This is a genomic window from Microbacterium sp. P26 (assembly GCF_023712585.1).
GTDB lineage: Bacteria > Actinomycetota > Actinomycetes > Actinomycetales > Microbacteriaceae > Microbacterium > Microbacterium algihabitans_A.
This window is the reverse complement of record NZ_JAMAXZ010000002.1, coordinates 511,956-566,349: the sequence shown is the minus strand read 5'-3', so window position 1 is coordinate 566,349 and position 54,394 is coordinate 511,956. Positions and strand designations below refer to the sequence as shown.

General features: G+C 69.0%; 64 protein-coding genes (2 of these 64 only partly in view). 18 read left to right on the top strand and 46 right to left on the bottom strand.

The annotated features are described in order from the left end of the window. Window positions 1-989: the 5' portion of a polysaccharide biosynthesis tyrosine autokinase gene (locus tag M3667_RS06300; RefSeq protein WP_251506542.1), read on the bottom strand. The gene continues 646 nt to the left of window position 1, outside the view; the window shows 989 of its 1,635 coding nt (coding positions 1-989); its start codon is at window positions 987-989; its stop codon lies beyond the left edge, outside the window. A gap of 397 nt (window positions 990-1,386) precedes the next feature. On the opposite strand from M3667_RS06300, the gene M3667_RS06295 reads away from it, so the two are divergent. Beyond that, window positions 1,387-3,855 carry a LuxR C-terminal-related transcriptional regulator gene (locus tag M3667_RS06295; RefSeq protein WP_251506429.1) on the top strand — a complete coding sequence of 823 codons (2,469 nt, stop codon included), beginning with the start codon at window positions 1,387-1,389 and terminating at the stop codon, window positions 3,853-3,855. Here M3667_RS06295 and M3667_RS06290 read toward each other — a convergent pair. Next, window positions 3,833-4,045 (bottom strand): hypothetical protein, encoded by a 213-nt coding sequence (locus tag M3667_RS06290; RefSeq protein ID WP_251506426.1) that lies wholly within the window; start codon window positions 4,043-4,045, stop codon window positions 3,833-3,835. The two genes, M3667_RS06295 and M3667_RS06290, sit on opposite strands and share 23 nt — an antisense overlap. Before the next feature lie 31 nt (window positions 4,046-4,076). Then, complete coding sequence (locus M3667_RS06285) at window positions 4,077-4,763, bottom strand: DUF998 domain-containing protein (RefSeq protein ID WP_251506425.1); 687 nt, start codon at window positions 4,761-4,763, stop codon at window positions 4,077-4,079. A gap of 475 nt (window positions 4,764-5,238) precedes the next feature. On the opposite strand from M3667_RS06285, the gene M3667_RS06280 reads away from it, so the two are divergent. Continuing rightward, window positions 5,239-5,457 carry a hypothetical protein gene (locus tag M3667_RS06280; RefSeq protein WP_251506422.1) on the top strand — a complete coding sequence of 73 codons (219 nt, stop codon included), beginning with the start codon at window positions 5,239-5,241 and terminating at the stop codon, window positions 5,455-5,457. 173 nt (window positions 5,458-5,630) lie between these two features. Here M3667_RS06280 and M3667_RS06275 read toward each other — a convergent pair whose 3' ends face one another. Further along, window positions 5,631-6,008, bottom strand: coding sequence for a hypothetical protein (locus M3667_RS06275; RefSeq protein ID WP_251506420.1), 378 nt, complete (start codon window positions 6,006-6,008; stop codon window positions 5,631-5,633). Between the two features lie 80 nt (window positions 6,009-6,088). Between M3667_RS06275 and M3667_RS06270 the strand changes: the two genes are divergently transcribed. Continuing rightward, entirely contained in the window at window positions 6,089-6,679 is a 591-nt protein-coding gene (locus M3667_RS06270; protein ID WP_251506416.1) for a MarR family winged helix-turn-helix transcriptional regulator, read from the top strand. A gap of 23 nt (window positions 6,680-6,702) precedes the next feature. Here M3667_RS06270 and M3667_RS06265 read toward each other — a convergent pair whose 3' ends face one another. Continuing rightward, on the bottom strand, window positions 6,703-7,410 hold the full coding sequence (locus M3667_RS06265) for a triacylglycerol lipase (RefSeq protein ID WP_251506413.1): 708 nt from the start codon (window positions 7,408-7,410) through the stop codon (window positions 6,703-6,705). A 111-nt stretch (window positions 7,411-7,521) separates the two neighbouring features. Here M3667_RS06265 and M3667_RS06260 point away from each other — a divergent pair, with 111 nt between their 5' ends. Together M3667_RS06260 and M3667_RS06255 are read left to right on the top strand one after the other, a co-directional pair. Continuing rightward, window positions 7,522-7,767, top strand: a complete 246-nt coding sequence (locus M3667_RS06260) for a hypothetical protein (RefSeq protein ID WP_251506410.1) — start codon at window positions 7,522-7,524, stop codon at window positions 7,765-7,767. Beyond that, window positions 7,767-9,209, top strand: a complete 1,443-nt coding sequence (locus tag M3667_RS06255) for a glycosyltransferase (protein ID WP_251506408.1) — start codon at window positions 7,767-7,769, stop codon at window positions 9,207-9,209. The genes M3667_RS06260 and M3667_RS06255 overlap by 1 nt, the downstream gene beginning before the upstream one ends. Before the next feature lie 152 nt (window positions 9,210-9,361). On the opposite strand, the gene M3667_RS06250 is transcribed toward M3667_RS06255, so the two are convergent. Both M3667_RS06250 and M3667_RS06245 read right to left on the bottom strand, forming a co-directional pair. Next, window positions 9,362-9,550 carry a hypothetical protein gene (locus M3667_RS06250; protein WP_144829610.1) on the bottom strand — a complete coding sequence of 63 codons (189 nt, stop codon included), beginning with the start codon at window positions 9,548-9,550 and terminating at the stop codon, window positions 9,362-9,364. A gap of 89 nt (window positions 9,551-9,639) precedes the next feature. Beyond that, a complete protein-coding gene (locus M3667_RS06245) occupies window positions 9,640-12,246 on the bottom strand; it encodes an MMPL family transporter (RefSeq protein WP_251506405.1) in 2,607 nt (868 codons plus the stop codon). A 117-nt stretch (window positions 12,247-12,363) separates the two neighbouring features. On the opposite strand from M3667_RS06245, the gene M3667_RS06240 reads away from it, so the two are divergent. The 3 genes from M3667_RS06240 to M3667_RS06230 all read left to right on the top strand — a co-directional run bounded on the left by M3667_RS06240 (window position 12,364) and on the right by M3667_RS06230 (window position 15,241). Then, window positions 12,364-12,930: a TetR/AcrR family transcriptional regulator gene (locus M3667_RS06240; protein WP_251506402.1), complete on the top strand. Its 567-nt coding sequence runs from the start codon at window positions 12,364-12,366 to the stop codon at window positions 12,928-12,930. Window positions 12,931-13,137: 207 nt separating this feature from the next. Next, on the top strand, window positions 13,138-14,160 hold the full coding sequence (locus tag M3667_RS06235) for a TerC family protein (RefSeq protein WP_251506399.1): 1,023 nt from the start codon (window positions 13,138-13,140) through the stop codon (window positions 14,158-14,160). A gap of 115 nt (window positions 14,161-14,275) precedes the next feature. After that, a complete protein-coding gene (locus M3667_RS06230) occupies window positions 14,276-15,241 on the top strand; it encodes an LLM class F420-dependent oxidoreductase (protein WP_144829621.1) in 966 nt (321 codons plus the stop codon). A gap of 69 nt (window positions 15,242-15,310) precedes the next feature. Here the strand turns inward: M3667_RS06230 and M3667_RS06225 are convergent, their stop codons facing one another. The 6 genes from M3667_RS06225 to M3667_RS06200 form a co-directional block, all read right to left on the bottom strand. Beyond that, window positions 15,311-16,243: a helix-turn-helix transcriptional regulator gene (locus M3667_RS06225; RefSeq protein WP_251506397.1), complete on the bottom strand. Its 933-nt coding sequence runs from the start codon at window positions 16,241-16,243 to the stop codon at window positions 15,311-15,313. Beyond that, window positions 16,240-18,399: a right-handed parallel beta-helix repeat-containing protein gene (locus tag M3667_RS06220; RefSeq protein WP_251506394.1), complete on the bottom strand. Its 2,160-nt coding sequence runs from the start codon at window positions 18,397-18,399 to the stop codon at window positions 16,240-16,242. Before M3667_RS06220 ends, M3667_RS06225 begins: the two co-directional genes overlap by 4 nt. Beyond that, the gene (locus tag M3667_RS06215) at window positions 18,392-19,690 is read right to left on the bottom strand and encodes a glycosyltransferase (protein ID WP_251506392.1); all 1,299 of its coding nucleotides are present in this window, start codon (window positions 19,688-19,690) and stop codon (window positions 18,392-18,394) included. Before M3667_RS06215 ends, M3667_RS06220 begins: the two co-directional genes overlap by 8 nt. 81 nt (window positions 19,691-19,771) lie before the next feature. After that, the gene (locus M3667_RS06210) at window positions 19,772-20,770 is read right to left on the bottom strand and encodes a right-handed parallel beta-helix repeat-containing protein (RefSeq protein WP_251506389.1); all 999 of its coding nucleotides are present in this window, start codon (window positions 20,768-20,770) and stop codon (window positions 19,772-19,774) included. 115 nt (window positions 20,771-20,885) lie between these two features. Continuing rightward, window positions 20,886-22,109: a M20 family metallopeptidase gene (locus M3667_RS06205; RefSeq protein ID WP_251506386.1), complete on the bottom strand. Its 1,224-nt coding sequence runs from the start codon at window positions 22,107-22,109 to the stop codon at window positions 20,886-20,888. A gap of 50 nt (window positions 22,110-22,159) precedes the next feature. Beyond that, window positions 22,160-23,707, bottom strand: a complete 1,548-nt coding sequence (locus M3667_RS06200; RefSeq protein ID WP_251506384.1) for an AbgT family transporter — start codon at window positions 23,705-23,707, stop codon at window positions 22,160-22,162. Window positions 23,708-23,819: 112 nt separating this feature from the next. Here M3667_RS06200 and M3667_RS06195 point away from each other — a divergent pair, with 112 nt between their 5' ends. Further along, window positions 23,820-24,869, top strand: coding sequence for an Lrp/AsnC family transcriptional regulator (locus M3667_RS06195; protein WP_251506380.1), 1,050 nt, complete (start codon window positions 23,820-23,822; stop codon window positions 24,867-24,869). A gap of 174 nt (window positions 24,870-25,043) precedes the next feature. On the opposite strand, the gene M3667_RS06190 is transcribed toward M3667_RS06195, so the two are convergent. The 3 genes from M3667_RS06190 to M3667_RS06180 are packed head-to-tail and all read right to left on the bottom strand — an operon-like array spanning window position 25,044 to window position 26,342. Then, window positions 25,044-25,421 carry a PPOX class F420-dependent oxidoreductase gene (locus tag M3667_RS06190; protein WP_308196434.1) on the bottom strand — a complete coding sequence of 126 codons (378 nt, stop codon included), beginning with the start codon at window positions 25,419-25,421 and terminating at the stop codon, window positions 25,044-25,046. A 2-nt stretch (window positions 25,422-25,423) separates the two neighbouring features. Continuing rightward, the gene (locus tag M3667_RS06185) at window positions 25,424-25,957 is read right to left on the bottom strand and encodes a 2'-5' RNA ligase family protein (protein WP_251506374.1); all 534 of its coding nucleotides are present in this window, start codon (window positions 25,955-25,957) and stop codon (window positions 25,424-25,426) included. A gap of 7 nt (window positions 25,958-25,964) precedes the next feature. Beyond that, the gene (locus M3667_RS06180; RefSeq protein WP_251506372.1) at window positions 25,965-26,342 is read right to left on the bottom strand and encodes a hypothetical protein; all 378 of its coding nucleotides are present in this window, start codon (window positions 26,340-26,342) and stop codon (window positions 25,965-25,967) included. A 170-nt stretch (window positions 26,343-26,512) separates the two neighbouring features. On the opposite strand from M3667_RS06180, the gene M3667_RS06175 reads away from it, so the two are divergent. Then, complete coding sequence (locus tag M3667_RS06175; protein WP_251506370.1) at window positions 26,513-26,806, top strand: hypothetical protein; 294 nt, start codon at window positions 26,513-26,515, stop codon at window positions 26,804-26,806. A gap of 15 nt (window positions 26,807-26,821) precedes the next feature. Here M3667_RS06175 and M3667_RS06170 read toward each other — a convergent pair whose 3' ends face one another. Further along, window positions 26,822-27,148, bottom strand: a complete 327-nt coding sequence (locus M3667_RS06170) for a hypothetical protein (RefSeq protein WP_251506368.1) — start codon at window positions 27,146-27,148, stop codon at window positions 26,822-26,824. Window positions 27,149-27,334: 186 nt separating this feature from the next. Between M3667_RS06170 and M3667_RS06165 the strand changes: the two genes are divergently transcribed. Further along, window positions 27,335-27,790 carry a MarR family transcriptional regulator gene (locus M3667_RS06165; protein ID WP_251506365.1) on the top strand — a complete coding sequence of 152 codons (456 nt, stop codon included), beginning with the start codon at window positions 27,335-27,337 and terminating at the stop codon, window positions 27,788-27,790. A 6-nt stretch (window positions 27,791-27,796) separates the two neighbouring features. On the opposite strand, the gene M3667_RS06160 is transcribed toward M3667_RS06165, so the two are convergent. Next, window positions 27,797-28,117, bottom strand: coding sequence for an ATP-dependent DNA ligase (locus M3667_RS06160; RefSeq protein ID WP_251506362.1), 321 nt, complete (start codon window positions 28,115-28,117; stop codon window positions 27,797-27,799). A 75-nt stretch (window positions 28,118-28,192) separates the two neighbouring features. Here M3667_RS06160 and M3667_RS06155 point away from each other — a divergent pair, with 75 nt between their 5' ends. Both M3667_RS06155 and M3667_RS06150 read left to right on the top strand, forming a co-directional pair. Continuing rightward, complete coding sequence (locus tag M3667_RS06155; protein WP_251506359.1) at window positions 28,193-29,218, top strand: glycoside hydrolase family 6 protein; 1,026 nt, start codon at window positions 28,193-28,195, stop codon at window positions 29,216-29,218. 120 nt (window positions 29,219-29,338) lie between these two features. Then, a complete protein-coding gene (locus tag M3667_RS06150) occupies window positions 29,339-30,292 on the top strand; it encodes a response regulator (protein ID WP_251506356.1) in 954 nt (317 codons plus the stop codon). Window positions 30,293-30,379: 87 nt separating this feature from the next. Here the strand turns inward: M3667_RS06150 and M3667_RS06145 are convergent, their stop codons facing one another. Continuing rightward, the gene (locus tag M3667_RS06145) at window positions 30,380-31,855 is read right to left on the bottom strand and encodes a glycosyltransferase (RefSeq protein ID WP_144829665.1); all 1,476 of its coding nucleotides are present in this window, start codon (window positions 31,853-31,855) and stop codon (window positions 30,380-30,382) included. A 142-nt stretch (window positions 31,856-31,997) separates the two neighbouring features. Here M3667_RS06145 and M3667_RS06140 point away from each other — a divergent pair, with 142 nt between their 5' ends. Next, window positions 31,998-33,077 carry a hypothetical protein gene (locus tag M3667_RS06140; RefSeq protein ID WP_251506355.1) on the top strand — a complete coding sequence of 360 codons (1,080 nt, stop codon included), beginning with the start codon at window positions 31,998-32,000 and terminating at the stop codon, window positions 33,075-33,077. A 20-nt stretch (window positions 33,078-33,097) separates the two neighbouring features. Here the strand turns inward: M3667_RS06140 and M3667_RS06135 are convergent, their stop codons facing one another. Then, window positions 33,098-33,898: a fructose 1,6-bisphosphatase gene (locus tag M3667_RS06135; RefSeq protein ID WP_251506352.1), complete on the bottom strand. Its 801-nt coding sequence runs from the start codon at window positions 33,896-33,898 to the stop codon at window positions 33,098-33,100. 180 nt (window positions 33,899-34,078) lie between these two features. On the opposite strand from M3667_RS06135, the gene M3667_RS06130 reads away from it, so the two are divergent. Together M3667_RS06130 and M3667_RS06125 are read left to right on the top strand one after the other, a co-directional pair. Further along, window positions 34,079-35,746 (top strand): cell wall metabolism sensor histidine kinase WalK, encoded by a 1,668-nt coding sequence (locus M3667_RS06130; protein ID WP_251506349.1) that lies wholly within the window; start codon window positions 34,079-34,081, stop codon window positions 35,744-35,746. Next, entirely contained in the window at window positions 35,743-36,861 is a 1,119-nt protein-coding gene (locus M3667_RS06125) for a hypothetical protein (protein ID WP_251506347.1), read from the top strand. The genes M3667_RS06130 and M3667_RS06125 overlap by 4 nt, the downstream gene beginning before the upstream one ends. Here M3667_RS06125 and M3667_RS06120 read toward each other — a convergent pair whose 3' ends face one another. Beyond that, on the bottom strand, window positions 36,862-37,488 hold the full coding sequence (locus tag M3667_RS06120) for a hypothetical protein (RefSeq protein ID WP_251506345.1): 627 nt from the start codon (window positions 37,486-37,488) through the stop codon (window positions 36,862-36,864). Window positions 37,489-37,589: 101 nt separating this feature from the next. Here M3667_RS06120 and M3667_RS16990 point away from each other — a divergent pair, with 101 nt between their 5' ends. Both M3667_RS16990 and M3667_RS06110 read left to right on the top strand, forming a co-directional pair. Beyond that, on the top strand, window positions 37,590-39,359 hold the full coding sequence (locus tag M3667_RS16990; protein WP_251506343.1) for a DUF4012 domain-containing protein: 1,770 nt from the start codon (window positions 37,590-37,592) through the stop codon (window positions 39,357-39,359). Window positions 39,360-39,536: 177 nt separating this feature from the next. Then, window positions 39,537-40,109, top strand: coding sequence for a hypothetical protein (locus M3667_RS06110; protein ID WP_251506341.1), 573 nt, complete (start codon window positions 39,537-39,539; stop codon window positions 40,107-40,109). Between the two features lie 70 nt (window positions 40,110-40,179). Here M3667_RS06110 and M3667_RS06105 read toward each other — a convergent pair whose 3' ends face one another. From M3667_RS06105 to rpsC, 25 genes are all read right to left on the bottom strand, one after another. After that, the gene (locus tag M3667_RS06105) at window positions 40,180-40,875 is read right to left on the bottom strand and encodes an endonuclease/exonuclease/phosphatase family protein (protein WP_251506338.1); all 696 of its coding nucleotides are present in this window, start codon (window positions 40,873-40,875) and stop codon (window positions 40,180-40,182) included. A 91-nt stretch (window positions 40,876-40,966) separates the two neighbouring features. Continuing rightward, a complete protein-coding gene (gene truA, locus M3667_RS06100; protein WP_251506313.1) occupies window positions 40,967-41,824 on the bottom strand; it encodes a tRNA pseudouridine(38-40) synthase TruA in 858 nt (285 codons plus the stop codon). An 86-nt stretch (window positions 41,825-41,910) separates the two neighbouring features. Further along, a complete protein-coding gene (gene rplQ, locus M3667_RS06095) occupies window positions 41,911-42,465 on the bottom strand; it encodes a 50S ribosomal protein L17 (protein ID WP_251506291.1) in 555 nt (184 codons plus the stop codon). Window positions 42,466-42,506: 41 nt separating this feature from the next. After that, a complete protein-coding gene (locus M3667_RS06090) occupies window positions 42,507-43,496 on the bottom strand; it encodes a DNA-directed RNA polymerase subunit alpha (RefSeq protein WP_058230893.1) in 990 nt (329 codons plus the stop codon). A 178-nt stretch (window positions 43,497-43,674) separates the two neighbouring features. Next, entirely contained in the window at window positions 43,675-44,073 is a 399-nt protein-coding gene (gene rpsK / locus M3667_RS06085; protein WP_013583990.1) for a 30S ribosomal protein S11, read from the bottom strand. A 36-nt stretch (window positions 44,074-44,109) separates the two neighbouring features. Next, window positions 44,110-44,484 (bottom strand): 30S ribosomal protein S13, encoded by a 375-nt coding sequence (rpsM, locus tag M3667_RS06080; RefSeq protein WP_056226287.1) that lies wholly within the window; start codon window positions 44,482-44,484, stop codon window positions 44,110-44,112. A 142-nt stretch (window positions 44,485-44,626) separates the two neighbouring features. Then, complete coding sequence (gene rpmJ / locus M3667_RS06075; RefSeq protein WP_005050492.1) at window positions 44,627-44,743, bottom strand: 50S ribosomal protein L36; 117 nt, start codon at window positions 44,741-44,743, stop codon at window positions 44,627-44,629. Between the two features lie 60 nt (window positions 44,744-44,803). Then, on the bottom strand, window positions 44,804-45,025 hold the full coding sequence (infA, locus tag M3667_RS06070) for a translation initiation factor IF-1 (RefSeq protein WP_013583992.1): 222 nt from the start codon (window positions 45,023-45,025) through the stop codon (window positions 44,804-44,806). Window positions 45,026-45,166: 141 nt separating this feature from the next. Next, the gene (locus M3667_RS06065; protein WP_251506289.1) at window positions 45,167-45,871 is read right to left on the bottom strand and encodes a thioredoxin domain-containing protein; all 705 of its coding nucleotides are present in this window, start codon (window positions 45,869-45,871) and stop codon (window positions 45,167-45,169) included. Further along, the gene (gene map / locus M3667_RS06060) at window positions 45,871-46,710 is read right to left on the bottom strand and encodes a type I methionyl aminopeptidase (RefSeq protein ID WP_251506282.1); all 840 of its coding nucleotides are present in this window, start codon (window positions 46,708-46,710) and stop codon (window positions 45,871-45,873) included. Before map ends, M3667_RS06065 begins: the two co-directional genes overlap by 1 nt. A gap of 1 nt (window position 46,711) precedes the next feature. After that, window positions 46,712-47,308, bottom strand: a complete 597-nt coding sequence (locus M3667_RS06055; protein ID WP_251506279.1) for an adenylate kinase — start codon at window positions 47,306-47,308, stop codon at window positions 46,712-46,714. Continuing rightward, a complete protein-coding gene (gene secY / locus M3667_RS06050) occupies window positions 47,305-48,627 on the bottom strand; it encodes a preprotein translocase subunit SecY (RefSeq protein WP_076673717.1) in 1,323 nt (440 codons plus the stop codon). Before secY ends, M3667_RS06055 begins: the two co-directional genes overlap by 4 nt. 109 nt (window positions 48,628-48,736) lie before the next feature. Continuing rightward, window positions 48,737-49,270: a 50S ribosomal protein L15 gene (rplO, locus tag M3667_RS06045; protein ID WP_144829702.1), complete on the bottom strand. Its 534-nt coding sequence runs from the start codon at window positions 49,268-49,270 to the stop codon at window positions 48,737-48,739. After that, complete coding sequence (gene rpmD / locus M3667_RS06040; protein WP_013583998.1) at window positions 49,270-49,455, bottom strand: 50S ribosomal protein L30; 186 nt, start codon at window positions 49,453-49,455, stop codon at window positions 49,270-49,272. The genes rplO and rpmD overlap by 1 nt, the downstream gene beginning before the upstream one ends. Then, the gene (rpsE, locus tag M3667_RS06035) at window positions 49,455-50,138 is read right to left on the bottom strand and encodes a 30S ribosomal protein S5 (RefSeq protein WP_144829707.1); all 684 of its coding nucleotides are present in this window, start codon (window positions 50,136-50,138) and stop codon (window positions 49,455-49,457) included. Before rpsE ends, rpmD begins: the two co-directional genes overlap by 1 nt. Continuing rightward, entirely contained in the window at window positions 50,135-50,494 is a 360-nt protein-coding gene (gene rplR / locus M3667_RS06030) for a 50S ribosomal protein L18 (protein WP_056226271.1), read from the bottom strand. Before rplR ends, rpsE begins: the two co-directional genes overlap by 4 nt. A 2-nt stretch (window positions 50,495-50,496) precedes the next feature. Continuing rightward, on the bottom strand, window positions 50,497-51,033 hold the full coding sequence (gene rplF / locus M3667_RS06025) for a 50S ribosomal protein L6 (RefSeq protein ID WP_144829709.1): 537 nt from the start codon (window positions 51,031-51,033) through the stop codon (window positions 50,497-50,499). 6 nt (window positions 51,034-51,039) lie between these two features. Then, window positions 51,040-51,438, bottom strand: coding sequence for a 30S ribosomal protein S8 (gene rpsH / locus M3667_RS06020; protein ID WP_094736305.1), 399 nt, complete (start codon window positions 51,436-51,438; stop codon window positions 51,040-51,042). A gap of 92 nt (window positions 51,439-51,530) precedes the next feature. Further along, window positions 51,531-52,121, bottom strand: coding sequence for a 50S ribosomal protein L5 (rplE, locus tag M3667_RS06015; RefSeq protein ID WP_144829713.1), 591 nt, complete (start codon window positions 52,119-52,121; stop codon window positions 51,531-51,533). 2 nt (window positions 52,122-52,123) lie between these two features. Then, window positions 52,124-52,483, bottom strand: a complete 360-nt coding sequence (gene rplX, locus M3667_RS06010) for a 50S ribosomal protein L24 (RefSeq protein WP_094736303.1) — start codon at window positions 52,481-52,483, stop codon at window positions 52,124-52,126. A gap of 2 nt (window positions 52,484-52,485) precedes the next feature. Next, window positions 52,486-52,854: a 50S ribosomal protein L14 gene (gene rplN / locus M3667_RS06005; RefSeq protein WP_013584005.1), complete on the bottom strand. Its 369-nt coding sequence runs from the start codon at window positions 52,852-52,854 to the stop codon at window positions 52,486-52,488. Between the two features lie 35 nt (window positions 52,855-52,889). Beyond that, window positions 52,890-53,216: a 30S ribosomal protein S17 gene (gene rpsQ / locus M3667_RS06000; RefSeq protein ID WP_144829716.1), complete on the bottom strand. Its 327-nt coding sequence runs from the start codon at window positions 53,214-53,216 to the stop codon at window positions 52,890-52,892. Continuing rightward, window positions 53,216-53,527: a 50S ribosomal protein L29 gene (rpmC, locus tag M3667_RS16780; protein WP_144829719.1), complete on the bottom strand. Its 312-nt coding sequence runs from the start codon at window positions 53,525-53,527 to the stop codon at window positions 53,216-53,218. Before rpmC ends, rpsQ begins: the two co-directional genes overlap by 1 nt. Beyond that, a complete protein-coding gene (rplP, locus tag M3667_RS05990) occupies window positions 53,527-53,946 on the bottom strand; it encodes a 50S ribosomal protein L16 (RefSeq protein WP_013584008.1) in 420 nt (139 codons plus the stop codon). The genes rpmC and rplP overlap by 1 nt, the downstream gene beginning before the upstream one ends. Beyond that, a protein-coding gene (gene rpsC / locus M3667_RS05985; protein WP_058230882.1) for a 30S ribosomal protein S3 crosses the window boundary here: on the bottom strand, window positions 53,946-54,394 show its 3' portion. The gene runs 310 nt beyond the window's last position; the window shows 449 of its 759 coding nt (coding positions 311-759); its start codon lies beyond the right edge, outside the window — the gene reads right to left on this strand; its stop codon occupies window positions 53,946-53,948. Before rpsC ends, rplP begins: the two co-directional genes overlap by 1 nt.

The window sequence follows — 54,394 nt, the reverse complement described above, 5'->3', positions numbered from 1 at the left end:
TGCGCACGGCCGGCGAGGACATCCGAGAGCCCCACGTCGTCGGAGAAGCCGAAGATGCCGCCCAACACCGGTCGCCGCAGGTCGGCGTCGATCAAGACGACGGACTGCCCTGTGGCGGCGATGCTGACGGCCAGGTTCGCCGCGGTGGTGGACTTGCCGTCTCCGGGGAGCGGACTGGTGATCACCATGATGCGAGCGGGGCGGTCGACGTCGACGTACTGGAGGTTCGTGCGCAGTTCGCGCATCGCTTCCTTGTGGGCGAATGACCCCCGACCGTCCTTGATGTCGTCGAACGAGAAGACCGCTCGACCTCCGGCGAGGTCTTTGTCGACGGGGAGCACGCCGACGACCGACGCGTCGACGGCGTCGGTGACGTCGCGGGCGTTGCGCAGCCTGCGATCGAATGCCCGGCGCACGAGCGCGAAGACGACACCGGCCACGGCGCCGAGCAGCCCCCCGATCAGCACGTCGAGCTTCACGTTGGGGGACGACGGAGCGTCGGGGAGGCGCGCGGAGTCGCCGGCGATCAGGCGAACGGCGCCTTCGCCGTTCCCGCCCGTCTCCAATCCGTTGACCTCGGAGGTCATCCCGTGGATCCAGGCTTCGGCGAGATCGCGGGCCGCCTCGGGTGTCGATCCCGTGGCATCCACCCGGATGTTCACGGTGTCGACCGGATTGGACACGTGGATGCGCTGCACGAGGTCTTCCGGGCTGTCATCGACCCCCAACCGCTGCCGCGCCGACTCGGCGACGCTGCGCCAATAGCCCATGTCGACGAACGACTTGACCTTCGACAGCGCGAGCTGGTCTCCGGCGAGCGCTGCTCCCGTCGACCCGTCCGATGAGGTGGCCGCGACGTACCCGCTGGCGTCGGCGGTGTAGACGCGCGGTTGCACGGCGCTCCAGGCGAACCCCGCCAAGCTCCCCACGATCGTCAAGGCGACGATCGCCTTCCAGTAGGCGCGCAGGATGCGCACGACCTTCTGCATGTCCACTCGGATCCGCCTTTCGCGATGCGGCGGAGACACCGCCGGGTCGCCGCAGCATAGGCATGACTCCGAGACGTCTTGGCGCGCGCCGTCGCACCGCGGCGACGGGCGAAAGGCCGCGCTCGCCGATCAGCCACCGCGTCCGCGTAGCCCCGCTTGCCGACAGGGTCCCGCGCTGCGCAGCACCGCCGACCCACCGGCTGGACCGCCCGAGGGGTGAGAAAAAAGGGTGAAGAACAGGGGGTGATGAGGGGATGACAAGGGGGATGAAAGATCGCCGTTTCGACGGATCGGATGCCGCATCACCCCGAGGATCATCTCGACACGCACGGCACACCGCCGCGTGGAGATCGCGCTCGCCCGAGAGCGCCGACGTCGCGACAACCTGGAGGTACTCATGCTGATCGATGTGGAGACAGCGCCCGATGGCATCCGTGCGATCCGCCGGACCAGCCGATTCTGGACGACGCGCCACGAGGCGATCGACCGCGTGAGCGAGGCCATGTCGAGCGACGTCGTGCTCCTGCGAGGACCCGCCGGCGTCGGAAAGACCTCGCTGCTGCGCCAGTTCGCGGCCTCCATGGAGCACGATACGGAGCGCGGCGTGCAGTTCATCGATGGCGGTGTGACCGGTGCGAAGGAACTCTCGCGCGTCCTCGACGCCTTCTCTGACGGACCGAGCCTGCACGTGCTGCTGATCGACAACTTCAACGAGGCCGAGGGACTCACCACCGACGACGTCCTCGCGCTCCTGCGTGCCGACACGGCCCTTCGCATCGTCGTCGCCACCCGCCAGGCGACAGGGCTCGAGAGCCCGCTGGTCGCTCTCGAGTTCGACGTGCAGGTCGTCGCCGCCCCGCACCTGCTGATGTCGCAGGAGGAGGTGGCGTCTGTTCTCGCGCTCAACGGCGTCGAGAGCACGGAGGTCGGGGTCGAGACCCTCGTCGAGCGCACTCACGGCTGGCCGGCGCTGTGCCAGCTCGTCGCCGCACGTCTCCGGCTCGAGGGCCTGCCGTTGCGCACTCGGGAGGAGGCCATCGTCGCGGCGGAGCATGCCGGAGCGACCTTGACGGCCGACATGGAGGAGCGCCTGTCGCAAGTCATCACCGACGAGGTCCGACTGCTCGCGGTCGCCCCGTACGTCACCGTGCCCCTCGCGGACGCGCTGGGGATCGATCCGACCGTCGGCTCGGTGCGCGAGCTCTTGAGCGAACTGCAGAGTGCGGGGTTCATGTGGCCGAGCGCCACGCGCTTGACCCTCGCGGAGCCGGTCAGGGAGCAGTGGCTCCGCGACATCGGCACCCGGAAGCCCGATCTCGTCAGCTCCGCCCAGTCGAAGCTGCTCGACCACCTCGTCCGCGGCGGGGAGCAGGTGCGAGCCGCGCAGATGGCAGCCGACGCGGAACGGTGGGAGATGCTCGCCTCGATCCTGCGGTCCTCCGGACCCGAGATCTGGGCGCGCGACAAGGCGGCCTTCTCCCGACTGGTCGGCGTGCTGCGGACGACGGCACCGCTGACTCCGCGGACCATGGACGCGTTGCTCGCCCTCGATCCGCAGACCGCCTGCTCGGCCGAGACCCCGACCGCCGCCGTCCGGGTGCTGACGCAGCTGCCCGACGCCAAGAGCGCCTCATCGACCGATGTCGAAGCGCTCATCCTCCGCGTCGGGATCCTGCGGGCGGCCGGCCGTTTCGCGCTGGCGACCGAAGCCGCCTCCCTGCTCTCCGACGCGCTGCGCCGGTCCTCGGAATCCGGTTCGGACGCGACCGCCGAGGGGTGGTACCAGGTGGCCATGACCTCGTTCGCGATGGGCAAGCTGCGCGACGCCGGTCTCGCCCTGGCCCAGTCCGAGAGGGTCGCTCCCCCCGCCCGCAGACTCCGCGCCCGGGGGGCCCGCGCGATCATCGCCCTGATGGAGGGCGATGTCGCCGAGGCTCGCAACATCGCGCGTCAGAGCGCCGAGGACGATTGGGCGGCCTCGCCCTGGGGAGAGGGCATGCGCATCGCGACCGCGTGGCTCCTCCTCGAAGAGGGGGATGCCCCCGCTGCGAGATCGATCCTCGACGACGTCAGCGCCAGTGCGGGCGCCCGCGAGCTCTGGCCCTACGCCGCGGCCGTACACGTGCAGTCCTACCTGCTGTCCGAGGCGGCGCCCGATGCGCTCGGGCTGCTCCGCTCGTGGACCGCACGCGCGCGCAGCACGCCGCCCTCGCACTTCCAGTCGACGCAGATCCTCACCGCGCGCGCCCGGGTGCTGATCGCCCTGCGTCAGGCGCGCAAAGCACTGGCTCTGTTCGAAGGGCCGTTCGCTCTGTCGTCGACGACCGCTCCGGCGATCGCGCTCTCGCAGTTGTACGCCGGGCGCGCCCACGAGGCCTTCGTGATGAGCGTGAAGTGGGGTCTCCACCATGAGCCGTCACCGCGGGCAGCTCTGGAGAGCCTGGTCGTCAGCATCGTCGCCGACGTTCGTCTGAACGGCGTGGCCGCGCACCGCTCGGCCGTCCAGCGCGCCGAGGCACTGAGCATGCGCTATGGCCTGTGGAGTCCGTGGAGCGCGGTCGCTCCGGAGGATCGTGCCCTCGTGCTGCGGATGCTGTCACCGACGGCACGAGAGCAGGTGGAGAAGCGCGCCTCGTTCTTCGCGTCGTCGGTGAGCGTTCCGCACCTGACGCGCCGGGAGCAGGTCGTGCTGGCGCAGTTGACGCCGACCTCGACCATCGCGGACATCGCTCGAGCGCTGGTGGTCTCCCCCAACACGGTCAAGACCCAACTGCAGAGTCTCTACCGCAAGCTCGAGGTCTCCGACAGGTCGAGTGCGATCCGCGCCGCACACGCCTGGGGTCTCATCGAGACCGACGTGGAGTGATCGCACGGTCGCGGCGCCGGCGGCGCGCACGTCCGATGACGACGCGTGCGAGGACCAGCGCCGCGATCACGATCAGCACTCCCGGCAGCGATAGCGGAACACCCGCACCGCGCAGCACCGCGAGGATGACCAGAAGCGCGGCGAACGACAGCAGCCAGGTCAGCACCCGTCGAAGTCGGTGAAGTCGCACGCGAGCCACGGTAATCGCTCGGCGGACCGATTCAGACCGAGGTGCCCCGGCGTACGGCCTGGCGATGGTCGGCGGCGACCTGCAGTCCGAACACGCCGAACCAGGCGATCGCCAGTGTCGCGGCCGTGAACTCGAGGTTCCCGCCCAGCGCGGTGTCTCCGCGGAAGAGGGCGATCATCGCCCCGGTGAAGGAGGTGGCACCGACTGCGACGAGAGTGATCACGCTCGTCGCCCGCATCCAGGGACGACGGCGGATCACCGCGACCTGCCCCATGGCGACGATCGCAAGGACGAACCCCAACACAGCGAACGTGATGTGCAGGAGATCCTGAGGGAGCGAGCCGGGAGTGAAAGGGACGGGACAACCCGGCGAGCATGTGACGACGGAGGCGACGCCGAAGCAGAGCCCGCAGATCAGCAGGGTCGTCGCCACCGGCCATCCCACGACGTAGCCCACCGGTCGCGCGACGAGCGCGCGGTCCACCAACACCGCGGCTATGGCGAGCAGCAGCAGCGCGAGGTTGAACACCGGCGCCGTGGGCATCGCGGTCGCGCCCAACTGACTGACGTACTGCACGCTCGGATCCCAGGCACGACACAACCAGATGAGGGCGGCGCTACCGAATGCGGCGGCAGCGCCCACGTTCGCCAACAGAGCGGGCCGACGGGGGGCGTCTCGACGGACTCCCGAGACGGGCCGCTCGACGGTTTCAGTCATGGGTCCTCCCGGGTGGCGCCCGGCCACACTATCGCTTCGCCCCGTCGCCCCGCCCCGCGTGGTGAGGTGTTCGGCCGTCAGGGTGATTTCCGGGCCGTTGGGCTTCAGTCTGCCCACGCGACGTCGGATGCTTGGTTCAGCGGGCAGAGCGAACGCGGCGCATGCGAGCCGGGGGGCCGCAAACGCAAGATGCCGACGCTCTGCCCGCACCTTCTTCTCCGCGAGCGAACCGCCGCCAGCGTCTGATGATCTCTGATGCATCGACGGGTGATAACGCTCAGCCAGCCTCTCAGACCGCCTGCGCGACGTGCGATGCTCGACCTCGAGCAGCGGCGCGAACGGTTCTCCCCCAGGTTCCCGACCCGCCGACCGGCTGCTCAGGGAGGCACGGTTTCGCGGTCACGGCACCCGAACGGCGAGACCGTGCCTCCGCCCCGGCGGCTCGCTAGGCTAGCGGCGAACCGGAGGGAGCACCATGACGAAACGTTCGGCGCATCGCCCGGTGGCCGTTTTCCTCTGCGTCGCGTCGGCGGCGGTATTGGCCGCTCCCACGCTCTTCTTCCCGGCCGACTCACCCACGGAGCCCAAGCTGGGCCTGCTCGCGATCGGCACGATGCTCTTCGCCCTCGGGACGATCCGCATCCGCAGCGAGCACGCGACTCCGCCGATCGACGGAGACGTCACCGGGGACTGAGCGCCTCGAGTTCTTCCGCGGTGACGATCGAGATCGGTTCCGTGGGGAGGTCCCACGTGGCAGGAGGGTTCATTGCTCTCTTTCCTCGGTGGGAGACGTCGTTCGGCGACAGATCGGGGTGCGACGAAGACAGGACCACTCGAGGTCCCGTCCGACCGCCCCCTCGAACCCGCTCAGGCCGCTCGAGCGAGCGACCGAGCCGACTTGGCACCCTGCGAAGCAGGACGGGTGGCGGAGCCGGCCTGGGCCGGCTCGTCGACGGGGATGTCGAGGCTCAGCCCTCGCGAGGAGTTGGCGTCGTTCGCCATGCGCTTGAGGAGGTTCTGGTCGAGGGCCTCCGGCTGCTCGGAGTCGAAGACGAATCGCAGCGGAATGGACGGCTGCAGCCAGATCGTCGATCGGCCGGCGGGCTCGTCCGCGCCGTGGATCCACGAGAGCGTGAAGCTCTCGCCACGTCGCAGTTTCGTGGCAACCACGACTTTGACGTGCGCCAACATGCGGTCGTCGATGCTGATCGGCTCGGTCGTCGTGCCGTAGTAGAGCTTCGCCATGATGTACCCCTCTGCTCGTTGCTCGTTTGAGAACTTACTAGTTAGACTAGCGAATAGGCAAGCGAGATATTAGGAATCAGATGACGATCGAAGATCCGTCACCGCCCTCGTACTGGTACAGCGAGAACCGTGAAGACGAGCGCGGAGCGCGCATCATGGAGGCCATGCGGTCGTACCGCGCGGCCGAGATGACGATGCGCCGACGCACGCAGGACTCGATGGCGATGGGCGAGAGCGAACTGCTCGTCCTGCGCTTTCTCACGCGCGCGGCCAGTGCCCACCGCGACGTGACCCCGATCGATCTCGCCCGTCACCTGGGCGTGTCCACGGCATCGGTCACCGCCCTCCTCGACCGCCTCGAGCGCTCAGGTCACCTGACCCGCACGCCGCACCCCGTGGACCGCCGCAAGGTGCTCGTCTCCACGACCACCCACGCGGATGACGAGATGCGCGAGACCCTCACCGCGATGCACGCGCGAATGATGCAGGCCACACGCGGCATGACCGAGAGCGAGACCGATGCCGTGACGGCGTTCCTCCTTCGCATGCGCTGCGCCGTCGCTGATTCGTGCGCCGACGCCGGCGACACCTGCTGCATGATCGCCCGGGCTTCGTCCGCGGCATCCGACACCGTCTCCGGACCGCCCGTCGCCCGTCCCGACGCCGCGTGACGGCCACCACGCGGGCGGAGAGATCATTCCGCCACGCGGACGACCTCTTCCACCACGCGAGGATCGGCGAGCACGCGGAAATGGCCGCCCGTGGACAAGGGCACGTTGCGTGCGCCCGCCAGCTCGCTGCCCTCCGGGATGTGCGGGTCGAAGACGCCGTAGATCGAGACGATGCGCGCATTGACCTCGACGGCCGCGGACAGCGCCCGCATCGTGGCGTCTCCTGACGCGAAGGCGCGCAAGGAGGGCGTCGGCATGACCCTGCTGTAGCGCGAGCCGCCGAACGGCGTCGCTACGGCCACCATCGCCCTGACGCGGTCGCCGAGCGGGCTGAACGCCATCAGGTGCTTGCCGATGAGGCCACCTTTGCTGTGCGCCACCAGCACGACGTCGTCGAGGCCCCTCCTCTCGAGGAGAGAGCCCAGACGGCGCGCCTGCTCCGTGATCGGTCGACGGTTGTCGCCGAGCTCGGTCACCGCGTGGACGGGGTGGCCCCTGTCGTGCAGCACGCGGGCGAGGGGTTCGAGGAAGCGCCAGGTCTCATAGATGCCCGGCAGCAGGACGATCGGCGTGCCGGTTCCGCCCGTCAACCCATCGGGGAGCGACCGGCCGAAGGCCGCCCGTCGCTGAGCGGCGAGCGCGTAGCCGTAATCGCGCACCCACCACCCCAGGTTCCGCGCCCGGGCACCGGGCGTCTTCGAGTCGCGTGGGGGCACGGCATCCGTCGACATCCGCCCATCCTCGCGGCCTCATCGTGAGCGCGGAGGCGGGTTGCTCCGCACAGGCCTCCGTGCGACGCAACCCCGGCGTCCGCCCCGCTGCAGCCGCCGTAGGGTGTCGCCATGGAAACCTCGGACATCCGCTGGAACGAGCCGGCCCGCCAGAAGATCCTCGACGACGCCGACAAGGTGCTGCGCGAGGCCGTCGTCGCCGTGGCACGCGAGGGCGAGGGGATCTCGTCGGACGAGGCCTTCGCCCAGATCAACGCCCGGATCAAGGATCGCTTCATCGACTACGAGCCCGGCCCCGACATCCGCACCTACGCCGACGCGATCGCCGCCGGGGAGATCCCCACCGACGACGCGTGATGGCCCGCGGTTCCCTTCTCCCCGCCGGCCGGCAATTCGTCCTGACCTGGGGCGTTCCACGCGATTACGGCGGTCTCACCGCGGCGCTGTTCCAACGCTCGCGGCTGTTCGCCGGGCTCGGGAAGACGGCGGTGAACGTCCTCACCTGCGACGATCGCGACGACCGGGTGGCGGTGGCCGCCGAGCTCGCTCGTCGCGGAGCCCTCGCCGACGGGGTGCGACTGACCAATCTCTGGGATTGGCTGCGCGAGAACGAGCTGCGGGGTCGGGCCGTCGGCACGGGAGCGGGTTTCTCCCCCCTCGGAGTCGACGCGGATGCCGAGCACTCCGGCGAGACGCTCGTGCGACGGATCCGCACCGATGCCACCGGTGCCGTTGCCCAGATCGACCATCTGCGCCCGGACGGGACCCTTGCCGCGAGCGACCGGCGAGACGTACCGCACGCCTCCGGACGCGTACGTCGCGTGATCGTGACGTGCGACGCGACCGGTGCACCTCGGTCGGCGTGGCGGGGGGTGCGTGAGCTCTACGCGGCGTGGCTCGACCGGCTCACCGCCGGCGGACCCTCCTTCCTGCTCGTCGACAGCAAGGCGATGGCGCGGTTCGCGGCGGGATACCGCCGGCCCGGCGTCACGGTGCTGCACGTGGTGCACGGCTCGCACCTCGCCGACGACGGCACCTCGATCCGCCCCTCGCGTGCGGAGGTCTTCTCGCGCCTGAGCGCGTTCGACGCCGTCGTGTTCTGCACCGCACGCCAGGCGGGCGACGTCCGACGAGAGGTGGGGGTGCTCCCCCTGTTGGCCGCTGTTCCGCATCCGGTGACGATCCCCGAAGCCGACCTCGATCGGCCGCGATCGGGTGCGACGGTGATCGCTCGCCTCGAACCCATCAAGCGGGTCGAGGATGCGATCGAGGCCGTCGCCCGTGCCCGCTCCCGCCTGGGCGACCTGACCCTCGACATCTACGGCGACGGCCCCGCACGCCTTCCTCTCGAACGGCTCGCCGGAGAGGGAGTCCGCTTACGAGGATTCCAGCCCGGGGCCCGGGACACCCTTGCGTCGGCCGGGTTCCTCCTGCTGACCAGCCGATCGGAGGCCTTCTCGCTCGTGGTCGCCGAAGCGATGGCGGCGGGCTGCCTCCCGATCGCCTACGACGTGGCGTATGGGCCTCGTGAACTGATCGCTCACGGCAGCACGGGGTGGCTGGTTCCCCCCGGTGACGTGGATGCGCTCGCCGACGCCCTCGTCGCCGCCTCCTCCCTCGACGCCGCATCTCTGCAACGCATGCGGCGTCGTGCGCGCGACCGCGCCCGCGCATACGACGAGAACGCCGTGCTCGCGCGGTGGGGGCTCACGCTTCGGCGCGCCCGACGTCGGCACCGCGTGCGTCAGTCCACCTGGCGTGTGCGCGAAACCCTTCGGCGCCGCCTTCGGATTGGCTGAATTCCGGCAGGACAGCCGGCGGCCGGGCGTACTGTTTCTGTACCCGGCCCCGGCATCGCCGGCGCGGATGACGCCTCGTCTCGGCGTCCGCGACGACTCCCGCCCGTCGAGCCTGTCCCCCACCTGGCTCCGGACGGGGGTCGTCGTCCGGCTCAGCGGTCCTCGCCGTAGCCCTTGATGCTGCGCAGGTCGTCCTTCAGGTCCTGCTGGGCCGGGTCGTCGTCCTGCACCGCAGCGTCCGCCGCCCGCTGCTCACGCGCGCCGTCCTTCTTCTCCTCGACTCCGGCGTCGGTGGCGCCGTCCATGACGGGAGCGTCCTGGGTCTCTTCGCGATCGGTCATCGTCGTCCTCCTCGATACGGGTCGTGACCGCATCCTCCCCTCCGCGCGAGGGGATCGGCCGGGGCTTGCGCACCCCCGGCCGCGGATGCTCAGACGCCGCGGTGCGACGGGTGCCGGCGCTCGAGCGCCGAGCCCTCCACGTCGACGTTCGGCACGATGCGGTCGAGCCATTTCGGCAGCCACCACGCGGCTCCGCCGAGCACGTGCATGAGGGCCGGCATCAGCAGCATGCGCACGATGAAGGCGTCGAACAGCACGCCCAGGGCGAGCCCGAGCCCCATCGATTTGATGATGACGGAATCGGAGGCGATGAAGCCGGAGAACACCGCGATCATGATGATCGCCGCCGCGGCGACCACGGTGCGTCCCGCCCGGAAGCCCTGCGCGACCGCGAGTCGCGGAGCGGCGCCGTGCGCCCAGGCCTCGCGCATACCGGTGGCGAGGAACAGCTGGTAATCCATCGCGAGCCCGAACAGGATGCCGACCAGGATCACCGGGAGGAAACTCAGGATCGGCCCGGGGTTGTGGACTCCGAGCACCTCGCCGAGCCAGCCCCACTGGAAGACGGCGGTCACCGCCCCGTAGGTGGCGAACAACGACAGCACGAACCCGAGGGTGGCGATCAAGGGCACCAGGAGCGAACGGAAGACCGCCACCATGATGAGGAACGACAGCCCGACGACGACGACGAGGTAGATGGGCAGGACGTCGGCGAGCCCCTCGGAGATGTCGATGTTGATGGCCGCGGCCCCGGCCACCCCGAGCACGATGTCTCCATCGACCGGCGGGATGGCGCGCAGATCGCGCACGAGTCGATCGGTCGACTCCGCATTGGGCCCCTCGGCGGGGATCACCTGGAAGGCGGCGAGACGGCGGTCCTCCGACACGGCGACGGGCGCCACGGCCACCACGTCGTCTTGAGCGAAGAGCTCGCGGGCGACGTCGAGCTGGATGCCTTGCACGTCGGCCTCGGCCGTGTCAGCCGGCAGCGCCGCGGTCACCAGCAGAGGAGCGTTCGCTCCGGCGCCGAACGCGTCTTCGGTCCAGGTGAAGGCCTGGTACGCGGTCGAGTCCTCCGCCTCCGAGCCGCCGTCGGGAAGTCCCAGACGCATCGACAGCGCGGGGATGGCGACAACGAGCAGGGCGAGGGTCGCCACGAGCATCGTGACGACCGCCCGCACGGTCGACATGGGTGCGACGGGCGTGCCGACGAGGGGGATCGAACCGGTGCGGGCGGCGCGGCGCGGATGCTCCTCGGCATCCGTCGGAGCGACTCCCGTGCGGGCGGCGCGGCGCGGGTGTTCGGCCGCGTCGAGCGCGGCGACGCGGGCGCGGGCGCGACGGCTGAGGATCCGCAGCCCCGCGAGACCCAGCAGCGCGGGAGTGAGCGAGACCGCGATGAGGACGGCGACCAGGACGCTGACCGCGCCCGCGGTGCCCATCAGCCCCAGGAACGGGATGCCGGTGATGTTCAGGGCCAGCAGCGCCACGATGACCGTCGTGCCGGCGAAGACCACGGCGTTTCCCGCGGTGCCGTTGGCGAGGCCGATCGACTCGACCACGTCCGCCCCCTGCAGGACCTGCCGGCGGTGACGGTAGAGGATGAACAGCGCGTAGTCGATGCCGACGGCGAGGCCGAGCATGACTCCGAGGATGGGGGTGACGGATGCCATCTGCACGACACCCGAGAACGACAGGGTCGCCATGGCACCGATGGCGACACCCACGAGCGCCGTGATGATCGGGAAGGACGCCGCCAGCAGCGAGCCCAGCACGACGATCAGCACGATCGCGGCGATCGCGACACCGATCGCCTCGCCGACGCCGAGGATCTCGGGCACCCCCTGCGAGATCTCGGTGTTGAACGCGACGTCGACGCCGTCGACCGGGTCCGAGGCGAAGTGGGCGACAACCGCCTGCTTCGATTCCTCCGAGAGCTCGAGCCGGGGCTCGCTGAAGGACACGTTGACGATGGCCGTCGAGCCGTCCTCGGACACCAGTCGCACGGCATCCGCGAATCCGAGCAGCTCCGAGCCCTGGTCGAGCTGGGTCTGCTGCGCCTCGAGCTGCGCCTGACCGTCCGTCAGCTGCGTCTGCTGGTCGCCGAGCGCGGCGCGCTGCTGGTCGAGCTGGCTCTGCTGCGCAGAGAGTGCCGACAGCTGCGCGGTCTTCTGAGCCTCCGGCAGGGGCGCCGCTTCGAGCTGCGCGCGCGCCGCGTCGAGCTGCTGCTGGCCCGCGTCGAGCTGAGCGGTGCCGGCGTCGAGCTGCTGTTGGCCCGAGGTGAGCTGCGCGCGTGCCGCCTCGAGCTGCTGAGCACCGTCGGTGACCTGCTGCCGCTGGTCGTCGAGCTGCTGCTGCGCCGAGAACGGGTCCGTCACGCGCGCCACGTCGGGGAGGTCGCCGGCGGAGGCGACCAGCGCGCTGATGGCGCTCTTCTGCGCGTCGTCGAGGGCCGAACCGTCGTCGGTGCGGAACACGACCGCTCCCGCTGCCCCGGCGAAGTCGGGCAACTCGCCCTCGAGCTCGGCGATGACGTCGCCGGATGCCGTGCCGGGGATGTCGAAGCTCGAGCTCAGGCCCTTGAATCCGATCAGGAAGCCGCCGACGACGACGCCGAGGATGACCACCCAGGCCACGATGACCGTCCACGCGCGCCGAGCGGCGAAAGTCCCGAGACGGTGAAGAAATTCGGCCATGCGGTGTTCCTCTCGTGCGGTGCGCACGCAGGAGCACCGTCGGCTCCGACCAGTGGGGCTAAGATAACACGCACCGTCTCGTCTCGATCCCGTTCGACATCGTCCAGAATGTGTGTCATGGCACTTCCGCGCAGTGGCCCGATCCGCAGCGAAGCCGCGCGCCTGGCCATCCTCGACGCGGCCGTCGCCCTGTTCGCCGAGCACGGCTACGACCACCTGACGATCGAGGGCATCGCGCGCCGCGCCGGCGTGGGGAAGCAGACGATCTACCGCTGGTGGCCGAGCAAGGGCGATGTGCTCGCCGAAGCGATTCTCGAGGGACGACTGCTCGGACCCCAGCGCGAGGTCCCCGACACCGGCGACCCGCGCGCCGACCTGGCCACGTGGCTGACCGAGATCTTCACCCTGCGCGCGAGCGCCGACGGAGAAGGACTGCTGCGCTCCCTCGTCGCCGCCTCCGCCGGCAGCGCCGAAACCGGTCGGCGCCTGCGATCCGAGATCCTGGCCGCGCCACTGATGGACCGCTTGTCACGAGCGATGGGCGACGCCGGCGGTCCGCGTCTCGAAGCGGCCGCCGATGCTCTCCTCGGAGCGGTGATCCTGCGCGCGCTGAGCCGTGAGCACTTCGACTCCGCCGACATGCTGGCGCTGGTCGACGTCGTCGTCGGCCCACCCCGGCGCTGAGCGAGCTACCACAACGGGACTCTCAGCGTCCAGCCCCGCAGCGCACAGCGGCATCCCGTACAATCGCTCTCAACAAGGGGAGTACTCCCACCGCGACGATCTCGTCAATACGGACCACGCCATCGTGAGCCCGGGACGTCGGCCCTCTCGCCGGGGCGGAAGAGACCTTGGTGTCTTGTCGTACACCTATCTCCCTTGGAGGTCGCCATGGGCGTCACCCCCCTCATCTGGATCATCACGATCGCGGTCACCATCGCGTTCTTCGTGTTCGAGTTCTTCGCGCACGTGCGCAAGCCGCATGAGCCGACGATCGGCGAATCCGCGCGCTGGTCCGCCTTCTACATCGGGCTCGCGCTCCTGTTCGGCGTCGGCATCGGCGTCGTGTCGGGTTGGACCTACGGTGGTGAGTACTTCGCCGGGTACCTGACCGAGAAGGCACTGTCGATCGACAACCTCTTCGTCTTCCTCATCATCATGACCGGCTTCGCTGTGCCGAAGAAGTATCAGCAGAAGGTGCTGATGGTCGGCATCGTGATCGCGCTGATCATGCGCGGTGCGTTCATCGCCGTCGGCGCCGCCCTCATCGAGAACTTCTCGTGGATCTTCTACATCTTCGGTGCCCTGCTGCTGTTCCTGGCCTACCGCCAGGCCTTCGCACACGGCGAGAGCGACCCGGCCAACGGCAAGTTCATGAGGTTCGTCCGCCGCGTCCTCCCCGTCACCGAGGAGTACAGCGAAGACAAGCTGACCGTGAAGAAGGACGGCAAGCGCTTCGTCACCCCGATGCTGCTGGTCATCATCGCGATCGGCTTCATCGACCTCGTCTTCGCCGTCGACTCGATCCCCGCGATCTACGGCCTGACGAACGAGGCGTACATCGTCTTCACCGCCAACGCCTTCGCTCTGATGGGCCTGCGTCAGCTCTACTTCCTCATCGGCGGCCTGCTCGAGCGCCTGGTCTACCTCGCCCAGGGCCTCGCCGTCATCCTGGCCTTCATCGGCGTCAAGCTCGTGTTCCACGCCCTGCACGTCAACGAGCTGCCCTTCATCAACGGCGGCGAGCCGCTGCTGTGGGTGCCCGAGATCCCCATCTGGTTCTCGCTGTTGTTCATCGCCGCGACCGTCGCCGTCGCCACGATCGCGAGCCTGCGCAAGACCCGCAACGATGACAAGAAGAAGGAACGCGAGACCTTCGACGGCGAGAAGGTCATCCACGCCCCCGAGGACTGACGCTTCGACGACGGGCCCGCGGCAACCGCCGCGGGCCCGTCGTCGTTCCCTGCCGCATCCGAGGTGTCGGCGCAACCCCGGCGATCCCCCTCGAGATCGCACCTACCGTGGCCGCATGACGCGATTCGGCTACACCCTCATGACCGAGCAGAGCGGCCCCAAGGCCCTCGTTGACTATGCCGTCGGCGCCGAACGCGCCGGCTACGACTTCCTCGTCTCCAGCGATCACTACTCGCCGTGGCTCACCAGCCAGGGGCACGCCCCCTACGCGTGGACGGTTCTCGGCGCGGTCGCGCAGGCGACCACCGATGTCGAACTCATGACCTATGTCACCTGCCCGACGATCCGGTATCACCCGGCCGTTGTTGCTCAGAAGGCCGCGACCCTGCAGTTGCTCTCCGACGGGCGCTTCACGCTCGGCCTCGGTTCGGGTGAGAACCTGAACGAGCACGTGGTCGGAGAGGGGTGGCCCGCGGTGCACGCGCGTCAGGACATGCTCGTCGAGGCGATCGAGATCATCCGCGCCCTGCACACGGGCGACCTCGTGACCTACGACGGCGAGTACTTCCGCGTCGATTCCGCTCGCGTCTGGGACGCTCCCGAGGGCGGGGTCCCGATCGGCGTCGCTGTGTCGGGCGAGCACTCCATCAAGCGGTTCGCCCCACTGGGCGACCACCTCATCACCACCGAACCCGAAGCGGACCTCATCGCCGGATGGGACGAGCACCACGAGGGCGAGTCCCGCAAGATCGGCCAGATCCCCATCAGCTGGGACCCGGACAAGGGCGCCGCGATCGAGCGCGCGCACGATCAGTTCCGGTGGTTCGCCGGCGGATGGGCCGTCAACTCCGACCTGCCGACCCCGGCCGGATTCGCGGGGGCGTCGCAGTTCGTGCGCCCGGAGGACGTCGCCGATTCCATCGCATGCGGTCCCGATCTCGATGAGCTCGCCGAGAGCGTGCGCCCGTTCATCGACGCCGGCTTCACCGACATCGCCATCGTGCAGGTCGGCGACGCTCAGCAGCAGCGGTTCGTCGACGAGGTCGCAGCTCCCCTGCTGGAGAAGCTCCGCGCCCTCTGATCGCCCCGGCGCCGACACGTCGCGGGGGCGCGCACCTCGTGCGTCCCCCGGCGGCATTCGGGGGGCGCCTCAGCGGGTCGCGACGTATCCCGCCTCGCGCACCCACTCCTCGAGACGCCACACCGGGAGGCGGAAGACCCGCGCCACGGCGACGGGGGAATGGTTCGCCTCGGCCACTGCGGCGATCGCGAACTCGCGGAGCGAACGGAACTCCCGACCCGCGAGCACTCCCTCGCGGAGGTCGGCGAACGTTCGCGGCTGTCGGGGCGGGGTCTGACCCTGCGCCACCAAGACGTACGGCGACATCTGTTCGACCCCGTGGGCGGCCGCACGGCGGTGCACCGACTCCGCGGTGGACGTGGCGTGCGAGGCGGTGTCCCCGCGACCCGCGTCGATCACTCCGGCGGGCACGTGGCTCGACACGGGCACGCTGACGGAGGCCACGGGCGGTGCCGGTACCGGAGCAGTCCACGGGGCGGGCGGAAGCGAGCCTCCCCACGTCTTCTCGGTCGGGGTCGCCGCCGGTGGCGCGGGGCGTGCGCCCGAGGTCGCCTCCGGCATCGCCGGTGCCGCCACGGCCGTCGTCCAGGCCGCGGGCGGAAGGTCGCCTCCCCAGACGACCTCGCTGGGCACGACGTAGGGGCTGGGCGCCGGCGCGGCTTTCGCCTCGGGCATCCACGGCGCCGGAGGGAGTTCGCCGCCCCAGATGACCTCGCTGGGAACGACGTAGGCGCTCGCGGGCTCGGCCGGTGCCGCAGCGCGTACCGGGTCGGCGAAGAGCTCGGCGACGTCGACCTCGAAGGTCTCGGCCAGGGCGACGAGTGTCGCCAGCGAGGCCGTCGTCCGACCGGCTTCGAGTGCGCGCACCCGCGACTCCGACAGCCCCGCCTCGAAGGACAGGGCCGTGATCGACAGATCGCGTTCCTCGCGCATGCGGCGCACGCGAGAGGCCAAGGTGCGCAGGACTTCGTCGAGGCGATCCGCCTCCGGTGCGTCGTTCACGCGCTCACTCCCGTCTCACGCGAGGCGCGATCGGCCTCGTCGACCCACTGTTGCAGACGCCACTGCTGTATCCGGAACAGGCGCGCGATGGTGGTGACGGAGTAACCGCCCTCCCGCACCGCCGCGACGGCGAAGTCCTGGAGTGAGGCGAACGTGCGCCCCTCCAGGGGCCCCGTCCGCAGATCGGCGAAGGATCGGGGCCGAACGCGCCCCGGACGGACCCCACCACGCGGGGTCGCAACCGGCTCCGCCGTCGCGAACCGCTCCCCCGGCGTCCACGATCCCGGACCCCGCGGAATGCGTGAGCCCGCGACACCGGCGGGCGTCGGAGACGTCGCTCCGACGAGCACAGGAGCGCCCACTTCCGCCGGCTCCTCGTCGACCGGGCGCGCCGCTTCGACGACGCCTCCCGGGTAGGCGGCCATCTGCTCCTCACCGTGGCGCAGCAGTGCCTCACGCAGCAGGTCGCGCAAGCGCTGATGCTCGCGACGGCGACGCCACAGCACGGGCACGCCGATCGCGGGGATCAGCAGCACGAGGGCCCACATCCACATCATCGGATGCTCGTTCATCCACCCGACCCATGCCCACTGGAACGTCCAGGCGGACTGATCGTTGTCGGCCTGCATGGTGCGCGCCCCCGACCAGAGGGCGACCGCGTCCTGTCCGACGCCGCGCAGCACGTTGCCGGTGATGTCGGCGCGGGCTCCCTCAGCCAGTTCGACCGCGTATCCGGATGCCACGGTCATGTCGTTGCCGCGCACGATGACGGCCGCGCGCGTCAACTCCAGCGCGATACGGCGGCCCACCACGCGCGAGTCGGACACCGTGGCATCCGTGATCTCGCCCGAGATGTCGAGACCGCGCAGATCTGCGGACGACAGATCGGCGTTCGTGACGGTCAGCCCCGTGGAGGGCCCCTCGATGAGGACGGCCGTGCGCGTCTCGTCGACGGTGGTGCGCCGGATCTCGGTGTCGTCGGTCGAGATGACCCGCACACCGCCCTCGCGATTGCCCGAGATGCGGGACTCGGTGAGCGTGAGCCCCTGGGAGGGGGTGAGACCGTAACCGCCGGTCGTCGGTCCGTCGGCGAGCGCGGCTCCGTCGACCCGGACACCCCACCCGGCCGATCCCTCGACGGTGACGTCGTCGAGAGTGACGGCGCTCGACTGCCGCGAGACGGCGATCCCGTCGCCCCCGGACCCGGTGATGCTCGTCTTCTCGATGGTCGTGTCGCTCGCGCCGTTCGTGACCTCCACGCCGGTCAGCGTCGAATCGTCGAAGCGGGAATCGGAGATCTTGATGCCGGTGGTGTCGGACCCGAAGAACCCATAGTGCAGTCCCGTCGTCGTCACGTCCTGCAACGCGGCGATCGACCCGCTGCCGCTCCCCGTGATCGAGATTCCGCCCGTGCGACCGCTCCAGAAGCCGAGATCAGAGAGACGTGTCGACACCAGGCCCAGGATGCCGTCGCGCACGCGGATGTACGCGCGACCGTCGCTCTGATCGGCGTCGGGTGCGGCCAGCGTGTCGTCCCAGCTGGTCACGGTGACGGGGTGGTCGACTGTTCCGCCGATCGCGAGGATGCCGCCCCAGCCCACGATGCTCGTGGTGGTGTCCGCCGTGCTGAGCAGGCGCAGGGTGTCCGTGCCCTGAGCTGCGCTCGGATACAGGTCGAGTTCGGCGCCCGCGCGGATGACGACGTTGCGAACGAGGGTCGCGGTCGTGTCGTCGTCGACGCGCACGGCCCCGAGGGCCACGAGGTCGCCGAACAGGTAACCCGTCTGCTGACCGTTGCGAGGAGCCAGCACCACGGTGTTCCAGGTGTCCAGCAGAGCGGGATCGCCCGCGGGCAGCGCGGCCACCGCGGAGAGCCGGGCGTCCTCCGCCGCGACCCTCTCGGCAGGCGTCTTCGTCTTCTCCGAATCGACGGAACCCGCCGAGCCCGACGGAGACGGCGCGACGAGGGGCGTGTCGGACTGTGCGGCCGCGTCCACCCACGGCAGGAACGTGCCGGTGTGCACGAAGTTGCCCGTCAGGACGACCCCCACGACCAGCACCACGACGACGACCACCATGGCCACTCGAACCGGGCCGCGGATGCCGGGCCGGGCGTCCCCGCGCTCCTCCGCCGTCAGCGCGCCATCGTCATCCACGGCTCACCTCGCCGGTCGCCGCCTCAGCGTGCGCATCCGCACTCGACAGGCCGACGCTCGCCGCCGACTGCCCCTCGCCCCCGAGGCTCGCCTCGGTCTGGCCCTCGCCGCCCGTGGCATCCGCCGAACGCGTCAGCCACCCCTGCTTGTTCATCGTGAACAGCGCGTAGACCTTGATGGGCAGCGCCACGAGGATGATCACGAGGGTGACGAGCGGGAGAAGCACGATGTCCTCGGGCCGCCGCCACAGATGCGACATGCCGCGGATGCCGCGACCGACGAACAACCACAGCACGGCCAGTCCGAGGGCGAGCCAGGGGTGGGAAGAACGCACGGAGAGCGCGATGTAACCGAGGGCGACGAACATCGTGAACGGGGTGAGCAGGATCTGCATCATCGTGATCTGCGAGATCAACGGCACCTTGAACACCCAACCGTGCCGGATCGCCGTGAGATAGCAGCGGTAGGAGTTCCGACTCCATCGCACCCGCTGCTTCACGAACGCCCGGAACGTGCCGGGGAACATCGACAGAGCCCGCGCACTGTCCTGATGCGCGACGCGGAATCCCTGCGACAGCACGAGCCACGTCATCCGGCCGTCGTCTCCGGCCACGCACTCGCGCCCGAAGAAGATCTCGTGCTCGAGGTCTTCGACGCGCGGCTGGATCACGGTGCGGCGGTACGCGGCGGTACGACCCGAGGCGCAGATGATCCCCCCGAACCGTCCCATCGCGGGGGCGTAGTCGGTGTAGCGCAGGTCGATGATCCAGTCCGCGACGCGGCGCCACACGCTCGATCGCGGCAGGTAGACGTTCTGACGGGTGCTGACGGCGCCGACCGCCGGATCGATGAACGGCATCTGCACGGCGGCGAGCATGCCCTCGTCCCACGCCGTGTCGGAGTCGACGAACACGATGAGCTCGGTGTCGACCATCCGGATGCCGACGCCGAGGGCCGACCGTTTGCCCCGGTGCGGGAACATGACGACGTCGACGCCCGGGATGCCGAGGGCCTCGATGCGCCGTTGGGCCTCGACGTCGGCGAGGTCGAGCACGATGATGATGCGCGACGGCCCCTGTCGCACCCAGGTGCGAAGGCATCGCACGAGCACGTCGGGGTCCTCGTGGAACGACGGGACGACGACGGTCGTGGTCGTGCGGAAGGCGTTCCGCACGGGACGGGCGGTGGCGGCGAGGATCTTGCGCACCAGCCAGAAGCCCCACGAGACGATCCCGAGGTAGCCGAAGGGCAGCACCCACATGAGCTGCTCACCGAATGAGCCGTCGTGCACCGTGTCCCCTCCTGACGGCCAATGCCGTCGGCTGCGCCAGGGGAGACAATGAACGATAGCGCGTCCGCTGCCGTCGTGTCGTCAGGTACAGCGACCGGTAACGAGCTCGATACCCGCCGACACGGTGTTGTCACACCCGACGACGTTGCCCGCCGCCTGCGCCGCGCCCGCCAGACGCACTCCGACGCCCGTCGCCGCCGCGCGCAGATCCGAGCCGCTGACGGTGTTGCGCTCTCCCCACGGCGCGACGATGACATGCACCGAGACGGCGTCCACGGGGCCGGTCACGGTCGTGTCCTCGAGCCGCCAACCGGAGCCCTTCAGGTCGACCGCGCTGTCGACGCTCGCCCCGGACGCCGTGGCCAGCGTGGAGGTCCGGATGATGCCGTCGCTGGTGCCCTCCTTCACGTCGACGGCCTCCGCGGTGGTGTCCGCGACGACGAGCTGCTCGAAGACGTTCCGATCACTGCGGTCGGGCTGACACGCGCTGTAGCGGCACCAGTTCGACTCGGCCGATCCGACGTAGATCCCCTCCCCGAATTCGGGGTCGGTCAACCCCGTCTGTTCGACCGTGACCGCGCGCACGAGATTGTCGCTGCTCGCCGCACGCAGGTGGAGCCCCTCCTGGCCGACGTGGGAGATACGCATGCCGGACAGCTTCGTGTGCGAGACGCCGTCGAGGACGACACCCTTCTGCCCACCGCGCACCTCCAGGTCGCGGACGTCCCAGTACGACGTTCCGTCGAGGTGCAGCGCGTACCCGTCATCGAGACCGCCCGCGTCGATCACGCTGCCGGCGACGCCGCACAGGACGATGGGCTGATCGGCGGTCCCTGAGACGGTGGTGCGGAACCGGCCCGTGTAGGTCGCATCGGCCAGCTGCAGCACCATCCCGGGCTCCGCCTCATCCAGCGCGCGCTGCAGGGCGTCGGCGTCGGCACCGACCTGCACCGCCCCGGGCGCGCACGGCTCGTCCGCCGCGGGAAGCGCCGTCGACGCGGTCGACGCGACACCGGGGGCGCATGCGGAGAGCATCAGACCGGCGCTGAGCAGCGCGAGGGATCGAGAAAGGCGGGACATCGGGTCGAGTATCCCAGGAGCCCCGCTTCGACGGACCCACGTCCGACCGGCGGCAGGGTCTCCCCCGCCGCCGGCGGATGCGTTCGGCGCCGCAGGGACGCGGGGCCGGACGAGCTCAGTCCCGCGCGAAGGTCGCCTTGGCGTCGGCGACCACGGTCGGTTCACGGAACGCGGAGAGCGCCGTTGCGGCGAGCATGAGCGCTCCGTCGGCGATCGTGGGCGGCGCGAGCTCGGACGAACCGGCGGCCGCGGCGAACTCTCGGGTGTGCGGAGCCACGTCGCGGGCGAGGCAGATCATCGGGTGGATCGACGGCACGACATGGCTGACGTTGCCCATGTCCGTGGAGCCCGCGACAGTGGGATCGGGCTCGAGATCGCGTCCGAGCACGCCGTAGGCGGCCTCGGCGACGTCGACGAGCGTCGGGTTGGACCGCAACGAGAAATAGGGTGGCGTGTTCTCCGCGATCTCCACCGTCGTGCCGGTCGCGATCGCCGCGCCCTCGAAGCAGTCCCGCACGCGCGGCACGACGTTCGAGAGCAGATGGTCGCGCTCTGCCGCCCGCACGAAGATCCGCAGACTCGCGCGCTCGGGGATGATGTTCGGCGCTTGCCCTCCGTTCGTGATGATCGCGTGGATGCGGACGTCATCGGTCATCTGCTGCCGGAGCATCCCGATGGCCGTCAACGCCAGCGTCGCGCCGTCGAGGGCGTTTCGACCGAGTTCGGGCGCCGCCGCCGCATGCGCCGCCTTTCCGTGGAAGTCGACGTCGAGGGCGACGCGCGACAGCGACGAGCCGCGCACGGCGTCGGTCCCCGACGGGTGCACCATCATCGCCAGGTCGACGCCGTCGAGCACACCGCCCTCGATCATGGGCACCTTGCCTGCAGCGCCCTCTTCGCCCGGGCTGCCGATGACGACGAGGTTCGCGGGCACCGGCGACGCCTCCAACGCGTCCTTGACGAGAAGACCGGCGCCGAGACCGCAGGCGGCGATGACGTTGTGCCCGCACGCGTGACCGATCTCCTCGAGGGCGTCGTACTCGCAGAAGATCGCGATGGTCGGGGCGTCGGCATCCGTCGTCGACCAGCGCGCCACGAACGCCGTCTCGAGGCCGGCGAAACCGCGCTCGACGGCGAAGCCCGCCAGCTCGAGTTCGGCCGTCAGGCGCGCGGCGGCGTGCGTCTCCGTGAAGCGGATCTCGGGATGCGCGTGCAGGTCTGCCGCGACGTCGACGAGCGTTGCGAGCCTGCGCTCGAGGAGGGGACGCAGCTCGGTGATCGTGGTCGGCATCGCGTCGATGCTCGCTGCGGCGCCGGAACGCGCGGTGAGGGTGGACATGGGGTGGACCTCCTGGGGGTCTCGGCGGGCGGATGGAGAAGCGATGACGGTCACGGCAGCTCGAGGCCGTGACCGGGTCCGACCGGCAGGCCGAGCAGACCCCAGACGATGAACTGCAGAAGCCAGACGCCCCAGATCACGAGGGTGAAGGGGATGACGAGGCTGAAGAGGGTTCCGAGTCCGGCCTTCGGCTGCCACCGCTGCAGCAGACCGAGGACGACGGGCAGCATCGGGTTCATCGGCACGAGCGGATTGGTCGCGGAGTCGGTGATGCGGAAGGCGGCCTGGACGTACGCGGGGTCGATGCCCGCGAGCATGAACATCGGCACGAAGATCGGCGCGAGCAGGGTCCACAATGCCGACCCGCTCGCCAGGAGCAACGCCGGGATCGTGCAGAACAGGCTGAAGAGCACCAGTCCGCCGAGCCCGCCGAGCCCGGTCGCCGTCATCGCCTCCGCCCCCGATGTCGCGAGCAGCAGGCCGAGCTGAGACCAGTTGAACCACGCGATCGCCTGCGCCGCCGTGAAGATCACGACGATGAAGGGGACGAGGTCCTTCACCGCTGCCGTCATGTGCTCGGGTACCTGTCGCGCCGAGGTGAGGGTGCGGGCGCCGAGTCCGTATGCGATGCCCGCGACGAGGAAGAGGAACAGGATGAAGATCGGCAGCGCCGTCATGAAGGGCGATCGGAGGATCTGCCCTCCTTCGCCCTGCAGAGGCGACCCGGGCACGGCGACGACCGTCGCGACGATGGCGAGGTAGGCGACGACGGCGATTGCGGCCACCCGCAGTCCGCGGCGCTCGATCGCCTCGAGCGGCTTGGACGCGTCTTCGTCGGCGAGGCCCCCCTCGTACGGGGTGAGACGCGGTTCGACATAGCGCTGGCAGACGACCGTGATGACGACCGCGAGGAGGAGCGTCGAGGTGGCCATGAAGAAGTAGTTGGCGAGCGGTGACACCGACGCCCCGGGATCGACGATCTGCGCGGCGCTCGTCGTGATGCCCGACAGCAGAACGTCCGTGCCCGCGGGGACGACGTTGGCACTGAACCCGGCGACGACCGCGGCGTACGAGGCCGCGAAGCCGGCGAGCGGGTGCCGACCGGCGGCGAGGAACGCTGCTGCGGCGAGGGGCGGCAGGATCACCATCGCCGAGTCGGACGCCAGGTTGCCCATGAGGCTGACGAGCACGACCACGAACGTCACCGCCCAGCCGGGCGCCGCGAGCACGGCGCCGCGCATCGCGGCTTTCAGCAGTCCGAGCCGCTCGGCGACGCCGATGCCGAGCATGACGGTGACGATGAGGCCGAGCGGGGGGAACGTGACGAAGTTCTGGATCGCGGTCGTGAGCGCGTAGACGACGCCTTCGCCCGACAGGATGCTGCGGATGGGGATCGTCTCGCCCGTGGCGGGGTCGATCGTGGCCGCCCCGAGCAGCGTGGCGATCGACGAGGCGACGGCCACGAGACCGGCGATGAGGAGGAAGAGGTAGAAGGGGTGGGGCAGCTTGTTGCCCACGCGTTCGATCCCGCGCAGGATGCGGCCGCCGAGGCCCTTGGCGTCGGCGAGGGTCAGTGCTGGGGTGGTGTCGGTCGACATGGGGGCTCCGTGTTGTTCGACGTGGCGGTCGGAGAGACTGTGCCTGGCATCTTGCCGATCACGTGTCACAACCGGTGTCGGATGTTCGATTCGGACTCCCACGGATGCCAAGATGTCGGTTATGCGCATCGAGTCGTCGCCCCACCCGCACGACCTGTCGGATTCGGACCTCGCGCTCGTCGCCGCTCTGCAGGACGCGCCGCGCGCCTCGTGGGCTTCGATCGGCCGCGCCGTCGGCGTCAGCGCCCCGACCGCTCGACGGCGTTGGGCGGCGATCGTCGAGTCGGGGGCCGCGTGGGCGACGACGTACGTGGGTTCCGGCGCGGGCATGCTCTTCGGGCTGACCGAGGTGCGCTGCCGACCGGGCAGTGTCGACGCCGTGGCCGCCGTGCTGCGCATGCATCCGAAGGTCATCTCCGTCACCGGAATGACGGGCGACCGCGATCTGGTCCTGACGATCCTCGCGGAGGACATGGCGCGCTTCCGCCGGCTCATCCAGTCGTGGTTGGGGTCGCACGAGGCGGTCATCGGCGTGCGCTCGACCGTGGTGACCCGTATGTTCTCCGAAGGTTCGCGCTGGCGCGCGGTCGGTCCCCCGCAGGCGGTTGCTCTGCCCTCGGTCCCCGATGACGAGCCGATCGCGCCGACCGCGCAGTGGCATGCGGTGCTCGACGAACTGGAGCGCGACGGTCGCGCGTCGCCGCAGGCGATCGCGGCCAGGCTCGGCAGCTCCGAGGCTCACGCGCGTCGCGTGGTGCGGCGGCTGCTCGGCACGGGATGGATCCAGCAGCGCATCGACGTGTCGCTCGAACAGAGGATGTGGCCGCACGCTCTCGCCCTCTGGCTCGTGGTTCCCGCGGCACGGCTCGAGGCGACGGCGCTGCAGATCGCGAATATGCCGATGACGCGCATGTGCGCCGCCCTCGCGGGCGGGGCATCGAACCTCTACGTCATCGTGTGGCTCCGAGACCTGTCGGATGCCGCATCTCTGGAGGCGGAGCTGGCCCGGAGCCTGGAGTTGCGCGTCCTTGATCGCGCCATCCTGCTGCACTATTACAAGCGCGTCGGCCACCTCTTCGACGACGAGGACCGACGCGAAGGGCACGTGTCGTGGCTTGCCCCGGCTCCGGAGCATGCGCGGACGGCCGGCGAAGGCTCCTGAGCAGTCAGGTCATCGGAGGCGTGGCCCCGTGTCCGCCTTCGAGGAGTGCTCCGCTCACACCGACGTCTACGGCGAGCGCGTCATCGACATCGAGGACACCGATCAGCTGCCCCGCAGCTTCGCCGAGATGTGTGCGGCGTGTCTGCCGATGGCGCTCCGCGCGCCGACGACCCCTCAGGCGCGGAAGGACGGAGAGCCCAGAACCCGCTCGACGGTCAGCTCGAGGACCACGCGCTCAGGGTTCGCCCGGGGCTGGCGGTAGCGGGCGGCGTACAGTTCGACGGCGTGCGCCACCGCGTCGGCGTCGTCGGTCACCCGGGCGAGACCTTCGAAGCTGATCCAGCTGCCCCGGTCCACCGAGCAGATCGATGCGCGTCCGCTACGGGCGGCGTTGACGAATTTCTGCGTCCCCCGCGAGCCGATCACACGGACCACGCCGTTCTCGTAGGTGAAGCCGACGGGCACCGAGTGCACACGGCCGGAACGGCCCACGGTGGACAGGGTGGCCAGGTGGTACTCGCTCACGAAGGCGAGGGCGTCGTCGGTCAGCACGGTTACAGCGTGCCACGTCCGGCGATGGACGACACCGTTCGCGTGGCGGCATCCCATCTCCGGATGCCGACGGCTCGGGCCGCGAGATCGGCGCCGCCCGCCGCGGCGAGAACCTCCAGCGCGTCGTTCACCCGGTCGAGCGGCACCCGACGGGCCAGCGTCACGTGGGCCGTCCAGGCACCGGGACGCGTGTGGTCGACGTCATCGCCGGGGCCCGCGAGTTCATGGACGCGGGAATGGAGCGCGAGCAGGTCCGTGGTCGGCACGACCGATCGCGCGATCACGCGCGAACGCCCCGTGCCGAACAGGAGCGGCGCGCCGAGGGTGAGAGGCATCGGCAGCGCCCCGTCGAGCTCCGACGCTGCGATGTCGCGGAGCGCGGACCGCACGAGCAGCGTCGTGTGCGGCCGGTTGCTCTCGCCCTTGTGCTGGGCCTGGCTGGGCAGACCGGCGTCGGCCAAGGCCTCCCACTCGCTGCGCACCGCGGCATCCGTGTCGTCGTCGAAGACGAGCTCGAGGCTGACGACGTCCGTCATGGCGCGCTCAGCGCGTCGACCACCAGGCGGCGGCGACGAGGAGAGGTTGGAAGAACAGTCGTCCGAACCGCTTCTGGTCGGTGTCGAGACCGAAGGCCGATCGTCCCTTGCGCCACTGATCGATGTTGCCGGGGAAGATCGCCACGAAGAAGGCGGCCAGAGCCGCTCCGATGCGCCGACGCTCCTTGGGCAGCGCCACGAGCGCGAGACCGAACGCCGCCTCGACGACACCGGACGCCACCACCACGGCGTCGCGATCCAGAGGGATGTTCTCGACCAGGTCGTCGGGCACCTGCGCCTGGAAATCCCGCCGCGCGAAGGTCAGGTGCGCGACACCAGCGAACATCATGGCCAGGGCGAGGGCCCACCGCACCGCAGTTCTCATGACCCCCACGTTATGACGTGCCGCAGCCGTCCCGGCGGGCTTGACGGCGGGCTCCTTGACGCTGCACGACATCGGCCGATCATCGCTAGGACACCCGTCCGAATTGCGCAACCCCAGGCCGCCGCCCGCGCTCGTGAGTTGACTTGGATCACACACGAAGGAGGTGCCCCGTGACCCTGACCGACGTCGCTTCCGCAGCGACCCGCGACCCCGATCTGGACGCCCTCCTGGTGCGCGCCGCCTCCGGCGACTGCGACGCGTTCGTCGCCTTCTACGATGCGACGTCGCCCCGCGTGTACGCGACGCTGCTCGCGCTCACCGGCGTGGCGCAGCGGGCCGACGCCCTGCTCGAGGGGATCTACGTCGAGGCGTGGGAACGGATGCGCGGACGATCCGCACCCCCGTGCCCGGGCATGGAGTGGATGTCGGCGATCGCCCACCGTCACGCCTCGACCCCGGCCTGAGCGGGCCGAGTCGGCTCAGAGGGATCGTTCGGCGACCGGTGCGTCGTGCGATTCGAGGTCGAGGGTGAGACCGCTCGAGGAGTTGGCCGAATTGGCAAAGGTCTGCAGCACCTGCGGATCGAGCATCTCGGGCTCGACCGATCCGAAGACGAACCGGAGCGGGATCGACGGCTGGATCCAGATCGTGCTGCGTCCGGTCTCTTCGCCCGACGGGTGCCGCCACGACATCGTGAAGCTCTCGCCGCGTCGGAGCTTCGTCGCGATCACGACCTTCACGTGCGCGAGAACCCGATCGGGAATGCTGATCGGATCGGCGGAGGAACCGTAATACAAGAAGCCCATGAGCGTCTCCTTCCAGGAGATCCGGCCCTCGTTATTTTACTAGATTGCCTAACTATCGCAAGGGAAGAGAAGGGAAACGACGGGGATCCGTCCTGTCGTCGGACTCGAACCGGAATACATCGCCTGTCGTGTATCTCGCCGACCTAACTAGACTGGCCCCGGGTGGCCGGAGCCCCGAGGAGACCTATGACGTTCGATCATGCTGAGGACCACGCGACCACAGCCGCACGCGCCGTGGAGCGGCTGCGTCTCGCGGAGGCGCGCCTCGCGCGACGCCGCCAGACCGACTGCGGCCCCAGCGAGAACGCCCGAGCCGCCATGCGCCTGATTCTCGAGAGGGCCGACGCGGGCATGTCGGTCACGCCGACCGAGATCGCGCAGTCGCTCGCGGTGTCGACCGCGTCGGTGACGGGCATGCTCGACCGCCTGCACGCGGGAGGCCTCATCACGTTCGCCGCCAATCCCGCCGATCGCCGGAGCAAGTTCGTGCTCCCCTTCGATCGCGACACCGATGTCGATGCGATCGACCCCGTCACGGCACGCATCCGCGAATTCGCGCTCGACCTTCCGGACGCGCTCGCAGACCAGGTCGCAGCCTTCCTCGATCGCGTGCGCGAAGTCGTCGACGCAGAATGCGCCTGACGCTCGTCACCCGATGAGGGTCGGCACCGAATCGGGGTCGGGCTCGGCGACGACGCTGAGACCCTGCGGGGTGCTGGCCTCGTTCATCAGGTCGTCGATCCACCGGCGATTCAACTGCGGGGCACGACTGCCGTAGAAGTGGAAGACCAGCGGGATCGACGGCGAGATCCACAGCGAACGCGTTCCGCTGCCGTCACCCATCGGGAAGTGGAACATGAACGGCTCGCCACGGCGCAGCTTGTTCATGAAGACCACACGAAGGTGTGAGAGCGTCCGGTCCTCGATGTCGAACGAGTGACCTGACGTGTTGTAAACCAGTTTTCCCACGGAGAGAGTCTATGCCCGTTCACCGGGTTAACTACCTCGGCACCATCCCCGCTCACCTCGGATAGAGTCCTCCTCGTGGCGCGAACGCACCGGCCGAAGAGGCCCCGACGACGGATTCCGCGCGCCCTCCTGATCGTGGGGGCGGTCGTCGTGGTCGCGGCACTGATCGCCGTCATCGCCGTGGTCGGGAGCCTCGTGACCACTCTCTTCCAGACCCTCGGGGCGCGCCCGCCCGCCGTCGACACCCGCATCGTCGCGCCCGACGAGTCGAAGGCCGCGCAGGCGGCACGCGCCGCCACCGGCGACGCCGACGAGAATTCCGCCGCGGAGTGGCTCTCCACTCAGCCCACGACGTACTGGCTCACGCCCGAGATCGATCCCGTCGATGAGGTGTGGGACCGCGTGGCGCACCTGGCCGCCGAAGCCCGCGACCAGAAGGCGGCGTTGTCGATCGCCGTGTACGGGCTCCCCGATCGCGACTGCGGCAATCACTCCGCCGGCGGACTCGACCCCGACGCCTACCGCGAATGGACCGGGCGGATCGGCGACGCCCTGCGCAACGCCTCCGACATCCAGAAGATCGTCGTCCTCGAGCCCGACAGCATCGCTCTGGCGTCCTCGTGCGGATCCATCCAGGACCGCGCGGGCTACCTGCGCGGAGCCGTCGAGAGCATCCGCGGCACCAACACCTGGATCTACATCGACGGGGGCCATTCCTCCTGGCATCCGCCGGCCGAGATGGCCGACCTCCTGCGAGCGACGAATCTCCTCTCCGACGTGCGCGGAGTCGCGCTGAACGTGTCCAACTACCAGGACACTGCGGCGGAATTCGCCTACGCCCATGCGCTCTCCGACCAGCTCGGCGGCATCCACGCGGTCATCGACACCTCACGTAACGGTGCCGGGCCGGCGGGCTCCGAGTGGTGCAACCCCGCCGGCCGACTCGTGGGAAGCCCGGGCGGTTCCTACGGCGACGGGGTCGTCGACACGAATCTGTGGATCAAGCCCCCGGGCGAGAGCGACGGCGAATGCAACGGGGGTCCGGTCGCGGGCACCTGGTGGCCGGCGGCCGCAGCAGAGTTGACCCGAGAGCAGCGCTGACGGCGCGGACCGTCCGCGCCGCGCGCGAAGTGTGTCAAGATTGCGCTCGTCGCTGTGCGACGCCGTGTCTCGGGGGAGAACGCGGGCACGACCTCGTGCGAAGCCGGAAGAGTGGGTGAAATGAGCGACAGCACCGAGTTGCTGAAGACAGCCGTCATCGTCGAAGACGATCCCGACATCCGACACCTCCTGGTCGAAGTGCTCGAGTCGGCCGGTTTCTCCACCGTGTCGGTCGGTAACGGCATCGACGGCGTGCGGGCGGTCATCGCCTACCAGCCGCTGATCACCACGCTCGACGTGAACATGCCCGGCATCGACGGGTTCGAGGCCGCGCGCCGCATCCGCCAGCAGAGCGACACGTACATCATCATGCTGACCGGCCTCGAAGAAGAAGCCGATGTCGTCCTGGGCCTCGGCGCGGGCGCCGATGAGTACGTGGTCAAGCCTTTCCGTCCGCGCGAACTCCGCGCGCGCATCGAGGCGCTGCTGCGACGTCCGCGCGCCGGCGACTCCGCGGCATCCGCGGCCCCCCGCCAGGACAGCGTCGGCCCTTCCTTCCCCGCAGCCCGCACCGATTCGCCCGCGCCCGCGGCTCCCTCACCGGTCACCCCGGTCCCCGCGGCGAGCGCACCGGTGGTCGTGCCGTCTTCGCAGGGCCCTGAACCGCGCGCCGCGGCATCCGGAAGCGAGATCGTGCCACGAGCCGCTGCGGGCGAGCTCACCCCGACCGGCGGAGCCTGGGTGGCGCACCGCGACCTGCAGCTCGATCCCGACAGTCGCCTCGTGCGTGTCGGGGGCGAAGAACTCGACCTCACGCGCACCGAGTTCGACCTGCTCGCGACCCTGATGGAGTCCAAGCGACGCGTCCGCAGCAAGGCCGATCTCACCCTGGTGCTGCGCGGCGAGTCCTACGTCACGAGCTACTTCGTCGGCGAGGCGGACAAGCGCGCGATCGAGGCCCACATGACGAACCTGCGCCGCAAGCTGGGCGACAACCCCGCGAACCCTCGGTACATCGAAACCGTGCGCGGCGTGGGCTACCGTCTGACCTCCGAACTGCTGGCCGCGCCCTGACGACCCTGGACATAACGAATGCCTCGGCCCTCCCCAGGGCCGAGGCATTCGTCCTTTCTGACGCGTTCGGGTCAGATCGTGGGTCCGTCAGACCTTGAAGCCGTGCTGGCGACGGACGAGCTTGGAGAACATCAGGAGGGTCTGCAGCACCGTGACCACGCCGACGATGGGCCACCCGATCCACAGGATCGAGGACTGCACCATCGGGCCGACCATGATCCAGATGACGGCGAGGGCGATCGCCACTCCGATGAGCACGATCATCGGCGTCCAGTGACCGAGGCCGCCACCGCGCTCGGCCTTGGCCTGCATCGCCCAGTTGTCGACCTTCTTGCGGGAGAGGAAGCGGGTCCACGAGCGCACGAAGTGACTGATGCGGATCCACATGAACAACTCGGCCGGGAAGAACAACACGGCGAACAGCACGTCGTTGCGGTTGACGTTCTTCATCGTGCGTGCGATGCGCAGGTTCAACAGCATGGCGATGACCGGCGGGATCAGCCACAGCGGCGAGAAGACGAAGGCGTTCAACGTCAGCGAACCAGCGAGCAGCGTCAGGAACGCGACGCGCACGAAGAGGTTCGTGAGCATGCCGAAGTTCTCGAACCACCGCAGGCGCAGGTTGGGGTGGAAGGGCTGGCCCTTCGTGTCACCACGCTGGCCGGGCCACATCAGCTCGATGGCGCCGTAGGTCCACTTGACCTGCTGTGCGTCGTAGCCCGACAGGGTGGTCATGCCACCCACGTCGGCGCGGGCGTACGGGCTGATCTTGGTGAGGTAGCCGGCGCTCTTGATCTGCAGCGACAGCAGCGAGTCCTCGACCTCGGAGTCCTTCACCCACGGGGTCGACTGGTGGTTCTGCGACATGGCGTCGCGGAGGGCGTTCGTGGAGAAGATCGAGAACTGACCGCCGAGCACGGCCATGTTGCGGCCGCGGAGCATGTTCTGCAGGTTGAAGGCGGCGAACTGCGTGCGCTGACCGGCCGTCAGGAAGCGCGCGATGACTCCCTTGATGGGCTTGTCGTCGATCGTATAGATCGCCGAGATGCCGCCGATGCGGGAATCCGACACGGCCTCCGTCTCGAGGAACTCGACGGCCTTGCTGTCGGCGATGGTGTCGCCGTCGACGCCGAGGAGGTAGTCGTAGCCCTCGACGAGGGAGTAGCCGTAGTTGAGCGCGCCGACCTTCTTGTCGGGGTTCTTGCCGATGTCGTGCACGAAGACCTCGGTGAACTGCTCGCCGAGCTCGGTGTGCAGCTCGTGGGGTCCGCTGTACTCCGAAGCGATCTTGACCGTCGCGTCCGACGTGTTGTTCACGACCACGTGGATCACGTCGGGAACGCGGGTCTGCGCGAGGAGGGCCTCGATCACATCGGCGATCGACTCCTCCTCGTTGTAGGCGGGGATGACGCAGCCGATGGTGGAGCGGTGCACCGAGGTGTTCTCGAGGACCGCGGCGAAGTCATCGGCGAAGCCGTGCTCCTCGCTCGCCGTCGCCGTCAATTCGCCCGGGTGGATGCGGAGATCCCGAGACTGCGGGGTGAAGTTGCGCGCATCGGTCATGGCGGGGTCTTCCTGTCGGTGGAGCGGCGTATCGGCTTGTTCCTACTCTGGTAGGTTCGCCGCAAGACGACCACTGCCGAACACCCCCGTCTGCGCAAGATTTCCTCAAGATTGCGTCGGACGCCCGAAGGAGACGACCCCTGTGATCGTCCTCGCTCTTCTCGCATCGATCGCCGCAGCCGGCGTCGCGGGGACCATGCTGTTCCTCACCCACGGCCGCCCCGGCGACGACCGCGGAGGTGCCCGCGCCGACATGGTGCGCTACTTCGGCATGGCGGCCGTCGCGGCTCTGCTGTGCGGTGCGATGAACGTCCTCGAGACCGCAGGCGGAGGGGTGACCGCCGCCGCGGCGGGCAACGCCACCAATCTGCTCGCCGTGGGCCTGCAGTGGGCGGGCTCACGCCGGCTGAACGGTCGCTCCGCGATCGGCGGGGTGAGCACCGGGGCGGTCGCGATCCTCATGTTCGGGGTTACCTACCTCATCGACCTCGACGACGCCACCCTGCTCAAGACGGCGGGGCTGGTGGTGTTCGCCGCCCTGGGGGCGCTCGAGCTCTCGCGACGGCCGCTGGGCGAGCTGCGCGGCGCGAAGCTGATCGCGTGGACGCTCAGCCTCTTCGCGGCGTACAACCTCGCTCGTCTCGCCGTGGTGGCGGCTTTCGGGATCACGCCCTTGCTGGGCCCGGGGGCCGTTTCGGCCGAGACGACGGCCGCCGTCAGCGCGCTCGCCATCGCCTTGGTCTCCGTCGGCGCGGTGTGGATAGGCCGACAACTCGACGACGACCCCGCCCCCGGCACTCGCGCGCACGATCGCGGAACGCTCCGTCGCGAGGCCGAGATGCTGCTCGCGGAACACGTGTCCGTCCGCGCGACGCTGGTGCGGGTGCCCGAGATCGATCTCATCCGCGCCGCCCACAGCAGCGAACGGGGCGACACGATCCTTCGCACGGTCGGAGAGGCCGCCCAGGACGCGCTGCCCGGAGCCGCCACCGGTCTCCCCGCGCGCGACACGATCTTCGTCGTCGCGCCGTCAGTGCTCGAGACCGCCGAAGTCGAGCACGCCGTGCGCCGCGCCTTCGCCCGCCGTATGCCGGCGATCGATTACGACGACGTTCCCGACCTGACGTTCGAGCACTACCTCGTCATGGACGTCGAGGATCTCTCCCTGCTCATGGAGAGTCGACGCCTGCGCCCGCGACAGGGGCACAACGGCGCGGAGTGAGAGGGGCGGATGCCGCCCGCTCAGCCCTGCCCGTTGGTCTGGCCCCAGCCGGGTGCGCGACCCGTGCTGCTCTGCGTGTCGGTCCCCTGGCCGCCTCCGTTGACCTGTCCGTCGTCGGCGAAGATCGCGATCGGCAGGTACTGGTAGACCGTCTGCTGCGAGAACGAGGTGTCGGTGTTCGCCGTTCCCTCGACCGCCACGTTGAGGGCGAACTCGAGCGTGATGCCGTAGGTGTCGGCGGGCAGCTGGCGGATCGAGGTCGTGGGCACCAGCAGGCCGCCCTGGTAGCTGTTCAGCAGCAGACCGCGCTCGGAGCGGAGCGTGTCGGTGGGAACCAGGGTGCGCGGGTCGGCGCTGAACTGGAACGGGTTCGACACCTGACCGCTGGTCTGAGCGGTCTGCGAGGTCACCGAGATCGACGAGACGTACACGCGTCGCTTCTCGGCGAGGACCGCCTTCTCGTCGACTCGCTTGTCGACGATGTTGACCGCGAAGCCGAGCTGCTTCTCGTTGGTGGGGGTCCACTCCATGGTGCGCTTGGGATCGACCGCCCACACGTCGAGACGCAGCTCGAGCCCGTCGGCGACCTCGGAGGTCAACCGCACGGAGCCGTCATAGGTGAACTGCGAGTCGAAGGGCTTCGCGTCGGCGGACGACTGCGGAGCAGCAGTCGGCACGACCACCGACTGATTGCCCCCCGGCTGGCCGGGCAGGGAATTGAAGGCTTCGGCGATCTGACCGCAACCGGTCAGGGTGGCCGGCGCGACGATGGCGAGGGCAACGGCCAGGGCGGTCGCGCGCACGCGACGGCGAGAGGTCATGCTCACAGGTGACTCCTGAGGAATGGGCGCGGACGCGCCGAGGTCGACGAACGACCATCACGCTGCGGGATGCAGGCCTCAGGGGGAGTCTGACCGGGCCCGTGGGTGCGAAACCACGAGCGGCGAGCAGAGACAGGATGGCGCGCAGAAGACTACACCACTCTCTATACACTCGGAGACATGGCATCACTGAGGAGCGTCCCGCCGGCGGTTCCTCCCGAGGCCGTGCCGGACGACGACGCGACGAATCCGAGCAGCCGCACCCGATCGGTCTGGCTCCTCCAACTCGTGCTGGGTGCCAGCGTGGTCATCACGGTGCTGCTCGTGCAGGCGCTCGAGCCCTCCCTCTTCGCCCTGTGGCCCTTCTCCTCGGGCGTCGGCGTCATCATCGCCCTCACCGCGGTGGCGATCGTGGTGCCCTGGCAGAAGCTGCCCCGCGCGGCGGTCGCACTCATCCCTTTCGGTGACATCGTCGGCATCGGTCTGCTGAGCTTCGGCACCGACCTGCGCTTCAGCTTCTTCTGGGTCTTCCCGATCATCTGGATCGCCACCCATTTCACCCTCGTCTACCTGATCTCGGCGATCGGCGCGGTCGGCGTCATCATCGTCATCGACGCCGCCGTCAACGCCACCGGCCCCGTCACCGCGCTGCGTCTGATCGTGGTGCTGCTGTCGCTCACCTTCATCGCGATCACGTCCTACCTCTCGGCGCGACAGACGCGGGCGTTCAAGCAGCTCCTACGTCGCCAGGCGAGCCGCCTGCAGGGCACCCTGCAACGCGTCTCGGGCCAAGAGCGCCGCGTCTCGCAGATGCTCAACGGCCTCGACACCGGCATCGCGCGCCTCTCCGCGGACGGGGAGGTCCTCGCCCTCAACGACACGTACGTCGCGCTGTACGGCGTCGAGCGCGACGAGCCGCAACGACCCGGCGGCGCGGTCGAGTACGCGAACATCCGCGGTGAACCGTTGCCCGAGTCGGAGCGTCCCTTCGCCCGCGCGGCCCGCGGCGAGCAGTTCGACGACGAGCGGGTGTGGCTGTTCGATCCGCACGGCGAATGGCATGCCCTGTCGGCATCCACTCGTCGTCTCATCTCCTCGGACGAGCCCGAGAGCACGCTGCTGATCATCCACGACATCACCGCGCTGATCGAGTCCGAGCGCGCGAGAGAGCGGCTGGCCGCGACCGTGTCGCACGAGCTGCGGAACCCGCTGACGGCGATCATCGGCCACGCCGATCTGGCGCTCGACGATCCGAACCTCTCCCCCAAGGTGCACGAGCAGCTCGAGGTCATCGCCGCGGCCGGCGAGCGCATGCAGAAGCTGATCTCCGAGATCCTCGCGACCTCCCGTGGAGTCTTCCGCGAGACGTCGGGGCCGGCGACGGCCGATGCGAGCCGCATCATCGCCTCGTCGCTGGCGTCGTTCCGCCCCGCCGCCGCCGCGCGCCGGGTGAGCGTGATCGACGAACTCCCCGCGTCCGCCGAGGTGCTCGGCGATGCGTTCCGCCTCCGGCAGGCCTTCGACAACATCCTCAGCAACGCGATCAAGTACACGCCGGCGGGTGGAACGATCCGCATCAGCGGAGAGGTCTCCCCCGACGACGTGATCCTCCACTTCGCCGACACCGGCATCGGCATCCATCCCGATGACATCGATCGGGTGTTCGACCCCTACTTCCGCGCCCAGGCGGTGCGCGAGAGTCCGACGCCCGGCACGGGGCTCGGCATGGGCATCATCCGCAGCATCGTCGAAGACCAGGGCGGATCGCTCTTCCTCGAGAGCGAACTGGGCGCGGGCACGACCGTGACGGTGGTGCTCCCGGCGCGATCGGACGCCGCCGCCGCATGAACACCACCGAAGTCCTCTCGAACCTCGGACTCGCGCAGGCGGCGGTCGCGACCGTCTCCACGGTGATGATCATCGGCCTCGGCTTCTTGCATCGCCCCTCGCGCTCCGCACTGCTGTGGTCGCTCGCCTTCGTACTGACCATGACGAGCACCTGGGTGTCGATCATGGGATCGATCGCGGATGCCGAGCCCGTGCGCCGCGCGGGGCTCGGACTCATGCTGGGTGCGCCCGCCCTCATCTGGTCGGGTTTTCGCGCGCGTCGCGGGGTGCCGGCGTTCCCGTGGATCGGCGGGGCGCAGGCGGCTCTGACCGCGGCCGCGTTCACGGCCGTGACCGACGCCGCCGCCTACGGCCTCGTCTTCCGGTTGGCCTTCGTCGCTGCGGCCGCGTTCGCCGGACTCACCATCGGCGAGCTCCGGCACGCCGCCGATCGCCTGGAACGACTCGCTCTGCCGCTCACGATCGTGTCGGCGGGATTCGTCGCCATCGGAGCCGCGATCCTCGTGTCGGGGCTGGCCGCCCCCGCCGACATCGGCGATCTGGCCCTCCCCCGCGTGATCAACGGACTCGCCATGCTCATCTACCTGGTGTGCGCGACGGTCTCGTTGCTGTACTTCACCTCGGTGTCGCCGACCGGAGGCCACACGGCGTCGACGTGGCCGCACTTCGTGATCACGGCATCCGACCGTCTGCGTCGCGCCCGCCGCACGCGCGAGCAGTCCTGGGCCGTGCTGACGGTCCGGCTCGACGACCCCACTCACATCCGCAGCGCGGCCGGAGAGAACGGGTGGCTGCGGCTCGTCGCGGAGTTCGAGGCGGTCGTCGACGAGAGCTTCCCCGCCGACGCGGACATCGGACGCGAGACGCGGGGCCGCCTCGTGATCGTCCTCGCGCGTCCGGGTTCCGTGATCCGGGAGCACGTGCGCACGACCCTGCGCCGCATCACCGAGTTGGACGTGTCCGACCACGTCGACGTGCAGCTGTCGGCCAGCGTGGGCTGGGTGCCCGCCGAGAGCGCCGACTACGACCTCGCCGCCCTCGTCCTGGCCGCCGGTGAAGCAGCCTCCGAAGCCACCCGTCAGGGCGGCGATCGGTGGGAGCGCGTCCGCCCCTGATCAGCCCGCGGGCGTCGCCTCGCCGCCGCCGGCGATGGCGACCGTCAGAGTGTCGCTGGCCGTCTGCTTGGCGAACTCGTTGGACGTCGGGGTGGTCTGGACCAAGAACTCGAAGGTGAATTGGAGGGTGACAAATGTCGCCTCCGCCGGGACCTCTCCGACGTTGAACGTCTGCGAGTAGCTGTACGGCGCGAGCACCAGATACCCCGGGGCATCCGTTTGATCCGACTGCGCCGACAAGGGCGCGAACGACTGCGAGGCGTTTCCCGGCACGGCCGTCATGGTCGCCCTCTGCAGGTACACCTTCTGCCCGTCGTTGGGCGTGACGGTGGTCACCATCGACAGGTTCACCGGCTTCAGCGCCGTGGGCGTCCACTTGTCCATCGACAGCGTCGACCAGTAGTCCACCGTCGCCCCGACGGCACCCGCCGTCAGCGTCCGCTGCGTCGAGCCGCTGGCCAGGTCGTTGCGCACCGGCTGCGGGACCGTGGTCTGCGTGACGGTCGGCGAGGCCGAGGGCGTGCCCTGCCCGCCGCCCTGGGCCCACGGTGGAGCCCCGCACGCGGTCAGTGCGAACACGGACGCGCCCACCATCGCCGCGCCCCAGAACGCCCTGCCGCGCCGCATCGCCCGCACCATGGATTCTCCCCCGAGTCGTTCCTCCCAGTGTAGGTGGCCGCGGTCGACGCGGTCCGGTGCACGGATGCGGCAGGCTTACAGTTTTCGGCGTGATCCGCCCTCCCCGCCGCTCGTCGTCCACGCCGGCCGCCTCCGTCTTCGCCTGGACGGTGGTGGGAGTGCTCGTGCTGGGTCTCGCCGCCACCGCCTGGATCGGCACGCGAGGGGCACTCGCGACGGGCCACCTCGCGGCTGCGCAGGCCGGCGTCGCCGATGCAGCCACCGACGGCGACGACCTCGCCGCCGCCCTCTCCCGCCTCTCGACGGTCGGCGCCGACACCCGCGCAGCTCGGGAATTGACGAGCGATCCGATCTGGACCGCGGCGACGGCGCTCCCGTGGGTCGGGCCGCAGCTCGACGCGCTGACCCGCACCGCTGCTGCGATCGACGACGCCGTCTCGACCGCCCTCGAACCGCTCGCCGAGGCCTCGGCGGGCCTGTCTCCCGAGTCTCTCCGGCCGGTCGGCGGCGCCTTCGACGTCGCCCGGCTGGCCGAAGTCGCGCCCGCCGCCTCGACGGCCGCCGCCGCACTGCGGGCCGCCGCCGACGACGTGGCCGGCATCGAACGGGCTCCCCTCCTCGGCCGACTCGCCGACGCCGTCACCGCCTCGGCGCAGCAGCTCGACACCGCCGCCGACGACGCCGACGCCCTCAGGCGGGCGACCCTGCTCGTGCCGGGCATGCTCGGAGCCGACGGCCCCCGGTCGACGCTCGTGCTCTTCGAGAACAACGCCGAGTGGCGCTCCCTCGGCGGCGTCGTCGGAGCCGTCGCCCAACTCGACGCCGATGACGGACGGTTGACGCTCGTCGCGCAGGCCTCCAGCCCGGAGTTCGAGCCCGTCGCCACCTCGCCCGCAGGGGAGCTCCCGGCCGACGTGCAGAGCATCTACGACACCCGGCCGGCGCGATTCGTCCAGAACGCCACGCTGGTGCCCGACTTCTCCGTGGGAGCCCCGGTCGCGCGCGAGCTGTGGCGACGTCTCTCGGGTACCGAGGTCGACGCCGTCGTCGCCGTCGATCCTGTGACCTTGTCGTACCTGCTGCGCGCCACCGGGCCCGTCGCCCTCCCGTCGGGAGATCAGCTCACCGCCGACAACACCGTCTCTCTCCTGCTCGACGAGGTGTATCGCCGCTACTCCGACTCGAGGGAACAGGACGCGTTCTTCCAGAGCGCGTCGACGGCGGTCTTCCAAGCGATCGCCGATGGTCGCGCCGACCCGGCTGCTCTCATCGACGCGGTCCGTCGCGCAGGGCTCGAGCGACGCCTGCTCGTGTGGAACGCGGATGCCGCGCAGCAGGCGCTCCTCGACGGCACCACTCTGCAGGGGGCCCTGCCGGCCTCCGACGCCGGCACCGGGGTCTTCGGGGTCTACCTCAACGACGGCACCGGCTCGAAGATGGACTACTACCTGCACCCGCAGGTCGAGACCGCGTCGTGCGGCGAGGGAATGGCGTCCGTGCACGTGGCGCTGCGCAGCGACGCCCCCGACCCCGCCACGCTCCCCTCTTACGTCACCGGTGGTGGTGAGCACGGTGTGCCCCCGGGCGACGTGCTGACCGGGGTCTACGTCTACCTGCCTCCCGGCGCCGAGATCGTCGGCCAGCGCACGACGAGCGACGGCGATCCCCCGGGCTTCGCCGGCGGCGTGCACGACGGCCGTCGGGTGCTGAAATGGTCGGTGCAGCTCGCACCGGGAGGGAGCGCAGATCTCGATGTCACCGTCTCCGTGCCGGGCGTGACCGCGGTCAGCGCGGTCTCGACGCCCACCCGCATCCCCGACGAGGCGCCGCGAGCAGGCACGTGTCGGTCCGGTGAGTGACGCCGCGCCGGACCCCCTGGTGAAGTCTGCCCCGCTGTCGCGTGAAAGCGAGCCCTTTCCGCCGGGTCGCGCACGGCCCGACCGACAGACTCGGGCAAAGGAGCCGCCATGTCATGCGGTCGCGGAAGACGCCGCGTCCCCCTCCGACACGGCATCCGGCTCGACCACGCTAAGCAGATGGGGCACACCATGAAGACCACGATCATCCGGGCCGTCGCCGCGCTCTCGCTCGCCGCGGCCGCGCTGATGGCCCCCACGGCCGCCAACGCGTACACCGACGCCGGCGCCATCGTCGCCAACCCGGCCACGCTGCCGGCCGGCAACGTCACCACCTTCACCACTCCCGGAACCCCCTTCGTCGGCGACGAAGACGTTCTCATCTCGGTCACCGGCATCAACGCCAGTGGCATCACCCTCGCCTCGGCCAAGGTCGAGACCAACACCTCGCTGCGCGGCAAGTCGTCGAACGGCTCGCTCCGCGTCCCGGTCAAGATGCCTGCGAACGGCAAGGGCTCGTACGACTTCACCTTCACCGGCGCGTCGAGCGGACACGTCCTGCACGCCACGGTCACGCTGACCACGGCGGACTCGGGTTCGGCATCGAACCCCTCGAAGGGCGGACTCGCCGTCACCGGTGTCGACGGCGGCGCCGCGACCGGCCTGTGGATCGGTGGAGGCGCACTCGTCCTCGCCGGTGGCGCCGTCGCGATCGGCGCCAGCGTGCGACGCCGTCGCCGCGTCGAGGCCTGAGAACCGACACACGTACAGGAGGGGCCGTCGTATCGACGGCCCCTCCTTTCGCGTTCGCTCTGATCGCGGGTCAGCCGGCGACGGGGGCGCGATGCCCCTGCGTCACCTCGGCCGTGATGAGGATCGGGAGATGGTCGCTCAGCCCCTGCGGGAGGGTCTTGATGTGGGCGATGTCGAAGCCGATCGACGTCGCGAAGTCATAGTGACCGCGGAACACGCGATACCTCGTGTAGGTGCGCGCATCGCTCAGCGTGAGTTCGTATCCCTGGTCGCGGACCTTCTGGCCCAGATTCTCCTTGAAGACCGGGTAGTTGTAGTCGCCGACCATCAAGGCGGGCAGCCCTGGACCGAGGTTCTGCAATTCGCTCAGAGCGGTGCGGATCTGGTGCCGCCGCAGGGAGTTGAGCGCGGTCAGGGGCGCGGCGTGGAACGAGGCGACGATCACGTCGCGGCCCGTGTCGATGTCGCTGAGGCGCACCCCCAGCATCCGCTCTTCGGCCGGCTTGAGCACGCGGTCGTGAAGGGACTTCTTCAGCGCGATCGCGCGCACCTCCTCCGCACGGAAGGTGTTCTCGCGGTAGTACAGGGCGAGCCCGAGGCGATTGCGCTGCGTCGCCTCCGCCAGCCGCAGACCACCGATGTGAGCGGGGATGTCGTTGGCGTCGCACTCCTGCAGACAGAGCACGTCGACCTCGTGGGCCTCGACGAGGTCGACGAGCTCACCGGCAGCGCGGTGCTTGTTGAGGTTGTACGAGATGACCTTCATGGCGAACACAGCCTACGACCGTCGGCTCGGGGCGAGCCGAGGGGTTGCACACACTGGCAACGGGCGATTCCGGATGCCGTCGACTCGGAGATCAGGAGTCGGCGACGTCTGCGTCGCGGCGCGCACGGGTCTGTTCCGCGCGGGAGGCGAGCAGCTCGTCCGCGGGGTAACCGACCTCGGCGAGGACGAGACCCCGCGCGGCCAGCACCTTCGTCTCGGGGATGCGCATGCGCGCGTCCCGGATCGCGACCACGTCATCCACCGCGATGCGACCCTCCCCCACGGCGACGCACGCACCCACCAGGGCGCGCACCATGCTGTGACAGAAGGCGTCCGCGCGGACGTTCGCGACCAGCACCCCGTCGTCGCCTCGTCGCCAGTCGTACTCGAGCAGGGTACGGATGGTGGTCGCCTCTTCGCGGGCTTTGCAGTACGCGGCGAAATCGTGGAGCCCGATGAGACGAGAGGCGGCGGCATCCATCGCCTCGAGATCCAGCGCGCTGCGCACCGTCGTCGTGCGAAGGCGATCGAGCGGGTCGTACCCGGTGGCCGCGTCGGCCAGTCGATAGCTGTACCGCCGCCACACTGCCGAGAAGCGCGCGTCGAACCCTTCCGGAGCCGTGGAGGTGCGTCGAACCGTCACGTCGGGATAGGCGCCCAGCACGCCACGCACGCGGCCGGCCAACGCCGCGACCGCGTCGCCTTCGTCATGGTCACGACGTCGTCGCGGAAGGCGGGCCTCCTGCTCATCGTCGAGGTCGAGATGCGCCACCTGGCCCGACGCGTGCACACCGGCATCGGTGCGGCCTGCGACGATGAGACGCGGCGCCCCTCCGACGATGCGCGACAGGGCGTCTTCGAGCACTCCTTGCACGGTTCGCAGACTCGGCTGTCGCGCCCACCCGCGGAAGTGCGTGCCGTCGTAGGAGATGTCGAGGCGAATTCGCACTCCCCCAGCCTACGAGCGTCGGAGAGGGCGCGAGAACGACGAAGCCCCCACCCTGACGGGTGGGGGCTTCGTGCGAGCGGGAGGGCTCAGGCCTTGGCGTCGTCCGTGACGGCGTCGTCGGCGGCGGCCTCGGCGGCCGCGCCCTCCTCGGGCGACTCGGCGCCGGCCTCGGCGTTCGAGGTCTCCTCAGCGGCGGTCTCGTCGGCGGCGGGCTCCTCGGTGGCAGCCGGAGCGGCCGCGGCGGCGGGGGCCGCAGCAGCCTTGTTCGAGGCCTTCTTCGCGACGGGCTCGAGAACGAGCTCGATCACGGCCATGGGGGCGTTGTCGCCCTTGCGGTTGCCGACCTTGGTGATACGGGTGTAGCCGCCCTCACGGTCGGCCACCAGCGGCGCGATCTCGGTGAAGAGGGTGTGCACGACCTCTTTGTCACCGATGACGCCCAGCACGCGACGACGCGCGTGCAGGTCGCCACGCTTGGCGAAGGTGATGAGGCGCTCAGCGAGCGGACGGAGGCGCTTGGCCTTCGTCTCGGTCGTCTTGATCGACTTGTGCGTGTAGAGGGCTGCCGCGAGGTTCGCGAGAAGCAGACGCTCGTGGGCCGGGCCGCCTCCGAGGCGGGGACCCTTCGTGGGCTTGGGCATGTCGTGTTACTCCTGGAAAAGGTTCGGTCGGGTCTGACGCGTCAGACGGTTTCTTCGTCGTAGCCGCTGTAGAACTGAGCGCCGTCGAAGCCGGGCACCGAGTCCTTGAGCGACAGGCCGAGGGAGGTGAGCTTGTCGCGCACCTCGTCGACCGACTTCTGACCGAAGTTGCGGATGTTCATCAGCTGCGTCTCCGAAAGGGCGACCAGCTCCGAAACGGTGTTGATGCCCTCGCGCTTGAGGCAGTTGTACGAGCGGACCGAGAGGTCCAGGTCTTCGATCGGCATCGACAACTCGTTCGAGAGGACGGTCTCGACCGGCGCGGGGCCGATCTCGATGCCCTCAGCCTCGACGTTCAGCTCGCGGGCGAGACCGAACAGCTCGGTGAGGGTGCGGCCGGCGGATGCCACGGCGTCGCGCGGGGCGATCGAGGCCTTCGACTCGACGTCGAGGACGAGCTTGTCGAAGTCGGTGCGCTCACCGGCACGGGTGGCGTCGACGCGGTAGCTGACCTTGAGCACGGGCGAGTAGATCGAGTCGATCGGGATCTGACCGGCCTCGGCGTACTCGTTGCGGTTCTGGGTCGCCGAGACGTAGCCGCGGCCACGCTCGATCGTCAGCTCGAGCTCGAACTTGGCGGTGTCGTTAAGCGTCGCGATGACCAACTCGGGGTTGTGCACCTCGACACCCGCGGGAGCGGAGATGTCGGCGGCGGTGACCTCACCGGCGCCGGTCTTGCGCAGGTACGCCGTGATGGGCTCGTCGCGCTCGCTCGAGACGACCAGCTGCTTGATGTTCAGGATGATCTCGGTGACGTCTTCCTTCACGCCCGGGATGGTGCTGAACTCGTGCAGGACGCCGTCGATGCGGATGCTCGTGACGGCCGCGCCGGGGATCGACGACAGGAGGCTGCGACGCAGCGCGTTGCCGATCGTGTAACCGAAGCCGGGCTCCAGCGGCTCGATGACGAAACGGCTGCGGAACTCCCCGATCTTCTCCTCGGTCAGAGTGGGACGCTGTGCGATGAGCACTATGTGTTCCTTTCGATCACGTGCCCGCTATATGACACGTGTAATGGGGTGAGGTGTTGAGTTGTACTCGCGGGATGCCGCGTGGCCTCGACGGCCGCGCGAGGCATCCGGAAGTCTGAACCGCGCGAGAGCGCGGCGTTCCCGGGGAGTGACGAGCACTCCCCGGGAACGAAACGCATCAGACGCGGCGACGCTTGGGCGGACGGCAGCCGTTGTGGGCCTGCGGCGTCACGTCCTGGATCGAGCCGACCTCGAGGCCGGCTGCGGTGAGCGAGCGGATCGCGGTCTCACGACCCGAACCCGGACCCTTCACGAAGACGTCGACCTTCTTGACGCCGTGCTCCTGCGCCTGGCGAGCGGCCGACTCCGCGGCCATGCCGGCGGCGTACGGCGTCGACTTGCGCGAGCCCTTGAACCCGACACCGCCGGACGAAGCCCAGCTGATGACGGCACCCGAGGGGTCGGTGATCGAAACGATGGTGTTGTTGAACGTCGACTTGATGTGGGCCTGACCCACGGCGATGTTCTTCTTTTCCTTGCGGCGCGGCTTGCGCGCGGCGGACTTGGCCTGTGCCATGTGCGTTCTCCTGAATCCTGACGCTCAGCCCGCGGCTTAGCGCGCCTTCTTCTTGCCGGCGACGGTGCGCTTGGGACCCTTGCGGGTACGCGCGTTCGTCTTCGTGCGCTGACCGCGCACCGGGAGGCCGCGGCGGTGGCGCAGGCCCTCGTAGGAACCGATCTCGACCTTGCGGCGGATGTCGGCGGCGACCTCGCGACGGAGGTCACCCTCCACCTTGTAGGTGCCTTCGATGTGGTCGCGCAGAGCGACCAGCTGGTCGTCGGTGAGGTCCTTGACGCGAATGTCCTGGCTGATGTCAGTGGCGTTCAGGATCTCGACGGAGCGGGTGCGACCCACGCCGTAGATGTAAGTAAGTGCGATCACCACGCGCTTGTCGCGCGGGATGTCGACGCCGGCGAGACGTGCCATGCGGCTCTCCTCAGAGTGTCGTGGAGGTGTGGAGCAGGATCGGTGCTCGGGCCTCCGACCCGAGGTGTCCCCCGTCCGCGTCAGCGGACGGGATCTGATCCTGCCGATGTGTATTCAGTTGGAAAGGTGTGGAGCTGGAAGCTCAGCCCTGGCGCTGCTTGTGGCGCGGGTTGCTCTTGCAGATCACCATCACGCGCCCGTGACGACGGATCACCTTGCAGTGGTCGCAGATGGGCTTGACGGAGGGGTTGACCTTCATGATGTTCCTGTTTCGCTGTCTTCGAGGCCGCGGGAGCGGCTCGTTACTTCTCGGCCGGACTCAGCGGTAGCGGTAGACGATACGACCGCGGGTGAGGTCGTAAGGGCTCAGTTCGACGACGACGCGGTCCTCGGGGATGATGCGGATGTAGTTCTGTCGCATCTTGCCCGAGATGGTCGCGAGCACTTTGTGCCCGTTCGTCAGCTCGACACGGAACATCGCGTTGGGCAGTGCTTCGGACACCGTGCCCTCGATCTCGATGACACCGTCTTTCTTCGCCATATACTCGCTCACGCTCAGTTGCAGACCGGCCGGTCTGCGGTGGATGGGGATTCGGTGCTTCGACACGCCAATGAAGGCGCAACGCACCAAAGATCAAGCATACGTGGTATCGCTTGACCCGGCAACTCGCCGGGAGTGTCGTCAGCCGTTGAGACGGGCGACGATGTCCTTCTGCGGGTCGCCGGTCAGATCGTTCTGGTTCGACAGCACGGTTCCGTCGACGGCGATCGTCGGGGTTGCAATGCCGCTCTGCCCCGGCTGGACCGGAGTCTTCTGCGTCATCGCGGTCACGAACTTCTCGTAGGTCCCGTCGGTGATGCACGAAGTCACGGCATCCGATGCACCCGCCGAGGTCGCGATCGAGGCCAGGGTCGCGTCGTCGAGCCCTGCGGTGTTCTCCGACGGCTGCTGCGCGTAGAGGGCCTTCACGAACGCCGGAACGTTAGCCGGGTCATCGACCGCCACGCAGTACGCGGCCGATGCCGCCCGGGTCGAGTACTGGGTTCCCTGCGATGCCCGGTCGAGGATCGAGATCGGGTGGATGTTCAAGATGATCTGGTCATCCGCTACGAGCTGGTCGAGCGTGGGGCCGTAGCTCTGCTCGAACTGGTTGCAGATGGGGCACATGAAGTCGATGTAGGTGTCCACCGTTTTCGGGCCGGTGCCCACCGCGATCGCACCGGTCTCGGTGTTGACGGCCGACGACTGGGGCAGCGTTCCCGGCGAGCCCGCCTGGCTGTTGGCGAACCACACCACCCCGCCGACGATCAGGACCACCACGACCGCGGCGGCCGTGACTCCGATCGCGAACCAGTTGGTGGACTTCCGCACAGCGGCCATCATCATCAGTCGATCTCCTTCGGCACCACGCCGAACGGCGCGAGTTTCTCGGCTCCGCCATCGTGCGCGGTCAGCACCCAGATGCCTCCATCATGCACGGCGACACTATGTTCCCAGTGGGAGCCGGCCGTGCCGTCGATGGTCGTGACGGTCCACCCGTCGCCTTCGACCTGGGTCGCCTGATCGCCGATGACCACCATCGGCTCGATCGCCACGGCGAGACCGGGGCGCACTTCGGGACCCAGATCGTCGACCGCGTAGTTGAACACGCTCGGCGCCTCGTGCATCTTGCGGCCGATGCCGTGCCCGACGTAGTCGCGCAGGATGCCGTATCCGCCGGCGGGGGCGTTGTCGTCGATGTAGTGCTGGATGGCGGCTCCCACCTCGGCGAGGTGCGAGGCACGGCTGAGTGCCGCGATACCCGCCCAGAGCGACCCCTCGGTGACCTCCGAGAGGCGGCGACGCGGTGCCACCATCTCTTCGGACGCTTCACCCGGCACGATCACGGTGAACGCCGAGTCACCGTTCCATCCGCGGAACTCCGCGCCGGCATCGATCGAGAGGATGTCGCCCGCCTGCAGGGGGCGCTCGTTGGGGATCCCGTGCACCACCTGCTCGTTCACCGACGCGCAGATCGTGTGCCGGTAGCCGCGCACCATCTGGAAGTTCGACTTCGCACCGCGGCTGCCGAGCACCCGCGCGGCCTCGGCGTCGAGCTGGAGCGTCGTCACGCCCGGCTCGATCATTCCGCGGACGGCGGCCAGCATGTCTGCGGTGATGAGCCCCGGCTCGATCATCGACCGTAGCTGAGCGGGCTTCTTGTAGATGGAGGAGCGCAACACCACGTCAGGCAGCCGACGTGGCGACGATGCCGCGCGCCTCGAGCGCCGCGAAGATGCGCGCGGTGACCTCGTCGAGGCTGCCGACGCCGTCGATCTCGTCGACGATGCCGCGCGTGCCGTACACGTCGAGGATCGGCGCCGTCTCACGCTCGTAGATCCCGAGGCGGGTCGCGATGGCCTCTTCGGTGTCGTCCGCACGGCCCTGCTCCGTGGCACGGGCGGTGAGACGCGACAGCGACTCCTCGCGCGGCACGACGAGGGCGATGACGGCGTCGAGCGCCTCGTCGCGACCCTCGAGGAACTCGTCGAGATGCATCACCTGAGCGAGGTTGCGGGGGTACCCGTCGAGGAGGAAGCCTTCGGCGGCGTCCTCCTGCGAGAGGCGGTCGCGCACGACCGCACTTGTCAGCTCATCAGGAACGAGATCGCCCGCGTCGATGATCGACTTCACCTGGAGGCCGAGCTCGGTGCCGTCTTTCACGTTGGCACGGAAGACATCGCCCGTGGAGACGACCGGGATGCCGAGGGCCTCCCCGACGCGGACGCCCTGGGTTCCCTTGCCCGAGCCCTGCGGGCCCACGATCAGAAGACGCGCGGTCATCGCAGCAGCCCTTCGTAGTGACGCTGCTGGAGTTGCGCGTCGATCTGCTTCACCGTCTCGAGACCGACACCCACGATGATGAGGATCGACGCTCCGCCGAACGGGAAGTTCTGGTTGGCACCCACGGTCGCCAGCGCGACCAGAGGCAGGAGGGCGATCAGGCCGAGGTAGATCGAGCCGGGCAGCGTGATGCGGGTGAGCACGTAGTCGAGGTACTCGGCCGTCGGGCGACCCGCGCGGATGCCGGGGATGAACCCGCCGTACTTCTTCATGTTGTCGGCGACGTCGACCGGGTTGAAGGTGATCGCGACGTAGAAGTAGGCGAAACCGATGATCAGGAGGAAGTAGATCAGCATGTACAGCGGGTGGTCGCCGCGCGTGAGGTACTGCGAGATCCACGTGACCCAGGGAGCGGGCTCCTGGCCGGCCTGCGGCTGGTTGAACTGCGCGATCAGGGCGGGGATGTACAGCAGCGACGAGGCGAAGATGACGGGCACGACACCGGCCATGTTGACCTTGATCGGGATGTAGGTGTTCGTGCCGCCGTACGTACGGCGTCCGACCATGCGCTTGGCGTACTGCACGGGAATGCGACGCTGCGACTGCTCGACGAACACCACCAAGGCGACGATGACGATGCTGACCGCCAGCACGAGGAGGAAGACCTCGACGCCACGGGCGTTGAGGATCGAGATCATCGCGCCGGGGAACGTGGCGGCGATGGAGGTGAAGATGAGGATCGACATGCCGTTGCCGACACCGCGCTCGGTGACCAGCTCGGCGAACCACATGACCAGGCCGGTACCGGCGGTCATCGTGATGATCATGAGCAGCTGCGCCCACCAGATGTCGTTGGTGAGCAGCTGCTGGCACTCGGGCACTCCGGCCGAACCGAAGAGCTGACCCGACCGCGCCACGGTGACGAGAGTCGTCGACTGCAGGAGCGCGAGAGCGATGGTCAGGTACCGGGTGTACTGGGTGAGCTTGGCCTGACCGGCCTGGCCCTCTTTGTACAGCGTCTCGAAGTGGGGGATGACCACGCGCAGCAGCTGCACGATGATGGTCGCCGTGATGTACGGCATCACTCCCAGCGCGAAGATCGACAGCTGCAGGAGCGCGCCGCCCGAGAACAGGTTGACCAGGGAGAGAAGGCCCTCGGTCCCACCCGACTGATTCAGACACTGCTGAACGTTGGGGAAGTCGACGAAGGGCGTCGGCACGTGGGCACCCAGCCGGTAGATGGCGATGATGCCCAGCGTGAAGGCGATCTTCCGCCTCAGGTCGGGCGTGCGGAAAACCCGCGCGATGGCGCTGAACAAGGGAGAATCCTCCAGAACGATCTCGGCGCGCGACGGGGCGCACACCAAATCAGACTAACCCAGAAGGGGCCGACGGCCGGAAGGCCGCCGGCCCCTTCGGGGTCGGGCGTCAGTTGACGGAGCCGCCTGCGGCGACGATCTTCTGCTCAGCGGAGCCGGAGACCTTGTCGACCGAAACGGTCAGCGCGACCGAGATGTCGCCGGTGCCGAGCACCTTGACCTTCTCGTTCTTGCGGACGGCGCCCTTGGCCACGAGGTCGGCGACGGTCACGTCGCCACCCTGCGGGTAGAGCTCGGCGAGCTTCTCCAGGTTCACGACCTGGTACTCGACGCGGAACGGGTTCTTGAAGCCGCGGAGCTTCGGGGTGCGCATGTGCAGCGGCATCTGCCCACCCTCGAAGCCGACCCGGACCTGGTAACGGGCCTTGGTTCCCTTGGTACCGCGACCAGCCGTCTTACCCTTCGAGCCCTCACCGCGACCCACGCGGGTCTTGGCGGTGTGAGCACCCGGGACGGGACGCAGGTGGTGGACCTTCAGCACGCCGGGGCGCGCCGCGGGGGCTTCCTTCTTGGCGGCCGTCTTACGGGCCGTTGCCTTCTTCGGGGCGTCGACCGTGGCGGTCTCGTCCTTCTTGGCAGCCATTAGTCGATCTCCTCAACCTTGACGAGGTGGGCGACGGTCTTGACGTAACCGCGCGTCTGCGCGTCGTCGGGACGGACGACCGAGTCGCCGATCCGCTTGAGACCGAGTGAACGCAGCGTGTCACGCTGGTTCTGCTTCTCGCTCACCTTGGACTTGATCTGCGTGACCTTCAGACGCTCGGCCATCAGGCACCTACCTTCTGGGCGGCGGCCTCGGCGCGCACGAGGCGGGCCGGGGCGACCTGGTCGAACTCCAGGCCACGGCGAGCGGCCACGGCACGGGGCTCCTCGAGCGACTTCAGAGCCGCGACGGTCGCGTGCACGATGTTGATCGTGTTCGACGAACCGAGCGACTTCGAGAGGACATCGTGGATGCCTGCGCACTCGAGGACGGCACGGACGGGACCACCGGCGATAACACCGGTACCGGCAGCGGCGGGGCGCAGGAGCACCACACCGGCAGCGGCCTCACCCTGGACGGGGTGGGGAATGGTCGAGCCCGAGCGGGGGACGCGGAAGAAGTTGCGCTTGGCCTCTTCGACACCCTTCGAGATGGCGAGGGGGACTTCGCGGGCCTTGCCGTAACCGACACCCACGACGCCGTTGCCATCGCCCACGACGACGAGCGCCGTGAAGCTGAAGCGACGGCCACCCTTGACCACCTTGGACACGCGGTTGATCGTCACGACGCGCTCGAGGAACTGGCTCTCGTTGCGGTCGCGCGAACCACGGTCGCGCTGGTTGGTGTTGCGCTCGCGACCACCGCGACGCGGCTCACGCTCACGCTCGGCGGGGGCCTGAGCCGCAGCCGCACCCTCAGCCGGTGCAGTCTGCTCGGTGGTCACTTCGGTCTCCTTGTTGTCACTCACAGGTTCAGCCCTCCTTCGCGAGCTCCGTCGGCGATCGCGGCGACGCGGCCGGCGTAGCGGTTGCCGCCACGGTCGAACACGACGTCGGACACACCGGCAGCCTTCGCACGCTCGGCGACGAGCTCGCCGACCTTGCGGGCCTTGGCGGTCTTGTCACCGTCGAAACCGCGCAGGTCGGTCTCGAGGGTGGAAGCGGAGGCCACGGTGTGGCCCTTGCTGTCGTCCACGACCTGGACGAACACGTGGCGGGCGGAACGCGTCACCACGAGGCGGGGGCGCAGCTCGGTGCCGACGATCTTCTTGCGAAGACGCAGGTGGCGACGCGAGCGGGCTACGGACTTTGTCTTGACAGCCATGGCTACTTACCACTCTTTCCGGCCTTGCGGCGCACGACCTCGCCCGCGTACCGCACACCCTTGCCCTTGTACGGCTCGGGCTTGCGGATCTTGCGGATGTTGGCGGCGGCCTCGCCGACGGCCTGCTTGTCGATGCCGCTCACGGTGACCTTGTTGTTGCCTTCGACCGTGAGGGTGATGCCGGCGGGCGGCTCGATGAGGACGGGGTGCGAGAAGCCGAGGGCGAACTCGATCGAGCTGCCCTTCTGCGCCACGCGGTAACCCGTACCGACGACCTCGAGGCCCTTGGAGTAGCCCTGGGTGACACCGATGATGTTGTTGTTGATGAGAGTGCGGGTCAGGCCGTGGAGCGACCGCGACTCGCGCTCGTCGTCGGGGCGGGTGACGAGAACCTGGTTCTCTTCGACCGCGACCTCGAGGGGCTGCGCAACGGTGAGCGCGAGCTCGCCCTTGGGGCCCTTGACGTTGACCTCCCGACCGTTCACCGAGACGGTGACTCCGGCGGGGATGTCGATGGGAAGACGTCCAATACGCGACATGTCAGATCACCACACGTAGGCGAGGACTTCCCCGCCGACGCCCTTCTGCTCGGCCTGACGGTCCGTGAGGAGACCGGAGGAGGTGGACAGGATGGCGACGCCGAGGCCACCGAGGACCGTGGGGACCTCGGTCGACTTCGCATACACGCGAAGGCCGGGCTTCGACACGCGCTTGATGCCGGCGATGGACCGCTCGCGGTTCGGGCCGTACTTCAGCGTCATGTTGAGGGTCTGGCCGACGCGGGCGTCTTCGACGTTCCAGTCGGCGATGTAACCCTCCTGCTTGAGGATGGCTGCGATGTTGGTCTTGAGCTTCGAGCTCGGCATCGACACGGAGTCGTGGTGCGCCGAGTTCGCGTTGCGCAGACGGGTCAGCATGTCTGCGACCGGGTCTGTCATCGTCATGTCTTGCTTCTTTCTTTCATGAGGTTTCGGCTGCCGTTACACGACAGCCGACCTTCGATGACGGGCCCCCGGAAACCCGGGGGCCCGAAGGGTCAGGCCTGCGCGTCGGCCGACTGGAAGGGGAAGCCGAGCTGGCGGAGCAGCGAGCGACCCTCGTCGTCGGTCTTGGCGGTGGTGACGATCGTGATGTCGAAACCACGCACGCGGTCGATGCGGTCCTGATCGATCTCGTGGAACACGGACTGCTCCTGGAGACCGAAGGTGTAGTTGCCGTTGCCGTCGAACTGCTTGGCCGACAGACCGCGGAAGTCGCGGATGCGGGGCAGTGCGAGGTTCACCAGACGGTCGACGAACTCCCACGCGCGGTCGCCACGAAGGGTGACGTGCGCGCCGATGGCCTGGCCCTCGCGCAGCTTGAACTGCGCGATGGACTTACGGGCCTTGGTGACGACGGGCTTCTGACCGGTGATCTTGGTGAGGTCGTCGACCGCACCATCGATCACCTTGCTGTCACGAGCGGCCTCGCCGACACCGGTGTTCACGACGACCTTGACCAGGCCGGGGATCTGCATGACGTTCTCGTAGCCGAACTCGTCCTGCAGCGCCTTCTTGATCTCGGCGTTGTACTTCTGCTTCAGGCGGGGCTGGATCTTGCCAGCCTCCGCGGCAGTCACGGTGCTCATGTTCAGAGGTCCTTGCCTGACTTCTTCGCGAAGCGCACGCGGACGGTGCGCTTGACGCCGTCCTTCACCTGCTCCTCGACACGGTGACCGACACGGGTCGGCTTCTTGGTCGAGGGGTCGACGAGCGCCACGTTGGAGATGTGGATCGGGGCCTCGAAGGTCTCGATGCCACCGGTCTTCGTGCCGCGCTGGGACTGGCCCACGCGGTTGTGCTTGGTGACGTAGTTCACGCCTTCGACGATGACGCGGTTCTGCTCGGTCAAGACCTCGAGGACCTTGCCCTGCTTGCCGCGGTCGCCGCCACGCTCGGGCTTGGCACCCGAGATGACCTGAACCAGGTCGCCCTTTTTGATTTTCGCCATGATCAGATGACCTCCGGGGCGAGCGAGACGATCTTCATGAACTTCTTGTCACGAAGCTCACGACCGACCGGTCCGAAGATACGGGTGCCGCGGGGCTCCCCGTCGTTCTTCAGGATCACGGCGGCGTTCTCGTCGAACTTGATGTACGAGCCGTCGGGACGGCGGGTCTGCTTGACGACACGGACGACGACGGCCTTGACCACGTCGCCCTTCTTGACGTTTCCACCCGGGATCGCGTCCTTGACCGTGGCGACGATGACGTCGCCCAGGCCGGCGTAACGGCGGTTGGAGCCGCCGAGCACGCGGATGGTGAGCAGCTCCTTGGCGCCGGTGTTGTCGGCGACCTTCAGCCGGGATTCGTTCTGAATCACTGTTTACTCCTTGGATTCCAAGTAAGCCGCGAGGCTTACTTGGCCTTCTCGAGGATCTCGACCAGGCGCCAGCGCTTGGTGGCGCTCAGCGGACGGGTCTCGTTGATGACGACGAGGTCGCCGATGCCCGCCGAGTTGGACTCGTCGTGCGCCTTGACCTTCGAGGTGCGACGGATGACCTTGCCGTAGAGCGGGTGCTTCACGCGGTCCTCGACCTCGACGACGATCGTCTTGTCCATCTTGTCGCTGACCACGTATCCACGACGCGCCTTGCGGTAACCGCGGGCGTTCTCGTCACGGACGTCGTTCTCGGCGTGCTCGTGGCCGGCGACCTGCGCCTCGGCCTTCTTCGCGGTAGCCATTACTCCGCCTCTTCCTTCGTGGCGTCGTCAGCGGCATCCGCCTTCTTCGCCTTGCTCTTCTTCGCCTTCGTCGCCTCGACCGGGGCCGGGGTGGCGCGGATACCGAGCTCGCGCTCACGGATCACGGTGTACAGACGCGCGATGTCGCGCTTGACTGCACGGATGCGACCGTGGCTCTCGAGCTGGCCGGTGGCCGACTGGAAGCGCAGGTTGAACAGCTCTTCCTTGGCCTTGCGCAGCTCCTCGACGAGGCGCTGGTCTTCGAACGTGTCGAGCTCGCTCGGAGCGAGCTGCTTGGTGCCGATCGCCATTACGCGTCGCCCTCCTCGCGCTTGATGATGCGTGCCTTCAGGGGCAGCTTGTGAATGGCACGGGTCAGTGCTTCGCGAGCGAGTTCCTCGTTCACACCCGCGACCTCGAAGAGGACGCGGCCCGGCTTGACGTTCGCGACCCACCACTCGGGGGAACCCTTACCGGAACCCATGCGGGTTTCGGCGGGCTTCTTGGTGAGGGGACGGTCGGGGTAGATGTTGATCCACACCTTTCCACCACGCTTGATGTGACGCGTCATGGCGATACGAGCGGACTCGATCTGACGGTTGGTCACGTAAGCGGGGGTCAGCGCCTGGATGCCGAACTCACCGAACGACACCGTGGTGCCACCGGTGGCCTGGCCCGAGCGACCGGGGTGGTGCTGCTTGCGGTACTTGACCTTGCGGGGGATGAGCATTACGCCGACGCTCCTTCTGCCACGGGGGCCTCGTTGCGCGGGCCACGACGGCGGTCGCCACCGCGGTCGTCACGACCGCGCGACTTCGGTGCGTTGGCCTGCTCGCGGGCGAGCTCCTTGTTGGTGAGGTCGCCCTTGTAGATCCAGACCTTCACGCCGATGCGGCCGAAGGTCGTCTTGGCCTCGTAGAAGCCGTAGTCGATGTTCGCGCGGAGGGTGTGCAGGGGCACACGGCCTTCGCGGTAGAACTCCGAGCGGCTCATCTCGGCGCCGCCGAGACGGCCGGACACCTGGATGCGGACACCCTTGGCGCCGGCGCGCTGCGCGCCCTGCAGACCCTTGCGCATCGCGCGACGGAACGCCACGCGAGCAGACAGCTGCTCGGCGACACCCTGCGCGACCAGCTGAGCGTCGGCCTCGGGGTTCTTGACCTCGAGGATGTTCAGCT

Bases quoted from the DNA above. Each gene is read 5' to 3' on its own strand.
- M3667_RS06180 (WP_251506372.1), bottom strand. From the start codon at position 26,342: ATGAGAACTGCGGTGCGGTGGGCCCTCGCCCTGGCCATGATGTTCGCT.
- M3667_RS06230 (WP_144829621.1), top strand. From the start codon at position 14,276: ATGACGCGATTCGGCTACACCCTCATGACCGAGCAGAGCGGCCCCAAG.
- rpmJ (WP_005050492.1), bottom strand. From the start codon at position 44,743: ATGAAGGTCAACCCCTCCGTCAAGCCCATCTGCGACCACTGCAAGGTG.
- M3667_RS06255 (WP_251506408.1), top strand. From the start codon at position 7,767: ATGGCCCGCGGTTCCCTTCTCCCCGCCGGCCGGCAATTCGTCCTGACC.
- rpsH (WP_094736305.1), bottom strand. From the start codon at position 51,438: ATGACGATGACAGACCCGGTCGCAGACATGCTGACCCGTCTGCGCAAC.
- rpsQ (WP_144829716.1), bottom strand. From the start codon at position 53,216: ATGGCTACCGCGAAGAAGGCCGAGGCGCAGGTCGCCGGCCACGAGCAC.
- M3667_RS06120 (WP_251506345.1), bottom strand. From the start codon at position 37,488: ATGCGGCGCGGCAGGGCGTTCTGGGGCGCGGCGATGGTGGGCGCGTCC.
- rplQ (WP_251506291.1), bottom strand. From the start codon at position 42,465: ATGCCCAAGCCCACGAAGGGTCCCCGCCTCGGAGGCGGCCCGGCCCAC.
- rpsM (WP_056226287.1), bottom strand. From the start codon at position 44,484: ATGGCACGTCTCGCCGGCGTCGACATCCCGCGCGACAAGCGCGTGGTG.
- M3667_RS06105 (WP_251506338.1), bottom strand. From the start codon at position 40,875: ATGAAGGTCATCTCGTACAACCTCAACAAGCACCGCGCTGCCGGTGAG.
- M3667_RS06260 (WP_251506410.1), top strand. From the start codon at position 7,522: ATGGAAACCTCGGACATCCGCTGGAACGAGCCGGCCCGCCAGAAGATC.
- M3667_RS06280 (WP_251506422.1), top strand. From the start codon at position 5,239: ATGACGAAACGTTCGGCGCATCGCCCGGTGGCCGTTTTCCTCTGCGTC.
- M3667_RS06265 (WP_251506413.1), bottom strand. From the start codon at position 7,410: ATGTCGACGGATGCCGTGCCCCCACGCGACTCGAAGACGCCCGGTGCC.
- rplX (WP_094736303.1), bottom strand. From the start codon at position 52,483: ATGGCGAAAATCAAAAAGGGCGACCTGGTTCAGGTCATCTCGGGTGCC.
- M3667_RS06065 (WP_251506289.1), bottom strand. From the start codon at position 45,871: ATGATGATGGCCGCTGTGCGGAAGTCCACCAACTGGTTCGCGATCGGA.
- M3667_RS06270 (WP_251506416.1), top strand. From the start codon at position 6,089: ATGACGATCGAAGATCCGTCACCGCCCTCGTACTGGTACAGCGAGAAC.
- M3667_RS06200 (WP_251506384.1), bottom strand. From the start codon at position 23,707: ATGTCGACCGACACCACCCCAGCACTGACCCTCGCCGACGCCAAGGGC.
- M3667_RS06170 (WP_251506368.1), bottom strand. From the start codon at position 27,148: ATGGGCTTCTTGTATTACGGTTCCTCCGCCGATCCGATCAGCATTCCC.
- M3667_RS06055 (WP_251506279.1), bottom strand. From the start codon at position 47,308: ATGACCGCGCGTCTTCTGATCGTGGGCCCGCAGGGCTCGGGCAAGGGA.
- M3667_RS06205 (WP_251506386.1), bottom strand. From the start codon at position 22,109: ATGTCCACCCTCACCGCGCGTTCCGGCGCCGCAGCGAGCATCGACGCG.
- rpsK (WP_013583990.1), bottom strand. From the start codon at position 44,073: ATGGCACAGGCCAAGTCCGCCGCGCGCAAGCCGCGCCGCAAGGAAAAG.
- M3667_RS06130 (WP_251506349.1), top strand. From the start codon at position 34,079: ATGGCATCACTGAGGAGCGTCCCGCCGGCGGTTCCTCCCGAGGCCGTG.
- M3667_RS06245 (WP_251506405.1), bottom strand. From the start codon at position 12,246: ATGGCCGAATTTCTTCACCGTCTCGGGACTTTCGCCGCTCGGCGCGCG.
- M3667_RS06295 (WP_251506429.1), top strand. From the start codon at position 1,387: ATGCTGATCGATGTGGAGACAGCGCCCGATGGCATCCGTGCGATCCGC.
- rplE (WP_144829713.1), bottom strand. From the start codon at position 52,121: ATGAGCACCGTGACTGCCGCGGAGGCTGGCAAGATCCAGCCCCGCCTG.
- rpmD (WP_013583998.1), bottom strand. From the start codon at position 49,455: ATGGCCGAGCGTCTGAAGGTCACGCAGATCAAGTCCAAGGTGAGCGAG.
- M3667_RS06285 (WP_251506425.1), bottom strand. From the start codon at position 4,763: ATGACTGAAACCGTCGAGCGGCCCGTCTCGGGAGTCCGTCGAGACGCC.
- M3667_RS06275 (WP_251506420.1), bottom strand. From the start codon at position 6,008: ATGGCGAAGCTCTACTACGGCACGACGACCGAGCCGATCAGCATCGAC.
- M3667_RS06135 (WP_251506352.1), bottom strand. From the start codon at position 33,898: ATGACCTCTCGCCGTCGCGTGCGCGCGACCGCCCTGGCCGTTGCCCTC.
- M3667_RS06195 (WP_251506380.1), top strand. From the start codon at position 23,820: ATGTCGGTTATGCGCATCGAGTCGTCGCCCCACCCGCACGACCTGTCG.
- M3667_RS06145 (WP_144829665.1), bottom strand. From the start codon at position 31,855: ATGACCGATGCGCGCAACTTCACCCCGCAGTCTCGGGATCTCCGCATC.
- infA (WP_013583992.1), bottom strand. From the start codon at position 45,025: ATGGCGAAGAAAGACGGTGTCATCGAGATCGAGGGCACGGTGTCCGAA.
- M3667_RS06110 (WP_251506341.1), top strand. From the start codon at position 39,537: ATGGGGCACACCATGAAGACCACGATCATCCGGGCCGTCGCCGCGCTC.
- M3667_RS06210 (WP_251506389.1), bottom strand. From the start codon at position 20,770: ATGTCCCGCCTTTCTCGATCCCTCGCGCTGCTCAGCGCCGGTCTGATG.
- M3667_RS06185 (WP_251506374.1), bottom strand. From the start codon at position 25,957: ATGACGGACGTCGTCAGCCTCGAGCTCGTCTTCGACGACGACACGGAT.
- M3667_RS06250 (WP_144829610.1), bottom strand. From the start codon at position 9,550: ATGACCGATCGCGAAGAGACCCAGGACGCTCCCGTCATGGACGGCGCC.
- rplF (WP_144829709.1), bottom strand. From the start codon at position 51,033: ATGTCGCGTATTGGACGTCTTCCCATCGACATCCCCGCCGGAGTCACC.
- M3667_RS06235 (WP_251506399.1), top strand. From the start codon at position 13,138: ATGGGCGTCACCCCCCTCATCTGGATCATCACGATCGCGGTCACCATC.
- rplO (WP_144829702.1), bottom strand. From the start codon at position 49,270: ATGGCTGCCAAGAAGGACGAGACCGCCACGGTCGACGCCCCGAAGAAG.
- M3667_RS06240 (WP_251506402.1), top strand. From the start codon at position 12,364: ATGGCACTTCCGCGCAGTGGCCCGATCCGCAGCGAAGCCGCGCGCCTG.
- M3667_RS06165 (WP_251506365.1), top strand. From the start codon at position 27,335: ATGACGTTCGATCATGCTGAGGACCACGCGACCACAGCCGCACGCGCC.
- M3667_RS06150 (WP_251506356.1), top strand. From the start codon at position 29,339: ATGAGCGACAGCACCGAGTTGCTGAAGACAGCCGTCATCGTCGAAGAC.
- rplP (WP_013584008.1), bottom strand. From the start codon at position 53,946: ATGCTCATCCCCCGCAAGGTCAAGTACCGCAAGCAGCACCACCCCGGT.
- M3667_RS06125 (WP_251506347.1), top strand. From the start codon at position 35,743: ATGAACACCACCGAAGTCCTCTCGAACCTCGGACTCGCGCAGGCGGCG.
- rpmC (WP_144829719.1), bottom strand. From the start codon at position 53,527: ATGGCGATCGGCACCAAGCAGCTCGCTCCGAGCGAGCTCGACACGTTC.
- rplR (WP_056226271.1), bottom strand. From the start codon at position 50,494: ATGGCTGTCAAGACAAAGTCCGTAGCCCGCTCGCGTCGCCACCTGCGT.